The organism is Novosphingobium sp. (genome assembly GCF_040398825.1).
Lineage (GTDB): Bacteria > Pseudomonadota > Alphaproteobacteria > Sphingomonadales > Sphingomonadaceae > Novosphingobium.
On sequence record NZ_JBBATI010000026.1, the window covers coordinates 1 to 55,051 of the forward strand.

62 protein-coding genes and 1 pseudogene (1 of these 63 cut by a window edge) are annotated in these 55,051 nt (G+C 65.2%); 23 read left to right on the top strand and 40 right to left on the bottom strand.

Annotated features, from left to right (window positions below):
• Positions 1-85: 85 nt before the first annotated feature.
• Entirely contained in the window at positions 86-1,252 is a 1,167-nt protein-coding gene (locus ABWP89_RS12895) for a glycosyltransferase (protein WP_353229742.1), read from the bottom strand.
• A gap of 154 nt (positions 1,253-1,406) precedes the next feature.
• Between ABWP89_RS12895 and ABWP89_RS12900 the strand changes: the two genes are divergently transcribed.
• Both ABWP89_RS12900 and ABWP89_RS12905 read left to right on the top strand, forming a co-directional pair.
• Positions 1,407-2,810: a protein adenylyltransferase SelO family protein gene (locus ABWP89_RS12900; protein WP_353229744.1), complete on the top strand. Its 1,404-nt coding sequence runs from the start codon at positions 1,407-1,409 to the stop codon at positions 2,808-2,810.
• 54 nt (positions 2,811-2,864) lie between these two features.
• On the top strand, positions 2,865-4,283 hold the full coding sequence (locus tag ABWP89_RS12905; RefSeq protein ID WP_353229745.1) for a succinylglutamate-semialdehyde dehydrogenase: 1,419 nt from the start codon (positions 2,865-2,867) through the stop codon (positions 4,281-4,283).
• Between the two features lie 10 nt (positions 4,284-4,293).
• On the opposite strand, the gene ABWP89_RS12910 is transcribed toward ABWP89_RS12905, so the two are convergent.
• Both ABWP89_RS12910 and ABWP89_RS12915 read right to left on the bottom strand, forming a co-directional pair.
• The gene (locus ABWP89_RS12910; RefSeq protein ID WP_353229746.1) at positions 4,294-4,533 is read right to left on the bottom strand and encodes a hypothetical protein; all 240 of its coding nucleotides are present in this window, start codon (positions 4,531-4,533) and stop codon (positions 4,294-4,296) included.
• Positions 4,534-4,657: 124 nt separating this feature from the next.
• Entirely contained in the window at positions 4,658-5,035 is a 378-nt protein-coding gene (locus ABWP89_RS12915) for a hypothetical protein (RefSeq protein WP_353229747.1), read from the bottom strand.
• A 183-nt stretch (positions 5,036-5,218) separates the two neighbouring features.
• Between ABWP89_RS12915 and rarD the strand changes: the two genes are divergently transcribed.
• A complete protein-coding gene (gene rarD, locus ABWP89_RS12920; RefSeq protein WP_353229749.1) occupies positions 5,219-6,145 on the top strand; it encodes an EamA family transporter RarD in 927 nt (308 codons plus the stop codon).
• On the opposite strand, the gene pyrC is transcribed toward rarD, so the two are convergent.
• Complete coding sequence (gene pyrC, locus ABWP89_RS12925; protein WP_353229750.1) at positions 6,123-7,157, bottom strand: dihydroorotase; 1,035 nt, start codon at positions 7,155-7,157, stop codon at positions 6,123-6,125. The genes rarD and pyrC overlap by 23 nt on opposite strands.
• A 38-nt stretch (positions 7,158-7,195) precedes the next feature.
• On the opposite strand from pyrC, the gene ygfZ reads away from it, so the two are divergent.
• Positions 7,196-7,954, top strand: a complete 759-nt coding sequence (gene ygfZ, locus ABWP89_RS12930; RefSeq protein ID WP_353229751.1) for a CAF17-like 4Fe-4S cluster assembly/insertion protein YgfZ — start codon at positions 7,196-7,198, stop codon at positions 7,952-7,954.
• Positions 7,955-8,292: 338 nt separating this feature from the next.
• On the opposite strand, the gene ABWP89_RS12935 is transcribed toward ygfZ, so the two are convergent.
• The 4 genes from ABWP89_RS12935 to rplU form a co-directional block, all read right to left on the bottom strand.
• On the bottom strand, positions 8,293-8,865 hold the full coding sequence (locus tag ABWP89_RS12935) for a TetR family transcriptional regulator (RefSeq protein ID WP_353229752.1): 573 nt from the start codon (positions 8,863-8,865) through the stop codon (positions 8,293-8,295).
• Positions 8,866-8,980: 115 nt separating this feature from the next.
• Positions 8,981-9,499, bottom strand: coding sequence for a GNAT family N-acetyltransferase (locus tag ABWP89_RS12940; RefSeq protein WP_353229753.1), 519 nt, complete (start codon positions 9,497-9,499; stop codon positions 8,981-8,983).
• A 294-nt stretch (positions 9,500-9,793) separates the two neighbouring features.
• Positions 9,794-10,063: a 50S ribosomal protein L27 gene (gene rpmA / locus ABWP89_RS12945; RefSeq protein WP_353229755.1), complete on the bottom strand. Its 270-nt coding sequence runs from the start codon at positions 10,061-10,063 to the stop codon at positions 9,794-9,796.
• Between the two features lie 27 nt (positions 10,064-10,090).
• Complete coding sequence (rplU, locus tag ABWP89_RS12950) at positions 10,091-10,387, bottom strand: 50S ribosomal protein L21 (protein ID WP_353229756.1); 297 nt, start codon at positions 10,385-10,387, stop codon at positions 10,091-10,093.
• 339 nt (positions 10,388-10,726) lie between these two features.
• Here rplU and ABWP89_RS12955 point away from each other — a divergent pair, with 339 nt between their 5' ends.
• The gene (locus tag ABWP89_RS12955) at positions 10,727-11,245 is read left to right on the top strand and encodes a hypothetical protein (RefSeq protein WP_353229758.1); all 519 of its coding nucleotides are present in this window, start codon (positions 10,727-10,729) and stop codon (positions 11,243-11,245) included.
• A gap of 178 nt (positions 11,246-11,423) precedes the next feature.
• Here ABWP89_RS12955 and ABWP89_RS12960 read toward each other — a convergent pair whose 3' ends face one another.
• The 13 genes from ABWP89_RS12960 to ABWP89_RS13020 all read right to left on the bottom strand — a co-directional run bounded on the left by ABWP89_RS12960 (position 11,424) and on the right by ABWP89_RS13020 (position 20,457).
• Positions 11,424-11,894, bottom strand: coding sequence for a molybdenum cofactor biosynthesis protein MoaE (locus tag ABWP89_RS12960; protein ID WP_353229759.1), 471 nt, complete (start codon positions 11,892-11,894; stop codon positions 11,424-11,426).
• Between the two features lie 2 nt (positions 11,895-11,896).
• Complete coding sequence (locus ABWP89_RS12965; protein WP_353229760.1) at positions 11,897-12,142, bottom strand: MoaD/ThiS family protein; 246 nt, start codon at positions 12,140-12,142, stop codon at positions 11,897-11,899.
• A 4-nt stretch (positions 12,143-12,146) separates the two neighbouring features.
• Complete coding sequence (gene moaA, locus ABWP89_RS12970; protein ID WP_353229762.1) at positions 12,147-13,187, bottom strand: GTP 3',8-cyclase MoaA; 1,041 nt, start codon at positions 13,185-13,187, stop codon at positions 12,147-12,149.
• Positions 13,184-13,948, bottom strand: a complete 765-nt coding sequence (locus ABWP89_RS12975; protein WP_353229764.1) for an SDR family oxidoreductase — start codon at positions 13,946-13,948, stop codon at positions 13,184-13,186. Before ABWP89_RS12975 ends, moaA begins: the two co-directional genes overlap by 4 nt.
• Positions 13,945-14,319: a dihydroneopterin aldolase gene (locus tag ABWP89_RS12980; RefSeq protein WP_353229824.1), complete on the bottom strand. Its 375-nt coding sequence runs from the start codon at positions 14,317-14,319 to the stop codon at positions 13,945-13,947. The genes ABWP89_RS12975 and ABWP89_RS12980 overlap by 4 nt, the downstream gene beginning before the upstream one ends.
• Before the next feature lie 83 nt (positions 14,320-14,402).
• Positions 14,403-15,296 (bottom strand): class I SAM-dependent rRNA methyltransferase, encoded by an 894-nt coding sequence (locus ABWP89_RS12985; RefSeq protein WP_353229765.1) that lies wholly within the window; start codon positions 15,294-15,296, stop codon positions 14,403-14,405.
• Positions 15,296-16,702 (bottom strand): threonine synthase, encoded by a 1,407-nt coding sequence (thrC, locus tag ABWP89_RS12990; RefSeq protein ID WP_353229767.1) that lies wholly within the window; start codon positions 16,700-16,702, stop codon positions 15,296-15,298. Before thrC ends, ABWP89_RS12985 begins: the two co-directional genes overlap by 1 nt.
• Before the next feature lie 59 nt (positions 16,703-16,761).
• Positions 16,762-17,376, bottom strand: coding sequence for an SURF1 family protein (locus tag ABWP89_RS12995; protein ID WP_353229769.1), 615 nt, complete (start codon positions 17,374-17,376; stop codon positions 16,762-16,764).
• Positions 17,376-17,774 (bottom strand): DUF983 domain-containing protein, encoded by a 399-nt coding sequence (locus ABWP89_RS13000; RefSeq protein ID WP_353229770.1) that lies wholly within the window; start codon positions 17,772-17,774, stop codon positions 17,376-17,378. The genes ABWP89_RS12995 and ABWP89_RS13000 overlap by 1 nt, the downstream gene beginning before the upstream one ends.
• Positions 17,744-18,568 carry a cytochrome c oxidase subunit 3 gene (locus tag ABWP89_RS13005; RefSeq protein ID WP_353229772.1) on the bottom strand — a complete coding sequence of 275 codons (825 nt, stop codon included), beginning with the start codon at positions 18,566-18,568 and terminating at the stop codon, positions 17,744-17,746. The genes ABWP89_RS13000 and ABWP89_RS13005 overlap by 31 nt, the downstream gene beginning before the upstream one ends.
• A gap of 144 nt (positions 18,569-18,712) precedes the next feature.
• Positions 18,713-19,276, bottom strand: a complete 564-nt coding sequence (locus ABWP89_RS13010) for a cytochrome c oxidase assembly protein (RefSeq protein WP_353229773.1) — start codon at positions 19,274-19,276, stop codon at positions 18,713-18,715.
• Between the two features lie 2 nt (positions 19,277-19,278).
• Positions 19,279-19,524 (bottom strand): cytochrome c oxidase system small membrane protein, encoded by a 246-nt coding sequence (locus tag ABWP89_RS13015; RefSeq protein ID WP_353229775.1) that lies wholly within the window; start codon positions 19,522-19,524, stop codon positions 19,279-19,281.
• A 3-nt stretch (positions 19,525-19,527) separates the two neighbouring features.
• Positions 19,528-20,457, bottom strand: coding sequence for a heme o synthase (locus ABWP89_RS13020; protein ID WP_353229776.1), 930 nt, complete (start codon positions 20,455-20,457; stop codon positions 19,528-19,530).
• Positions 20,458-20,621: 164 nt separating this feature from the next.
• Between ABWP89_RS13020 and ABWP89_RS13025 the strand changes: the two genes are divergently transcribed.
• Positions 20,622-21,119: a thioredoxin family protein gene (locus tag ABWP89_RS13025; protein ID WP_353229825.1), complete on the top strand. Its 498-nt coding sequence runs from the start codon at positions 20,622-20,624 to the stop codon at positions 21,117-21,119.
• A 17-nt stretch (positions 21,120-21,136) separates the two neighbouring features.
• On the opposite strand, the gene ABWP89_RS13030 is transcribed toward ABWP89_RS13025, so the two are convergent.
• The 3 genes from ABWP89_RS13030 to coxB all read right to left on the bottom strand — a co-directional run bounded on the left by ABWP89_RS13030 (position 21,137) and on the right by coxB (position 24,984).
• Positions 21,137-22,102 (bottom strand): alpha/beta fold hydrolase, encoded by a 966-nt coding sequence (locus tag ABWP89_RS13030; protein ID WP_353229778.1) that lies wholly within the window; start codon positions 22,100-22,102, stop codon positions 21,137-21,139.
• A gap of 132 nt (positions 22,103-22,234) precedes the next feature.
• Entirely contained in the window at positions 22,235-23,914 is a 1,680-nt protein-coding gene (ctaD, locus tag ABWP89_RS13035; protein ID WP_353229779.1) for a cytochrome c oxidase subunit I, read from the bottom strand.
• 32 nt (positions 23,915-23,946) lie between these two features.
• Positions 23,947-24,984, bottom strand: a complete 1,038-nt coding sequence (gene coxB, locus ABWP89_RS13040; protein ID WP_353229780.1) for a cytochrome c oxidase subunit II — start codon at positions 24,982-24,984, stop codon at positions 23,947-23,949.
• Positions 24,985-25,335: 351 nt separating this feature from the next.
• Between coxB and pyrE the strand changes: the two genes are divergently transcribed.
• Genes pyrE through ABWP89_RS13085 form a run of 9 tightly spaced genes read left to right on the top strand, consistent with a single transcriptional unit; the run spans position 25,336 to position 31,656 of the window.
• Entirely contained in the window at positions 25,336-25,935 is a 600-nt protein-coding gene (gene pyrE, locus ABWP89_RS13045) for an orotate phosphoribosyltransferase (protein ID WP_353229781.1), read from the top strand.
• Entirely contained in the window at positions 25,932-26,699 is a 768-nt protein-coding gene (locus ABWP89_RS13050; RefSeq protein WP_353229783.1) for a pyridoxine 5'-phosphate synthase, read from the top strand. The genes pyrE and ABWP89_RS13050 overlap by 4 nt, the downstream gene beginning before the upstream one ends.
• On the top strand, positions 26,696-27,124 hold the full coding sequence (gene acpS / locus ABWP89_RS13055; protein WP_353229785.1) for a holo-ACP synthase: 429 nt from the start codon (positions 26,696-26,698) through the stop codon (positions 27,122-27,124). The genes ABWP89_RS13050 and acpS overlap by 4 nt, the downstream gene beginning before the upstream one ends.
• On the top strand, positions 27,121-28,002 hold the full coding sequence (gene lepB / locus ABWP89_RS13060) for a signal peptidase I (RefSeq protein ID WP_353229786.1): 882 nt from the start codon (positions 27,121-27,123) through the stop codon (positions 28,000-28,002). Before acpS ends, lepB begins: the two co-directional genes overlap by 4 nt.
• On the top strand, positions 28,002-29,132 hold the full coding sequence (locus tag ABWP89_RS13065) for an AI-2E family transporter (RefSeq protein WP_353229787.1): 1,131 nt from the start codon (positions 28,002-28,004) through the stop codon (positions 29,130-29,132). Before lepB ends, ABWP89_RS13065 begins: the two co-directional genes overlap by 1 nt.
• Complete coding sequence (locus ABWP89_RS13070) at positions 29,129-30,259, top strand: DUF3089 domain-containing protein (protein ID WP_353229788.1); 1,131 nt, start codon at positions 29,129-29,131, stop codon at positions 30,257-30,259. The genes ABWP89_RS13065 and ABWP89_RS13070 overlap by 4 nt, the downstream gene beginning before the upstream one ends.
• Positions 30,256-30,723 carry a Holliday junction resolvase RuvX gene (gene ruvX, locus ABWP89_RS13075; RefSeq protein ID WP_353229790.1) on the top strand — a complete coding sequence of 156 codons (468 nt, stop codon included), beginning with the start codon at positions 30,256-30,258 and terminating at the stop codon, positions 30,721-30,723. The genes ABWP89_RS13070 and ruvX overlap by 4 nt, the downstream gene beginning before the upstream one ends.
• Before the next feature lie 49 nt (positions 30,724-30,772).
• A complete protein-coding gene (locus ABWP89_RS13080) occupies positions 30,773-31,258 on the top strand; it encodes a PaaI family thioesterase (protein WP_502915287.1) in 486 nt (161 codons plus the stop codon).
• A complete protein-coding gene (locus ABWP89_RS13085) occupies positions 31,255-31,656 on the top strand; it encodes a PaaI family thioesterase (protein ID WP_502915288.1) in 402 nt (133 codons plus the stop codon). The genes ABWP89_RS13080 and ABWP89_RS13085 overlap by 4 nt, the downstream gene beginning before the upstream one ends.
• On the opposite strand, the gene ABWP89_RS13090 is transcribed toward ABWP89_RS13085, so the two are convergent.
• The 4 genes from ABWP89_RS13090 to argH are packed head-to-tail and all read right to left on the bottom strand — an operon-like array spanning position 31,653 to position 35,355.
• Positions 31,653-32,444 carry a precorrin-2 dehydrogenase/sirohydrochlorin ferrochelatase family protein gene (locus tag ABWP89_RS13090; RefSeq protein WP_353229827.1) on the bottom strand — a complete coding sequence of 264 codons (792 nt, stop codon included), beginning with the start codon at positions 32,442-32,444 and terminating at the stop codon, positions 31,653-31,655. The genes ABWP89_RS13085 and ABWP89_RS13090 overlap by 4 nt on opposite strands.
• 2 nt (positions 32,445-32,446) lie before the next feature.
• Complete coding sequence (lysA, locus tag ABWP89_RS13095) at positions 32,447-33,706, bottom strand: diaminopimelate decarboxylase (RefSeq protein WP_353229793.1); 1,260 nt, start codon at positions 33,704-33,706, stop codon at positions 32,447-32,449.
• Positions 33,707-33,727: 21 nt separating this feature from the next.
• Entirely contained in the window at positions 33,728-33,976 is a 249-nt protein-coding gene (locus ABWP89_RS13100) for a hypothetical protein (RefSeq protein WP_353229794.1), read from the bottom strand.
• Positions 33,973-35,355, bottom strand: coding sequence for an argininosuccinate lyase (argH, locus tag ABWP89_RS13105; protein WP_353229828.1), 1,383 nt, complete (start codon positions 35,353-35,355; stop codon positions 33,973-33,975). The genes ABWP89_RS13100 and argH overlap by 4 nt, the downstream gene beginning before the upstream one ends.
• A gap of 31 nt (positions 35,356-35,386) precedes the next feature.
• Between argH and ABWP89_RS13110 the strand changes: the two genes are divergently transcribed.
• The 6 genes and pseudogenes from ABWP89_RS13110 (at position 35,387) to ABWP89_RS13135 (ending at position 42,657) form a co-directional block, all read left to right on the top strand.
• On the top strand, positions 35,387-36,001 hold the full coding sequence (locus ABWP89_RS13110) for a TlpA family protein disulfide reductase (RefSeq protein WP_353229795.1): 615 nt from the start codon (positions 35,387-35,389) through the stop codon (positions 35,999-36,001).
• 321 nt (positions 36,002-36,322) lie between these two features.
• Positions 36,323-37,147, top strand: a complete 825-nt coding sequence (locus ABWP89_RS13115; protein ID WP_353229796.1) for a thioesterase family protein — start codon at positions 36,323-36,325, stop codon at positions 37,145-37,147.
• A 39-nt stretch (positions 37,148-37,186) separates the two neighbouring features.
• The gene (locus tag ABWP89_RS13120) at positions 37,187-38,434 is read left to right on the top strand and encodes a serine hydrolase domain-containing protein (RefSeq protein WP_353229830.1); all 1,248 of its coding nucleotides are present in this window, start codon (positions 37,187-37,189) and stop codon (positions 38,432-38,434) included.
• A 185-nt stretch (positions 38,435-38,619) separates the two neighbouring features.
• Positions 38,620-39,861: pseudogene (locus ABWP89_RS13125) on the top strand (3-hydroxyacyl-CoA dehydrogenase); the annotation flags it as partial.
• Between the two features lie 44 nt (positions 39,862-39,905).
• Positions 39,906-41,489: a class I adenylate-forming enzyme family protein gene (locus ABWP89_RS13130; protein WP_502915289.1), complete on the top strand. Its 1,584-nt coding sequence runs from the start codon at positions 39,906-39,908 to the stop codon at positions 41,487-41,489.
• Entirely contained in the window at positions 41,482-42,657 is a 1,176-nt protein-coding gene (locus ABWP89_RS13135) for an acetyl-CoA C-acyltransferase (RefSeq protein ID WP_353229797.1), read from the top strand. Before ABWP89_RS13130 ends, ABWP89_RS13135 begins: the two co-directional genes overlap by 8 nt.
• 165 nt (positions 42,658-42,822) lie before the next feature.
• Here the strand turns inward: ABWP89_RS13135 and ABWP89_RS13140 are convergent, their stop codons facing one another.
• Both ABWP89_RS13140 and der read right to left on the bottom strand, forming a co-directional pair.
• Complete coding sequence (locus ABWP89_RS13140; RefSeq protein WP_353229798.1) at positions 42,823-43,248, bottom strand: DUF983 domain-containing protein; 426 nt, start codon at positions 43,246-43,248, stop codon at positions 42,823-42,825.
• Positions 43,245-44,630 carry a ribosome biogenesis GTPase Der gene (gene der, locus ABWP89_RS13145; RefSeq protein WP_353229800.1) on the bottom strand — a complete coding sequence of 462 codons (1,386 nt, stop codon included), beginning with the start codon at positions 44,628-44,630 and terminating at the stop codon, positions 43,245-43,247. Before der ends, ABWP89_RS13140 begins: the two co-directional genes overlap by 4 nt.
• A 294-nt stretch (positions 44,631-44,924) precedes the next feature.
• On the opposite strand from der, the gene ABWP89_RS13150 reads away from it, so the two are divergent.
• Positions 44,925-45,809, top strand: a complete 885-nt coding sequence (locus ABWP89_RS13150; RefSeq protein WP_353229801.1) for a CHAP domain-containing protein — start codon at positions 44,925-44,927, stop codon at positions 45,807-45,809.
• Between the two features lie 12 nt (positions 45,810-45,821).
• Here ABWP89_RS13150 and ABWP89_RS13155 read toward each other — a convergent pair whose 3' ends face one another.
• From ABWP89_RS13155 to ABWP89_RS13175, 5 genes are all read right to left on the bottom strand, one after another.
• A complete protein-coding gene (locus ABWP89_RS13155; RefSeq protein WP_353229802.1) occupies positions 45,822-46,373 on the bottom strand; it encodes a pseudouridine synthase in 552 nt (183 codons plus the stop codon).
• On the bottom strand, positions 46,370-46,738 hold the full coding sequence (locus tag ABWP89_RS13160) for a reverse transcriptase-like protein (RefSeq protein ID WP_353229804.1): 369 nt from the start codon (positions 46,736-46,738) through the stop codon (positions 46,370-46,372). Before ABWP89_RS13160 ends, ABWP89_RS13155 begins: the two co-directional genes overlap by 4 nt.
• A gap of 42 nt (positions 46,739-46,780) precedes the next feature.
• Positions 46,781-48,523 (bottom strand): response regulator, encoded by a 1,743-nt coding sequence (locus tag ABWP89_RS13165; RefSeq protein WP_353229805.1) that lies wholly within the window; start codon positions 48,521-48,523, stop codon positions 46,781-46,783.
• A 134-nt stretch (positions 48,524-48,657) separates the two neighbouring features.
• Positions 48,658-50,919 carry a xanthine dehydrogenase family protein molybdopterin-binding subunit gene (locus ABWP89_RS13170; RefSeq protein ID WP_353229806.1) on the bottom strand — a complete coding sequence of 754 codons (2,262 nt, stop codon included), beginning with the start codon at positions 50,917-50,919 and terminating at the stop codon, positions 48,658-48,660.
• Complete coding sequence (locus ABWP89_RS13175; protein WP_353229807.1) at positions 50,916-51,380, bottom strand: (2Fe-2S)-binding protein; 465 nt, start codon at positions 51,378-51,380, stop codon at positions 50,916-50,918. The genes ABWP89_RS13170 and ABWP89_RS13175 overlap by 4 nt, the downstream gene beginning before the upstream one ends.
• 115 nt (positions 51,381-51,495) lie before the next feature.
• Here ABWP89_RS13175 and ABWP89_RS13180 point away from each other — a divergent pair, with 115 nt between their 5' ends.
• Positions 51,496-52,464, top strand: coding sequence for a magnesium and cobalt transport protein CorA (locus tag ABWP89_RS13180; RefSeq protein ID WP_353229808.1), 969 nt, complete (start codon positions 51,496-51,498; stop codon positions 52,462-52,464).
• 28 nt (positions 52,465-52,492) lie between these two features.
• Here ABWP89_RS13180 and ABWP89_RS13185 read toward each other — a convergent pair whose 3' ends face one another.
• The 5 genes from ABWP89_RS13185 to ABWP89_RS13205 all read right to left on the bottom strand — a co-directional run.
• A complete protein-coding gene (locus ABWP89_RS13185; RefSeq protein WP_353229809.1) occupies positions 52,493-52,771 on the bottom strand; it encodes a BrnA antitoxin family protein in 279 nt (92 codons plus the stop codon).
• Positions 52,761-53,012, bottom strand: a complete 252-nt coding sequence (locus tag ABWP89_RS13190) for a BrnT family toxin (RefSeq protein WP_353229810.1) — start codon at positions 53,010-53,012, stop codon at positions 52,761-52,763. The genes ABWP89_RS13185 and ABWP89_RS13190 overlap by 11 nt, the downstream gene beginning before the upstream one ends.
• 97 nt (positions 53,013-53,109) lie before the next feature.
• Positions 53,110-53,991 (bottom strand): 3-hydroxyisobutyrate dehydrogenase, encoded by an 882-nt coding sequence (mmsB, locus tag ABWP89_RS13195; RefSeq protein ID WP_353229811.1) that lies wholly within the window; start codon positions 53,989-53,991, stop codon positions 53,110-53,112.
• 54 nt (positions 53,992-54,045) lie between these two features.
• Entirely contained in the window at positions 54,046-54,828 is a 783-nt protein-coding gene (locus ABWP89_RS13200; RefSeq protein ID WP_353229813.1) for an enoyl-CoA hydratase-related protein, read from the bottom strand.
• Positions 54,825-55,051 carry the 3' end of an enoyl-CoA hydratase/isomerase family protein gene (locus ABWP89_RS13205; RefSeq protein WP_353229814.1) on the bottom strand. 838 nt of this gene lie beyond the right edge of the window, so only the last 227 of its 1,065 coding nucleotides appear in the window; its start codon lies off the right edge, out of view; it ends in the stop codon at positions 54,825-54,827. The genes ABWP89_RS13200 and ABWP89_RS13205 overlap by 4 nt, the downstream gene beginning before the upstream one ends.

Below are 55,051 nucleotides of genomic sequence, written 5' to 3' on the forward strand. Positions count from 1 at the left end.
GATAGTACCATATGGGTGGTCGGGTGGGGGAGCGGGCCGGTGCCGACTTCGAAACGCGCCCTATCGCGCGTTTCGACTCAGGCCTTCACGGGAACTGCTCCAGCCCCAGCGCACCGCCATAGAGCGCGGCATAGCGCGCCGCCATCGCCGCTTCGTCATATTCGGCGACCGCGCGCGTACGGTTGGCGGCGCCGATGCGCGCACGCAAATCGGCATCGCCGGCCAGGTCGGCCAGCGCCGCGCCCAGCGCCGCATCATCGCCGGGCGCCGTGATGAACGGGGTATTTTCCGGCGCGACCATCATCGCCACATCACCCACCGCCGGCGCCACCACCGCCAGCCCGGCGGCCATCGCCTCGATCACCGACAGCGGCGCCTGTTCACTGTCGGATGACAGCGCGAACAGATCAAACAGCCCGATCGCACTGGCCGGATCAGCGACATGGCCCGGCAGATGCACGCGGTCGGCAATCCCGGCGGTGACCGCGGCATCGACAATCGCATCGCGTTCCGGCCCTTCGCCAACGATCACCAGATGCCATTCGGGCGGCATTGCGCAAAACGCCCGCACCAGCCGCGGCAGATTTTTCACGGGCCGAAGCCCCGCCAGCGTGCCCAGCCAGCGTTCGCCCGGACGCTTGATGATGCGCGGCAACGCGTCGGGGCGCGGCGGATGCGCGGGATCGGGGGCGTAACGCGCTGTCGGAATGCCATTGGCGATCAGCCGTACCCGCGCGCGTGGCTGCGCCCAGGCGTCCAGCGCGATCGCCTCCAGCTGGTGCGATGGCACCACCAGCGCATGCGCGCGGGCCAGCGCCAGCCGCCGGTACCAGTTGCGCTGCCATTTCAGGCCGTCAGCCTCATCCGCGTTGAACCCGTCTTCGTGGTGGATCAGCGGGGCCAGCCGCGCCGACGGTGCAAACAGCGCATGCGCCAGGACCGCATCCATCGCCCCCCAATTGTAGGTGAGGATCAGGTCAAACCCGCGCATCGCCCGTGCCAGCACTTGCAACCGCCGCACGCCGACCTTGCCCGCCAGCGGCGGAAACCCGAACGGGTAATGCACCGCCAGCCCGGCATCGACCAGCGCGCGTGCGCCCATCGCATCGGGCATCGCCGAAACGATCGAATGGCTGGCGCCCTGGCCAAACCGGTTGATCAGCGCGACCGCGCGGCGTTCCTTGCCACCGGCCGCAAAGGTCGAATGCAGATGCAGAATATGCGGCGGCCGCGCACCGCGGGTGCCGGTCATGGCGGGGGGAGATCGATCATGGGCATCACAAGCGCCGCGGTGCGGCCAATTGGCCCGATTCGCAAGCCGTGACGGTGCGGCACGACGGCCCGCCCCCCACGTTTTTGGGCAAAAGCTTGCGCAAAGGCGGCGTTGTCCCCACAAGCGTAACCGCATGACCGAACCCGTCGCCCCCCCGGCGCTGACCGCTGCCGCCGCTTATCGCCCCTCCCCGCGCATCCTGGATCTGGCCGGCTGGCTGGGCGATCCGGTGCAGGCGGCGGACTTTCCCCAGACCACCTTGCGCCTGCGCAACGATGCTGCCGCCGCGCAAGTGGGGCTGGACGGGCTGGATGATGCGCAATGGGTGGCGCATTTCGGGCGCTTTGCGCCGCTGCCGGGCAATCTGCCGCAACCGCTGGCGCTGCGTTATCACGGCCATCAGTTTCAGGTGTACAACCCCGATCTGGGCGACGGGCGCGGGTTTTTGTTTGCGCAATTGCGCGATGCGCAGGGCCGCCTGCTCGATCTGGGCACAAAGGGATCGGGCCAGACCCCGTGGAGCCGCCAGGGCGATGGCCGGTTGACGCTGAAGGGCGCGATGCGTGAGGCGCTGGCCACCGAAATGCTGCAAGCGCTGGGCGTGAACACCAGCCGCACGTTCAGCGTGATCGAAACCGGTGAGGCGCTGTGGCGCGGCGATGAACCATCGCCCACGCGCAGCGCGGTCATGGTGCGGCTTAGCCACGGGCATATCCGCATCGGCACGTTTCAGCGTCTGCTGGCGCTGGAGGCGGCGGACGAGATGCACGCGCTGATCGATTATTGCCTGACGCAGTTTCCGGGTTCGGCCGGGCCCGATGGCGCCAGCCCGGCCACCCGCCTGCTGAACCAGGTGGTCGAACGGCTGGCCGATCTGGCCGCGCAATGGATGGTGGCAGGGTTCGTCCACGGCGTGCTCAACACCGACAACATGAACGTGTCCGGTGAAAGTTTTGACTATGGCCCGTGGCGCTGGTTGCCGCAGTGGGATGCGCAATTCACCGCTGCCTATTTCGATCACCAGCGGCTCTATGCCTTTGGTCGCCAGCCGCAGGCCCTGCACTGGAATTGCGGGCAACTGGCGGTGGCCCTGCGGCTGGTGGAACAGGCGCCACCGCTGATCGCCGCGCTGGGGCGGTTTGGTGAACTGTACCAGGCGGCAATGGCGCGCCGGTGGTGCTGGCGGCTGGGCGTGGAACCACGCGGGACCGAGGCCGACAGCGCGCTGATCGCGGTGTGTGAGGCGACGATGGTTCAGACCGGCATTGGCCCCGACGCGTTCTTCTTCACCCATCGCGGCGGGCGCAACGCGACCGGCCCACTGGCGGAGGCGCTGGCCGCGTACCACCCTGTGGCCGGTGATCATGCGTATTGGTCCGAACCGGCCCCGCAAACGATGCTGATTGACGATGTTGAAACGATCTGGGCGCAGATTGCCGAACACGATGATTGGCAACCTTTCCATGCCAGGCTGGCCGCGATCCGCCGGATGGGGCAGGCGCATGGCCCGGCGTTGCCGCCTGCCGGCGTGGGATAGCAAAGCATTCGTGGTTCTGGCAGATACGTAACCAAGAGGGTGGATCAGGCAAGCGTGGCAGCATCCCACGAGATTATTTCCCACGAACCGGCAACCGGTGTGGAACTGTGGCGCGGGCCGATCGGCGATGTTGGCGCGCTGGTCGCGCGCGCGCGCCGGGCGTGGCCGGGCTGGGCCGCACAGCCGCACACCATCCGCATCGAAATGGCCCGCCGCTTTGCCAACGAAGTGCGCAAGGAACACGACCGGCTGGCCACGCTGATCGCGCGCGAAACCGGCCGCCCGCTGTGGGAGGCGCGGGGCGAAGTTGAAGATGTGGTGGGCCGCGTGGAAATTGCGGTGCGCGCCTATGCCGAACGCACCGCGCAACGCCGGCTGGACAGCGCGTTGCAGGGCACCGCGGCGCTGCGGCACAAACCGCATGGCGTGATCGCGGTGATCACCCCGGCCAGCGCGCCGGCATCGGTGGCGACCGCGCAGATTATCCCTGCGCTGATCGCGGGCAACGTGGTGGTGTTCAAACCCTCCGAACGCACCCCGGCCACCGGCGAACTGCTGGTGCAATGCATGCACCGCGCCGGCATTCCCGCAGCAGCGGTGCAGATGCTGGTGGGTGGCCCCGACCAGGGGCAGGACCTGGCCGCGCATGACAGCGTCAACGCGGTGCTGTTTACCGGGTCGGCGCATGTCGGCATCGCGCTCAACCGGCGTTTGTCAGGCAATCCGGGCAAGCTGGTCGCGCTGGAACTGGGCGGCAACAACCCGATCGTGGTGTGGGACACGCCCAAAATTGCCGAAGCCGCGGTGCTGGTGGCACAATCCGCGTTCGCCAGCGCCGGGCAGCGCTGCACCGCGGCGCGGCGGCTGATCGTCAAGGCATCGCTGGCCGATGATATTATCGAAGAGGTGCGCCGGCTGGCCGACCGGATGATCGTGGGCGCGCCGTTCGATGATCCCGCGCCGTTCATGGGCCCGGTGATCGACAACCCGACCGCCGACGGCCTGACCGAAAGTTTTGTCTATCTGTTGTCCAACGGCGGGCGCGCGATCAAGCATCTGGTGCGGCTGGACGATGCCCATCCGTTCCTGTCCCCCGCGATCATCGATGTCACGCGGATGACCGAACGCCCCGATGTCGAACTGTTCGGGCCGCTGTTGCAGGTGGTGGTGGTCGATGAATTCGAAGCCGCGATTGCAGAGGCCAATGCCACGCGATTCGGGCTGTGCGCCGCGCTGATCGGCGGCGCGCCGCAGGATTACAACCGGTTCTGGGCGCAAGTGCAGGCCGGGGTGATCAACTGGAACCGGCCAACCCACGCGCATTCGGGGGCGGCACCAATGGGCGGGGTCGGTCTGTCGGGCAACCACCGCCCGGCCGCCTATTACGCGGCCGACAGCTGCGCCTATCCGGTCGCGTCGGCGGAACTGGACCAGCCACGCGCCGGCATTGGCGTCGGGCTGCGCGACGGGTAGTTCAGTCAGATTATTCGGGGGATGAACTGGCCAGGGGCTGTGGCGCGATCACGGGGCCCGGCGGTACAATAGCCAGATTGCGCCCGTTTTGCTGTGACAGGTCGGGATCAACCAGCAGCGGTGCCTGCAATGCGGCGGCCATGACCGGGTCATGCGCCGCGGGCGACCCCGGCGGAGTGCTGTCACTGCACCCGGCCAGGGCCGCCACTATCGACACGAGCGCCAGTACGCTGAAAGGACGGATCGTCATCATCGCCCCCTTTTCACCCGGCGCTGGTTAACACCGGGTGAGCAAGCGGTGCCGGCATGGTGTCATACCGAGTTGCGCTGATGGCTTTACCCCTCCCCCCTTCGGAGGAGGGGCATTCGTTGTTTTACCAGCGCGCACGGTGCCAATGGCGGTGGATCATCCGGTGATGGCGCCATTCGCGGTGGCCGTAACCATGATCGCGACGGGCTTCGCGGTATTCCCGGCGGTCGTCATGGCGGTTGTCGCGCATGTCGCCACGATGCATGTCGCCACGCCGCATGTCCCCACGCTGCATGTCGCCGCGCTGCATGTCCTGGCGGTGCATTTCAACCGGGGTATCGCGGCGCTGATCGGTGCGTTCGACCTGACCGTTCGGGCGCTGGTCGCCATAGGCCTGCGCCGATGCCGGTCCGGCCGCCGCAACCCCGGCCAGCGCAACCATGCCCAACGTGGCCAGTTTGATAAAGGACGAGGCTGCCTGTGCTTTCGCCATGAATGTCATCACACGTATTCCTGTTCCAATCGGGCGGCCCCACCTGGGGTCGCTCGATTGTTCATGTTTATGGCATCCAATATGAACAGGCGCCGAATGCTGCTGTCAGAAATGCCGAATGGGCGGTAAATTGGCGACCCACCCCGCCATTGCCGCTTGATCGGCCATGGGGTCGCCTGCCACAGGCTGCGGATGACCCAGACCGTGACCCCACCGGCAAATCGTGCCGCGCGCAATCCCGGGCTCTTTGCCGGGCTGGGCGCTTATGTGCTGTGGGGGTTTCTGCCGCTGCTGTTCCATGCCTTGCGCAGCGTGCCGCCACCGGAACTGATCGCGTGGCGGGTGGTGTTTACCCTGCCGATCTGCCTGATCTGTGTGGTGGTGGCGCAGGGCCAGGCCGATTTGCGCGCCACGCTGCGGCAGCGGCGGGTGTTGCTGCAACTGGCGGGCAGCGCTTCGCTGATCGGCGCCAACTGGATCATTTATGTGACCGCGGTGGTCAATGGCCATGTGCTGGCCACCAGCCTGGGCTATTACATCAATCCGCTGTTGAATGTGGTGATCGGCACGCTGTTTCTGGGTGAACGGCTGCGCTGGCGGCAATGGGGTGCGGTGGCCATCGCTGCGGTGGGAATCGCGCTGCTGCTGGCGGGCGCGATCACCATGCTGGGCACCGCGCTGGCGCTGGCCGGGACCTTTGGCATGTATGGCCTGTCGCGCAAGATGATACCGGTCAGCGCGATCACCGGGATGACCGTCGAAACGCTGGCGCTGTACCCGTTTGCGGTCGGCTGGGCGGTGATCACCGCGCGCATGCCCGCCGGGTCCGCCATGGCGCATGGCGGATGGGTGCCACTGCTGCTGATCATATCGGGGGTGGCGACTGCGATCCCGCTGATGCTGTTTGCAGTGGCGGCGCGGCGCCTGACGCTGTCAACGCTGGGGTTTCTGCAATTTACCGCACCGACGCTGGTTTTCCTGATGGGTGTGTTTGCGCTGGGCGAACGGCTCGATCCGCTGCGCCTGGCGTGTTTCGTGCTGATCTGGATCGCGGTCGCGCTGTTTGCGTGGGACAGCTGGCAGTACACGCGCTTCCTTAATCGACCAGCCGCCAGTTGAGCGTTTCACCGGCGTGGAACGGCACCACCGGGGTGCCGTTGCAATCGATCACAGCGGGCACGGTGACCGGTTCGCGCACCAGCGTCACCGTGTCCTGGTTCACCGGCAGGCGATAGAAAGCCGGGCCGTTCAACGACGCAAACGCTTCAAACCGGTCAAGCGCGGCTTCCTCTTCAAACACGCTGACATAGCTTTCCAGCGCGAACGGCGCGTTGAAGATTCCGGCACAGCCGCAGGCCGCCTCTTTCAGATCGCGGGCATGCGGCGCGGTGTCGGTGCCCAGAAACACCCGTTCGCACCCGCCCGTCGCCAGTTTGCGCAAGGCTACACGGTGATGTTCACGCTTCGCCACCGGCAGGCAATAGGCGTGCGGGCGAATGCCACCAACCAGCATGGCGTTGCGGTTGATATGCAAGTGCTGCGGGGTGATCGTTGCCGCCACGTTGGCGCCGGCGCCGGTCACGAATTGGGCCGCCTCTGTGGTGGTGATATGTTCAAACACCACGCGCAGTTCGGGCAGCGCGGCCACCAGCGGCACCAGCGTGCGATCGATGAACACCGCTTCCCGGTCAAAGATATCGACATGGGCATCGGTTACCTCGCCGTGGATCAGCAGCGGCATGCCGATCGCCGCCATGCGTTCCAGCACCGGCATGATCCGCGCCACATCGGTCACCCCGTGCGCTGATCCGGTGGTGGCGTGCGCGGGGTACAGCTTGGCCGCGACAAACACCCCGGCGGCAAACCCGCGCGCCACTTCATCGGGGTCGGTGCCATCGGTCAGGTACAGCGTCATCAGCGGGGTGAACCGTGCGTCGCCCACCGCAGCGATAATCCGCGCGCGATAGGCGGCAACGCCCGCCATGTCGGTCATCGGCGGGCTGAGATTGGGCATCACGATCGCGCGCGCGAACTGGCGCGCGGTATGCGGCGCAATCCCGTGCAGCAGCGCGCCATCGCGCAAATGGACATGCCAGTCATCGGGGCGGCGTATGGTGAGAGTCGTGATCATGCCTTTCCCATAAGCGCGGGGCACCCTATCTGTCACCCATGACCGACACCCCGCCCTCTACCCGCCTGCTGTCCCGCGCCGTTCTGCGCCTGTCGCCCACCGCGCCTGACGAAGATGTGGCCGCGTTTCTGCAAGGCCTGATCACCAATGACGTGACCGCCGACCTGCCGGTGTGGGCCGGGCTGCTGACCCCGCAGGGCAAGGCGTTGTTCGATTTTCTGGTCTGGCGTGACGGCGATTCGCTGCTGATCGATTGTGAGGCGGCGGCGGCGGACGCGCTGGTACGCCGGCTGTCGCTGTACCGCCTGCGCCGGCGCATCACCATCGCCCGCGATGACGCGCTGGGGGTGTTCTGGCAGGCCAGCGCGGAGGGCGTGCCGCAGGGTGCAGTGCACGATCCGCGCCTGCCCGCCTTGGGCCACCGCTGGATCGCCCCGGCGAACGGCGATGAGCCCGGCGCTGACGACCTGTGGCGCGCGCATCGCCTGGCCCAGGGCGTGACCGAGGGAGTGGCCGAGCTGGGCAGCGACGCAACGCTATGGCTGGAAACCAACGCCGCCGATCTGGGCGGCGTCAGCTTTACCAAGGGCTGCTATGTCGGCCAGGAAAACACCGCACGGATGAACTGGCGGCAAAAGGTCAACCGCCGGCTGGTGGTCGTGCCCATCGACCGGTCACGCCCAGAACGCCAGCGCGCCGCCTATCCCGACCTGGGGCTGGCGGTCGATCATCTACGGGTGGAGAATATTGTCGATCCGCCGCAATGGATGGCACTGGGCACCGACGACGACACCTGACGATCGCCGGGTTCCAGGCCGCGTTGACAAATTGCGCGGACGGAATGTCCGTATTGCGAATATTTTGCGTGTGCACCGAACGGCTGGAAATGGGGAGGAAAGCGGCCTCTCGGCAACGCACTCCTCGTCATTCCTGCGAACGCAGGAATCCAGAGTGGATGGCAAAACCTGTTGATTGTACAAGACGATTTTGTCGCGGAGCCGTCGTACCTGGATTCCTGCGTTCGCAGGAATGACGATTGTATGGCTGCCACTGGGGCATATGCTGACACGCAGTTTTGATTTCCGCAACGCCATAAGCTGCCGTCAACGTCAGTCTGGAATTTGTCCAGTGCTGCCTAACCCGCGCTTTCCATTGCTTCGCGCAGCATGCGTTCCGCGCGGTCGCGCGCGGCGGTGCGTGGCAGTTCCAGCGCGCGGCTGAGCGGGCCGCCGAGCATCGCATCGCCCAGCGCCATCAGCGTCAGCGCCAGCGTGCTGTCGCGGCGGGTTTCGCCGCCGAATTCATCGAGCTCGTTCACCAGATCATGGATGGTTTCGACAATCGGGTCGAGCGCATTGCGGTTGCCGGTCAACAACATCCATGATGCCAGCGCGCCCGCACCTTCGCGGTCAAACGCGTCGAACGTCAAATCGACCACATCGCGCGGGGTGCCGACGCCGCAACGGCTGGCCAGCACTGCGTCGCGAATCTTGGCGCAGATTGTCGCGGTCAGATAGCGCGCCAGATCGGCCTGCAGATCGGCAGCGGACCCGAAATGGTGCAGCAGGTTGGCGTGGGTGCGCCCGATCATCGCCGCCACGGCCTTTAGCGTGACCGCTTGCGGCCCGGCATCGATCAGCAGCAGGCGTGCCGCTTCCAGCGCGGCATCGCGGCTTTCTTCGGGACTGAGGCGTTTGCGTGTGGCCATTGGCTCCCATCGGCTGCCCCTGTGCCAGGACGGCGGGCAGAAACCGACCTAGTGCCCGCGCGCCGGAATGGCAAGGAAGCGCCGAAACACCCCTGTCACAATCATGACCTCACAATCAGGCGGCGCGGCGGACCATCGCCGGATCAAGCGGCGGGCAGGCCGGCTGGCACAGATCCAGCGTGTGAATCCTTGCCGGTTCGGCCACCCCGCGCAGCGCGCTGTGGCGGTTGCGCACGTGACCGGTGGGCGCAAACCCCAGTTTGGCCAGCATCCGCGATGCCGCGGGGTTTTCGCCAAACTGGTGGGCGACCACGCGGCAATGGCCCAATGTGCGGGCAATCGTCAGCGCGCCGCGCGCCGCTTCGGTCGCGAAACCTTGATTGGTCCATTCGCGGGTGATCAGCACGCCCAGTTCGGCATCGCCATCACATGGCCCGAACCCGACTGCGCCGATGATGCGTGCGCCACCGGCGGCGCTGGTCGCATCGGGCAGGGTGATCAGCATGCGGGGGTAGCGCGCGGTCCAGGCGCTGGTAACAAACGCCAGCGCGTGGCTGCCGATCAGGTCGTGAAGGTCGGCCCGGTCCTCTGGCCAGGCGGGCCGCAAGAACAGCCGTTCGCTGCGCATGAACATCGTGGTTCTCCTGTCGCCGCCCCGTTGATACCACCGCGCCGGTCCGCGCTGCCGGAATAACCCTCCGACGCCTGCGCGGCTAGCCTGCGGTGATGACAAGGCTATGTCTAAATCCATGAAATGCATCCACTTTGCGGCAAATCGCACGACAAACCGGATGTATCGGAGGCAGGCATGGCACAGGCACGAAAAAGGGGAGCCAGGCCGGGCCTGCTCCCCTGTAAAACCGGCCCGCGCATTGCGCAAAGACCGGCGGGGCCATCCCGTCAGGATGGCCCATGTGTGACCATCCGCTTATTCGGCGGCTGCTGCCTGCGCATCAACCGATACGTATTTGCGGCCCTGCTTGCCCGAATGGAACCGCACGCGGCCATCGGCAGTGGCGAACAGCGTGTGATCGCGGCCCAGACCGACATTGGCGCCCGGATAGACGCGCGTGCCGCGCTGGCGAATGATAATGTTACCGCCGATCACGTCCTGACCGCCGAACTTTTTCACGCCGAGGCGCTTCGACTGCGAATCGCGACCGTTGCGCGAAGAACCGCCTGCTTTTTTATGTGCCATGGTGGGTTACTCCTCAATCGGGCCGGATCAGGCGACGGACACAATGCGCAGCAGCGTGAGCGACTGGCGGTGCCCGTTCTTGCGGCGATAGTTGTGGCGACGGCGCTTTTTGAACACGATCACCTTTTCCGACCGCGCCTGCGCGATGATTTCGGCCGAAACCGTGACCGTGGCGGGATCGGCGAGCGCGCCGTCAACACCGGCCAGCAGCACGTCACCCAAGGTGATCGTTTCACCGGCTTCACCCGCCAGCTTTTCGACTGCGATCTTGTCTCCGGCGGCGACCCGATACTGTTTGCCGCCCGTGCGCACGATTGCGAACATGGTTCCTGCTATCCGTTTCAAATGCCTGACCCAGTCGGCGCCATGATTTTCCGAACCGAAAAGGTTGCGGCGAATCACATGAAACGCGAATTGGGCGAAACGCCGCGACATTGCGGTGTTCCTGAAAAGAGGCGTGCCGTTAAGCGAATGCGGCCGCGCTGTCAACATCGCGCCCGCTGCGTAAAATGGCGCCGGCACATTGGTATGCCGCCAAACCGGCCATTGCAGCGCCGCGCCACTGGCAGTCAGCGTCTGGCATGCTATGACACCGCGATGCAACCGACACTTTTTCCTGCCACCCTGCGGCCAGCAACGGCCCCACCGCCCCGGCCCCGGGCTATGCTCACGCTGGCCATGACACTGGCGCTGGCGGGCTGCAACGGCGGTGCCGCCACGTTCCCGTCGCTGGCAGAGCGCCCGGCGGAACGCGCCTTTGCGCAAAGCGGCATGTCCCCGCCACCGCCGCTACAATCACCGGCAACACCCGACGCGGCCACCATTCGGCAGATCAACGCCCTGCGCAGCGATGCCACCCGCGCGCACGAAATATTTTTGCAAGCGGTGGCCGATGCCACCCGGCTGGCCGCTGCGGCGCACGGCAGCGAAGTGGGCAGCGAAGCCTGGGCCGTGGCAACCGTGGCGCTGGCCACGCTCGATTCGGCGCGCAGCCAGTCCGCGCTGCCGCTGGCCGATCTGGATGCGCTGATGGTGGCCACCGCAGTCACCGCTGCGCAGGCCAACGATGCGGCGGGGTCGGCGACCTATGGCGCGGTGGCAGAAGCAGACCATGCGGTCGCAGCGCTGATCCGCGCAGAGGATGAGCGTATCGCCGCGTTACACGGGACGATGAGCGACTAAGACACCAAAGATCGGCATGAAAATTGGATGAATTGTTGCTCCTTGTCCTTGGACCCGCTCAAGCTGAGCCTGTCGAAGCACACGCGCCAACATTTGCCCAATCGCGGAAGAAAAGGGTGTAAATTCAAGCGCCGCGCGCGTGCTTCGACAGGCTCAGCACGAGCGGGTCCAGTAATATTTATAGGTACTTTGCCCAGCGCGCGCGGTCGCTGTGGTCCTCATCGCGGGGTTCGATCCAGCGCCAGCCGGCGGCGGTGCGTTCGCGTTTCCACAGCCACGAATCGCCCTTCAGGTGGTCCATCATGAAATCGGTGGCGGCAAACGCGTCGCGGCGGTGGCGTGCGGCGGCGGCGACCAGCACGATCGGGTCGCCGGCGCCCATTTCGCCGACGCGGTGGAGCAGCAGCACCCCGTCAAGCGCCCAGCGCCGCGCCGCGATTTGCGCCAGATTGCGAAACCCGGGCAAGGTCATCGGCGGATAGTGGCGGATTTCCAGCGCCAGCACGCCACTGTCTTCGCGCACCTGCCCCAGAAAGCTGACGATCCCGCCGGCGCCCGCCATGCGGGCGGTAAACCCCGCCAATTCCGCGCCCGCATCGAACGGCGCATCAAGCAGGCGAACATCGACCGGACCGGCGCTGTCGGACACAGTCAGCCCCCGCTGACCGGCGGCAAAAACGCCAGTTCATCGCCCGGCCGCAGCACGATCCCGCCACCGTGCGTCAGCAGTTCCCCGCGCAGCGCCAGCCGCACCCGGTCATCGAGAAGAGCGATGGCGAGTTCGGGCGGCAGCGTGGCCAGAATATGCTCCAGCGGCCCCGGCATGACCGCCAGTTCGGCCATGCCTGCCACATCTTCCAGCCGACCCAGAAACACCAGGCGTGCGTGGCCGTCCATCGTATCAGCCACCGGTGACCGACATGTGCCGCGCCAGCGTGGGCGCGCCGCCCGGGCCGGTGATGGCAAAGGCGTGGCGTTCGGGCTTTTCCCCCATCGCGCGGGCAAACGCGGCGTTGAGCGCGGTTTCGGGATCGGGGCCGCGCAGCGCGGCGCGCAGATCAACCTGGCCCTCACCGCCCAGGCACATGTACAATTGCCCGGTCGCGGTCATCCGCACGCGGTTGCAACCTTCACAGAAATTGCCTGTCAGCGGCGTGATAAAGCCCAGCCGCCCGCCGGTTTCGGCAATATCGACATAGCGCGCCGGGCCGCCGCTGCGTTGGGCATTGGGCACCAGCGTCCAGCGTTGTTCCAAATCGCGGCGCACACCATCCAGCGGCAGGTAATGATCGAACCGGTCGCCCTCTACCTCACCCAGCGGCATCACCTCGATCAGCGTCATCGCATGGCCCTGGCCGTGCGCCCAGGCCACCAGATCGGCGATTTCGTGTTCGTTGATGCCTTTGAGCGCGACAGTGTTGATCTTGACCGCAATGCCCGCATCGCGCGCGGCGGCAATGCCGGCCAGCACCGCATCGAGCATGTCGCGCCGCGCCAATTGCGCAAACCGTGCGCGATCCAGCGTGTCGAGCGAAACGTTGATCCGCCGCACACCGGCCTGCGCCAGCGGTTCGGCAAATTCGGCCAGTCGCGTGCCGTTGGTGGTCATCGTCAATTCGTCAAGATCGGTGCCGATATGCCGGCCCAGCGCGGTGACCAGATCGACCATGTCGCGCCGGACCAGCGGTTCACCCCCGGTCAGGCGGATCTTGCGCACCCCGCGCGCCATGAACGCGCGAGCGGCGGTGTAGAGCTCTTCCAGCGCCAGCACTTCCGCGCGGGGCAGGAACTGCATGCGTTCGGGCATGCAATAACTGCAGCGCAGATCGCAGCGGTCGGTGACCGACAGGCGCAGATAAGTGATCGACCGGGCAAACCGGTCGATCAGCGGCACCACACCCGATCCGGGCGGGCCAGCATGAAGCGGAACAGGATCGATCATCGGGCCATATGCACAAAATCACGCGGGAACGATTCGAGATGCGCGCCGCCATCGACAAACAGCGTTTCGCCCGTGGTGGCACGCGCGGTCGCCAGGTGCAACACCGCATCGGCAATATCATCGGGCGCCGACAGCCGTTCCAGCGGCATCAGCGCGGTCAGCCGGTCCCATTGCGCCGGGTCATAATCGTCGGTCGGCAGCGTCAGCCCCGGCGCCACGGCATTCACGCGCAAGGTCGGCGCAAGCGCGCGCGCCATCGTCCGCACCGATGCGTGCAGCGCCTGTTTTGACAGGGTATAGCTGATCTGGTCAGGCACCGGGTTTTTCACGCGCTGGTCCAGGATGTGCACCACCGCACCGGTGCGCTGTTCGGCCGCCAGAGCCACCGCCAGCGCGCGGGTCAGAATCAGCGGGGCGAAACAGTTGACCCGAAAATGCAGGTCGAGACTCGCCGCATCCAGCGTCAGCGCGCCATCATCCTGAAACACCGATGCGCAATTGACCAGCAGCGCGGGCACCCGGCCGCCGGCAGCAGCGGCATCGGCAATCAGGTGTTCAACCGCCGCCAGATCGCCCAGATCCATCGCCAGCGAATGGACAGTTGCGCCGCGTGCGGCCAGATCGGCCACCAGCGCGGGATCAAATGTTGTCACGCGATGGGCATGCAGTGCCAGATCGTATCCGGCGCCAGCCAGGGCCTGCGCAATTGCCGCCCCGATGCGCCGCCAGCCGCCGGTCACCAGTGCCAGCGGCCGCGTCATCCCGGGCGGTGCCGGGTCAGCGTCATGCCGATGTCTTCACCCGCTTCGCTGATCGCCAGCTTGATGATCTTGACCGTGACCCATTCCACGCGTGCGTCCTGCAGGAACAGCGTTTCGGCCACATGATCGCCAATCGATTCGATCAGCGTGAAATGAACCCCCCGTGGCAGCCCGGTGGTGGCTGCGAATTTCAGGTCCATATAATTCTTGCTGCCCGACAGCGGGCTGTCCGGCGCATAGTGCGCATCGGGTTTCAGCCCGACGCTGATCGATATCCGCAACGGTTGCGGTTTGCCGGTCTCTTCCGAATAGACGCCGGTCAGGACGTCGGTTTCGATGTTGGCGACTTCAAGGATCAAACTGTCTGGCACGGCGCGGGCCTGTGACACTGTACCTGCGGTTTGTCCAGCATTCAGGGGGCGCGGCGCGGTAATCACGGTCATCATAACTTCCTTTAATCGCCTGCCCCGGACCAGCGCGCAAAGATCGCGGTGGGCAAAACGCGGCCATGTTCCCCCGATTCGGCAATCGCCAGATCGCCATGTTCAATCGTGCCGCCCAGTGGCGCCAGCGCCTCTGCCATCAGCCCGGCCAGCGCCAGCGACGACATCCGCACGGCATAGACCGTCAGAAACAGGAACCGGCTGTTGGCATCCAGCAGTTGCGCGCAATCGGCAATCAGCCCGGGCAAGCCATCCTCCAGCCGCCACACTTCGCCTTCGGGCCCGCGCCCGAATTTGGGCGGATCGAGGATAATGCCATCATAGCGCCGCCCGCGGCGCACCTCACGCGCGGCAAATTTGCCCGCATCATCGACAATCCAACGCACCGGGCGGTCATCCATGCGCGACAGCGTGGCATTGGCGCGCGCCTGCGCCACCGATTTCTTTGATGCATCGACATGCGTCACCGGCCCGAATTGCGACAGCGCCAGCGTGCCCACCCCGGTATAGCCGAACAGGTTGAGCGTGGCCGCATCATCGCGCCCGGCCAGCTGCGCGCCCATCCAGTCCCACACCGGGGCCATGTCGGGAAAGAACCCCAGATGGCGAAACGGCGTGCAACTGGCGGTAAACCGCACATCCCCGCGCGCCAGCGGCCACCCGTCGCGCGGCACCGGCGTGGTGAAATGCCAGCGCCCGCCGCCATCCTCGTCAGAACCCGGGATAAATTCGGCGTCGGCCACCCAATCGGCGTGGCGCGGCGCCCACATCGCCTGCGGTTCGGGGCGGATGAACCGGTACGGGCCATAGCTTTCCAGTTTGCGCCCGTGGCCCGAATCGATCAGCGCAAAATTGTCCCACCCCTCGCCGATCATCAACCGGGGCTGGAGCACCAGACTGGCCATCAGGCGTTGCGCGGGGTTGCGCGCGTGGTGACATATTCGCGCACTGCATCATAATCGCCTGGCAGGCGGTCATAGCGTTCGGCGCGGTCAAACAGATCGCCCACGCGATCGGGCAAGGCCGGGCGCAGCCCGATCGCGGCCTCAACCGCATCGCCGAATTTCGCGGGATGCGCGGTGGCCAGCGTGACCAGCGGCACGCCGGCGGGCAAGTCTGGCGCGGCCCGCGCCGCCTGCAGCGCGATGGCCGTATGCGGGTCGATCACTTCGCCACAGGCGTGATAGGCCCAGCGTTGCGCCGCGATCATGCCCTGGGCATCGACGCGCGCGCTGGTCAGCCAGTGCGCGGCGTGTGTGGACTGGGCGTTGGTCAGGTGCAGTGCACGGGTCTTTTCAAACTGCGCCATCTGCGCTGCCAGCGCGGCACCATCGCGCCCGCCGGCATCGAACAGCAGGCGTTCGAAATTCGACGACACCTGGATATCCATCGATGGCGCGGCGGTGGGCGTGACCGACCCGGCGGAATAATCGCCGGTCGACAGCGCGCGGTGCAGGATATCGTTGATGTTGGTGGCGACGATCAGCCGTTCGATCGGCAAGCCCATCTGCGCGGCAACGTGACCGGCGAACACATCGCCAAAATTGCCGGTCGGCACCGAAAACGCCACTTTGCGCTGCGGTGCGCCCAGTTGCAGCGCGGCCGCGAAATAATACACCACTTGCGCCATCAGCCGCGCCCAGTTGATCGAATTGACCGCGGCAATGCCGAACCGGCCGGTGACCGCGGTGTCGTTGAACATCCGCTTCACCATCGCCTGGGCATCGTCAAAACTGCCGTCGATGGCGATGTTGTAGACATTGGGCGCCAGCACGGTGGTCATCTGCCGGCGCTGCACATCGCTGACCCGGCCATGCGGGTGGATCATGAAAATATCGACCTTGGCACGGCCGGCGACCGCGTCGATCGCGGCCGAACCGGTATCGCCCGAGGTCGCGCCGACAATCGTCAGATGGTCATCGCGCCGGCCCAGAAATTCTTCAAACAGCAGCCCCAGCAATTGCAGCGCGACATCCTTGAACGCCAGCGTGGGGCCGTGAAACAGTTCCAGCAGCCAGTGCTGTTCATCAAACTGTTTGAGCGGGGTCACCGCCGGGTGCGAAAACCGGCCATAGGCGGCGGTGGTCAGTTCCAGCAGCCGATCGGGCGTCAGGCTGTCACCGACGAACGGCTGCATCACCCGCTGCGCCAGTTGCGCATAAGGCAGCCCGGCCATCGCGGCGATCTCTTCGGACGAAAACCGTGGCCAGCTTTGCGGCACATACAGCCCGCCATCGCTGGCCAGGCCCGCCAGGGTCACCCCTTCGAAATCAAGCGCGGGCGCGCTGCCGCGTGTGCTGACATAGATCATCGCCAAACCCCGTGTGATGCACCCGCGCGCCTAGCCGCCAGCGCCGTGCATGGCAACCGTCAGCGGCGGCGCAGCGCCAGAGCATAGATGATCAGCGCGGTCGCAGCGAACAGGAACCACTGCACTGCATAGGACAGATGGTTGTTGGGGATCGTCGCGGGATCGGGCCGGGCATTGGCGGCCAGCCCGGCCAGCGGCGGATCGGCGATGATATGCCAATCCAGATTGTGCGATGTTGGCCCGGCAGCCGGCAGCACCACCCCCGATTTCGGCCCCGGCACCGCGACGCCAACAATGGCACCGCCCGCCCATTGCACCGGGACGATGCCCAGCGACCAGCCGATCACCACGGGCACCACCGTCGTCACGCCGTCAGCCTGGTGGCGGCACGTGACCGCGTGCACCCACCCCGAACGCCCGGCAGCGTTGGACCCGCCCACCACCTGGTCGGGGCCGGGCGCGGGGCAATCCCACACCACATGGCGATAGGCGGCATTGGCGGGCATCGTCGCGCCCGCAATCGGCAGTGGTGCGGGCATCGCTTCGGCGGCGGCATAGCGCGCCAGGATATCCTGTTTCCACGCCAGCCGGCGCAATTGCCACATGCCAAAACCGATCATCGTGGCCACCGCCAGCAGGACCAGCAGCGTTGCAAACACAGGCGGACGACGCATCATTCAGCTTCCCTGTTGATCCGGCTGGTCAGCCACGCGACCTTTGCCAGCCGCATCGCAGCCACCACCACCAGCGCGACCAGCGGCGGCCAGATCAGCGCGTGCAGCCATAGCGGCGGCCGCAACGTTTCATCCAGCCACAGCGCGGCACAGACCAGCCCGATGATCAGCGGTGCGATCACCACATACAACCCGCGCGGACCCAGCTCGTGCGATGCAAATTCGCACCCGCACAGCCGACATTTTGGGGCAAACATGGCCGGCGCGGCAAACAACCCGGTCGCGCCGCAGCGGGGGCACAATGCGAAAAGGGCAGCCCGGACGATCCCGGGCTGCCCTGCAATGGACGAAGGTTCGCCGGCCGGCTTCACTCCACTGTGGCACCCCAGTTGCCCCATACGTAGATTGCCACGAACAGGAACAGCCAGACCACATCGACGAAGTGCCAGTACCACGCCGCCGCTTCGAAACCGAAATGCTGGCGCGGGGTGAAATGCATCTGATAGGCGCGGATCAGGCAGATGATCAAAAAGATCGTGCCGATGATCACGTGGAACCCGTGAAAACCCGTCGCCATGTAAAACGACGAACCATAAGTGTGCTTGCCAAAGGCGAACGGCGCATGCGCGTATTCATAGGCCTGGATCATGCTGAACAGCGCGCCCAGCACGATCGTCGCCCACAGCCCCAGCTTCATGTCGCGGCGGTTGCCGGTGACCAGCGCGTGGTGCGCCCAGGTCAGCGTGGTGCCCGAACACAGCAGGATCAACGTGTTGAGCAGCGGCAGGTCGAATGCGTTCATCACCGCTTCGACCGCCTTGGGCGGCCACTGGCCGCCGATCACCTCGGTCGCGATTTTCGACGGGAACAGCGAAAAATCGAAAAACGCCCAGAACCAGCCGACAAAGAACATCACTTCTGACGCGATGAACAGGATCATGCCATAGCGCTGGTGCAGCTGCACCACCGGCGTATGATGCCCCTGGTGCGCTTCGTTGATCACCTTGCCCCACCACGAAAACATGGTGAGCAAAACCCCGCCCAGCCCGAGCAGCGCGATGGTCACGCCGCCCGGCAGCGAATGCATGTACAGCACCCCGCCGCTGGTCATGGTCAGCGCCGACATCGCGCCGACAAACGGCCAGATATCGGGCGGCAGAATGTGGTAATCGTGGTTCTTGGCGCCGGCCATGATCGTCTAAATCCCCCGAAAAATCAGGATTGCAGTTGGTGGAAAAGCATATGCCCCCCCAGCGATTGGCCAGACGCTTAGCGAACCTGCGTCAGCCGGTCCAGCCGGTATTCGCGCCTTAACACGGCTTTTTGAGGGCCAAATTCACCCTTTTGCGTCGGCGGCCGGCAAGAAGGTATAGGACAGCGTGATTTCATCGACACTGCGGGCGTTGGCGTCTTTCAGCATGTCGGGATCGACGTAATAGATCACCGGCATGCGCACTTCCTGCCCGGCCTCAAGCCGCTGGTTGTTGAAACAGAAACACTGGATCTTGTGAAAATAGGCGCCGGTTTGTTCGGGCGTGACGTTGAACACCGCGTGGCCGACGATCGCATGATCACTGATGTTCTTGGCATAGAACACCGCCATCTTGCGTTCGCCGATATGGCCATCCTGCGTCACCGCTTCGGGGCGGAACACCCATTTCATGCCGGGGGCGACATTGGCGTCAAAGCGGATGGTGATCGGGCGACCGGTGGCGCGCACCCCCGCTGCCTGTTCTGCGGTCGATCGCTGGGTGGTGCCGTTGAACCCGGTTGCCTGGCAAAACAGGCGATACAATGGCACCGAGGCATAGCCCAGCCCCAGCATGGCCAGCGCCACCGCGCCGGCCATCAGCCCGACCCGGCGGTTGGCGTTGACGATGCTGCCCGGCTGGGTGGCCATGGTCAGTGCGTTCCCGTTGGGGCCGCCGTGGCAGGGGCGACTGGCGCGGCAGCGGCGGACACTGGCCGATGGCGCGCCGCCTCTTCACGCAGTTTGACCAGCGTGATCGCGAAAAACAGGATCACGATCAGCACCAGCACCACCGCCAGCGCGCGGCTGCGCGATTGCTGACGCGCGCGATAGGCCGCCAATTCGGCCGGGGTCATCGGGCGCGGTGCGGGTTGCGGGGGCGTCACAGGCTGCGACATGGCTCAAACTCCATAAGCGGTGGCCACGCGGTCAACCACCAGCATGGCAAACAGGATAAACAAATACAGGATCGAATAGGCGAACAGCCGCTTTTCCGGCTTCATCGTATCGCCCTGATCCGCCCTGTGCCGCAGGCCGACTTTGGCCGACAGCGCCACAAACACCAGCCCCAGCGCCAGCGCCGCCATGCCATAGACATGGCCGGTATAGCCCAGCCACCACGGCAGCAGCGTCAGCGGCAACAGCACCACGGCATAGGCCAGGATCTGCAACCGCGTCGACCGTTCACCGGCAACCACCGGCATCATCGGAATACCGACTTTGGCGTAATCGGTCTGCACAAACAGCGCGAGTGCCCAGAAGTGCGGCGGGGTCCACATAAAGATGATCAGGAACAGCAGCACCGGCATCAGCGTGATATGCCCGGTGACCGCGACCCACCCGATCAGCGGCGGAAACGCCCCGGCCCCGCCACCGATCACGATGTTCTGCGGGGTGCGCGGTTTCAGCCAGACGGTGTAGACATAGGCATAATAAAAGATCGATCCGGCCAGGATCGCCGCCGCCAGCCAGCCGATCGCCAGCCCCATGGTCACCACCGACGCGCCCGACAGGAAAAAGCCGAAATCACGCGCAGAGGTCGCCTCCATCCGCCCCGACGGCACCGGGCGATGGCGCGTGCGCTTCATCCCGGCGTCAAGATCAGCCTCCCACCACATGTTGAGCGCGGCGGAACCGCCCGCCCCCACCGCGATGCACAGGATGGCGGTAAACGCCAGCACCGGGTTGAGCGATCCGGGCGCTGCCAGCATGCCGCATACCGCGGTGAAGATTACCAGCGTCATCACGCGCGGCTTGGTCAGCGCAAAAAAATCGCGCCAGTCGGCATCGAGCGCCAGGGCGGTCGGCGTTGGGGGGGTGGCAGTGTTCACAAGGGCGCCCTATAATGACGCTTGGCACGCAGGGAAAGCGAAAGCGGTGCCCAGGTCATGGCTGGCATTGGTGCAATTTGGGGCTATGACAGCAATTAAACCCAATCAAAATGATGGAGAATAGTCCCGTGAACCGCTTTTCGCACCGATTCGCCACCGTTGCCATGGCCGCGATCGCGCTGGCGGCGGGCATTCCGACCGCACGGGCCGGCGTGCCCGCGCCGCAAATCGGCATAACCAGTTTTGAACAGCTGGCCCAGCCGCTGCCGCTGCCCTATGACACCACCGCCAATGCCGACCGCGCCGTGGCCGAGGCGCGCCAGCGCGCGATTGCCGGGCACAAGCTGCTGCTGATCGATCTTGGCGGCAACTGGTGCCCCGATTGCCGCATTCTGTCGGGCACCATCGAAACCCCCGCGCTCAAACGCTTTGTCGCCAGCCATTACGAGCTGGTCACGGTCGATGTTGGCCGGTTTGACAAGAACGGCCAGATCCCCGCGCACTATGGCGTGACCGGACGGTTGCAGGGGGTACCTTCGCTGCTGGTGATCGAACCGCGCGCGGATAAGCTGATCAATGCCGGGCACACCGCGGCACTGGCCGATGCGCGTACCATGACCCCGCAGGCGCTGGCCGACTGGCTGGCCAGCTGGCTGAATTGATCCGCGCGCAGGCCTGATCAATCCAGCCGACCAAGCCAGTCCAGCAGCAGGCGTGTAACCTCTTCCGGGCGCTCCTGCTGGGTCCAGTGCCCGCAACCGTCCAGCATGTGGCCTTCGACCCCGGGGGCGAAGTGCCGCATCATCGCCACCGGATCGGTAATCTGGCCAAACAGCGTGCTGGCGGGGTCGCGCGTCCCGCCAATATACAGCGCGGGGGCATCGAGCGTGCGCCCGGCAAATTGCGACAGCCAGGCGAAATCGGCTTCGTGGTTGCGATAGCGGTTGAGCGGACCGCGCAGGCCTGATCCACCGAATTCGGCAGCGTAAAAATCCAGATCGGCCTCGGTCAGCCACGCGGGCAGCGCGGGCGGCATGGGCAATCCATCCAGCAGCAGCGCATCCACCGGCTTGGGCGCCCAGGCATCGGCCGGCGCCTCACCCCCGATCGAGGTCAGGAACAGCGTCAGGAACCGGCGCAAATCGGGCTCCAGCTCCGCCTCTGCCCGGCCTGGCTGCTGAAAATACTCCTGATAGAAAAACACGCCCTGCGACGTGAACTTTTCGCGAAAAATGTCGGTGAACGGCCGCGTTGGCATGCCCGCAAACGGCACCGACAGCCCGGCCACGGCGCGGAACAGATCGGGGCGCACATAGGCGGAATTCCACACGATCGGCGCGCCCCAATCGTGCCCAACTAGAATGGCGGGAGCATCAGGCGACAGCACGGCTTTCAGCCCCACCAGATCACCAACGAGGTGCTCCATGGCATAGGCACCGACATCGTGGGGTTTATCCGACCCGCCATAACCGCGCACATCGATCGCCGCGACGGTAAACCCGGCTGCGGCCAGCGGGCCGATCTGGTGCCGCCACGAATACCAGCTTTCGGGAAAGCCGTGGACCATGATCACCAGCGGCCCGCTGCCTGCGACTGCCGCGCGCAAGGTTACGTCACCGACATCGAAATGCTGCAGTTCAGGCATTACGCAATCCCCCATCGGCTGTTAACCGACCACTTAACAGTTTCGCTGACGCATGGAAACAGACCCGACCATGCAAAACACCCCGACCGCAAGGGCCGGGGTGTCTGGTATTCCAATTCTGCGCGTGGTCGATCAGTGCGTTGCGGCAGCGTCGATCACCGGCAGCGTTTCAAACTGGTGGAACGGCGGGGGTGAGGACAGCGTCCATTCGAGCGTGGTCGCGCCTTCGCCCCAATAGTTGCCCTCTGCCTTGCGGCCGAACATCAGCGCGTAGCCAATGTTGATGAAGAACACGACCATGCTGACCGACATCACCATATAGCCGATCGTCGCCACTTCGTTCCAGTGTTCGTACACCGGCGCGTAGTTGGGGATGCGGCGCGGCATGCCCTGCGTACCCAGGAAGTGCATCGGGAAGAAGATCAGGTTCACGCCGACGAAGAAGATATAGAACTGCACGTGCGACAGGAATTCGCTGTGCCAGCGGCCGCTCATCTTGGGGAACCAGTAAAAGAACCCGGCGAACAGCGAGGTGACCGCACCCAGCGACAGCACATAGTGGAAATGCGCCACCACGTAATACGTGTCCTGCAGGTTGTCATCGATGCCGCCATTGGCCAGCACCACCCCGGTCACACCGCCGACGGTGAACAGAAAGATGAACCCGATCGCCCAGACCATTGGCGATTTGAATTCGATCGAACCGCCCCACATCGTCGCGATCCACGAAAAGATCTTGATGCCGGTGGGCACTGCGATGACCATCGTCGCGGCGGTGAAATACATCTTGGTGTCGACGTCGAGCCCGGTGGTGTACATGTGATGGGCCCACACGATGAAGCCCACCACCCCGATCGCGACCATGGCATAGGCCATGCCGAGATAGCCAAACACCGGCTTTTTCGAAAAGGTCGAGATGATCTGGCTGATGATGCCAAATCCGGGCAGGATCATGATGTAGACTTCGGGGTGGCCAAAGAACCAGAACAGATGCTGATACAGCACCGGATCACCGCCGCCGGCCGGGTCAAAGAATGTGGTGTGGAAATTGCGATCGGTGATCAGCATGGTGATCGCCGCCGCCAGCACCGGCAGTGCCAGCAACAGCAGGAACGCGGTGACCAGCACCGACCACACGAACAACGGCATGCGGTGCAGGGTCATCCCCGGCGCGCGCATGTTGAAAATGGTGGTGATGAAGTTGACTGCACCCAGGATCGAACCCGCACCCGCGAGGTGGAGCGAGAAGATCGCGAAATCGACTGCCGGCCCGACCGAGCCGCTGGTCGACAGCGGGGCATAGACCGTCCAGCCGGTGCCGGCGCCATTGCCAACGCCGCCCGGCACGAACGCCGAAAACATCAGCGACAGGAACCCGGCAACCGTCAGCCAGAACGAAATGTTGTTCATGCGCGGAAAGGCCATGTCGGGCGCGCCGATCATGATCGGCACGAACCAGTTGCCAAACCCGCCGATCAGCGCGGGCATGACCATGAAGAACACCATGATCAGGCCGTGGGCCGTGATCAGCACGTTCCACAGGTGCAGCTGCTGGTCAAAGCTGGGGTTCTTTTCACCCAGAAACGATGCCACCGCACCCAGGTACTGGATACCGGGGTGCATCAGTTCCGCACGCATGATGCCCGACACCGCACCACCGATGACCCCTGCGAAAATCGCAAAGATCAGGTACATCGTGCCGATGTCCTTGTGGTTGGTCGACATGAACCAGCGCGCGAAAAACGCCGGCTTGTGATCGTGCGCATCGTGATGCGCGTCGAAGGTTTCGTGATCGGCAGGAATACTGGCCATGAAAATGCGACCCTTGATCTGAAAGTGTTACGTCAGGCGGCAGGCTTGGCAGTGGTGCCAGACGCTGCGGCGGTCTTGGCCGCAGCGGCAGGCGCGCCTACCGTGCCGCCCTGGGCCTTTACCCAGGCTTCGAACTTGGGACGGGGCAGAGCCTCGACCACGATCGGCATGTAACCGTGGCGAACACCGCACAGTTCCGAACACTGGCCATAATAGACGCCCGGTTCGTCGATATGCATCACGCGTTCGTTGATCCGGCCCGGGATCGCGTCAAGTTTGAACCACAGCGACGGAACCGAGAACGAATGGATCACATCCGAACCGGTGGTCTGGATGCGGATGTCTTCGCCGGCGGGAACGACCATGCGGTTATCCGCGGCCAGCTGCGGCATTTCACCGCGCTTGATCGCATCATCGTCCGACAGGATGTTCGAAATCACTTCGAAACCGCCGTTGTCGGGATAGCCGTAACCCCAATACCACTGGTACCCGGTCACCTTGACCGTAACCGCGCCCTTGGCCGGCGCCTTGTACTGATGCGCCAGCAGGCGGATCGACGGGACCGCGATCACCACCAGGATCAGCACCGGCAACAGCGTCCACACCACTTCGATCATGGTGTTGTGGCTGGTTTTGGATGCCACCGGATTGGCACGGCGGTTGAACCGCGCCACCACATACATCAGCAGGCCAAGCACAAGCAGAGAAACCGCGGTGATCACCGGCATCAGCAAAGCGTTGTGCATCAGCAGCGCTTCTTTGCCGGTGGGGGAATACTGGTCCTGAAACCCATAGGCGCCCGCAGTCGGCTGCCCTTTGCCCGGGGTCGGTTTCATCGGCACATAGGCATCGGCAGCGGGGGTAACCGCCTGCTTGTCGGCGGAAACCGCCGCGACCGGGGCTGCGGGGGTGGCGGCAGGCACATCGGCTGCCGCAGCGGGGGCGTTCGCCGCCACGGCGGCAGGTGCGGGCTGTGCCAGCACCATGGCCGGGGCCAAAAGCAACGCCGCGGCGATTGCCGCCTTTGCGAAAGCCTTTGCCACGACACGGGAATTTTCGGCCATGATCATTGTTGGAAGGTCCGTCCCTCGTTGCACATCGGTCTGAAAACGACCCTTGCGCGCATGCAATGCGTGTGGTGTCATCGGTATGATTGGACGGTCCTATACGCGCGGGATTTAGTCGGCTCAAGCACTTAGACAGGCATTTTTTGCACCCTTTCGGGCACGCCTGCCGAACGCTTTCCGCATGCCCCGCGCCACGCAGGGATTACCGGCAAAACAGACTACACAGCCATGCAAAAAGGCTTGCCCCCGCCGCGCTGGCGCGCCATTTGCAAACCATGCCAATTGCCAGGAACGGGCCGAAGCGGCAATCGGTTGTCCCGGCACCACATGATCCATCAGGGTTTCCCACCGACCATGCAAGACAGTGACATCATTAACGAATTCCGCACCAGTGGCGCCCTGCTTGAAGGGCACTTCCTGTTGTCTTCGGGCCGTCACAGCGCGCACTACCTGCAATGCGCGCGCGTGCTGATGGATCCGATGCGGGCCACGCGGCTGGCCTCTGCACTGGCCGCCACGCTGCCGCGCGACGTGCGCCAGCAGATTCAAAAGGTGGTGTCGCCGGCCATGGGCGGCGTGATCATCGGGCATGAAATGGGCCGCGCGCTGGGGGTAGAGGCGCTGTTTGTCGAACGTCCGACCGGCACATTCGAACTGCGCCGGGGTTTCACGCTGACCCCAGGAGATCGCGTGCTGATGGTCGAAGATGTGGTGACCACCGGCCTGTCCAGCCGCGAAGCCATCCGCGCGATCGAGGAAGCGGGCGGCGTGGTGATCGCGGCGGCCGCGCTGGTCGACCGGTCTGCCGGCACGGTGGAACTGGGGGTGCCGTTCCACCCGCTGATCACGCTCAATTTCCCGACGTATGCGCCCGACGAAGTGCCGGCCGATCTGGCGCTGACCCCTGCCATCAAACCCGGCAGCCGGGCCGAATCGAACGGAGCCGCTGCATGACGGCAAACGCGCCCCATGCGGGCACGTCCCCGTTGCGACTTGGCCGGTTGCGGCTGGGGGTCAACATCGACCATGTCGCCACGGTCCGCAACGCACGCGGCGGCGACCATCCCGATCCGGTGCGCGCCGCACAGATCGTTGCCGATGTCGGTGCCGACGGCATCACCGCGCATCTGCGCGAGGACCGGCGCCATATCCGCGACGATGATATCGTGCGCATCCAGGCCGCGACCGGCCTGCCACTGAATTTCGAAATGGCCGCGACCGAGGAAATGGTGGCGATCGCGCTGAAATACCGCCCCCACGCGGCGTGCATCGTGCCCGAACGGCGCGAGGAACGCACGACCGAGGGCGGTCTGGATGCCGCCGGGCAATATGACCGCCTGTTGCCGATCGTGGCACAGCTGGGCGCGGCGGGCATCCGCGTCAGCCTGTTCATCGCGCCTGATCCGCGCCAGATCGAGGCCGCGATCCGCTTGGGCGCGCCGGTGGTAGAACTGCACACCGGCGAATATGCCGAGGCCGATGTGGCCGAACGGCCCGCGCAATTGCGCCGGATTGCCGAAATGGCGGCGCTGGCGGCGCGCAACGGGATCGAACCGCATGCCGGCCACGGGCTGACCTATGATAATGTGCAGCCGATTGCGGCGATTCCGCAACTGGCCGAACTGAACATCGGGCACCATCTGATTGGTGAGGCGATCTTTACCGGGCTGGCCCAGGCGGTGCGCCACATGCGCGATCTGATGGACCAGGCGCGGTGATCATCGGGCTGGGGTCTGATCTGTGCAATATCGAACGGATTCAGGCCGCGCTCGACCGGTTTGGCAACCGGTTTGAAACGCGCGTGTTCACCGCCACCGAATGCGCCAAGGCCGCGCGCCGCCCGTTCACCCGTGCCGGCACGCTGGCCAAGCGGTTTGCCGCCAAAGAGGCGTTTGCCAAAGCGGTCGGCACCGGGTTTCGCAGCGGCGTGTTCATGAAGGATATCGGCGTGGTCAACGCCGCATCGGGCGCGCCCACGCTGGCGCTGACCGGCGGCGCGGCCGCGCGGTTGCAGGCGATCACCCCGCCCGGGCACCACGCGGTGGTGCACCTGACGATGACCGATGATCACCCCTGGGCACAGGCGCTGGTGGTGATCGAGGCCCGCGCCAGCGCCACGGCAGAGGCCGCACCCGGCGCATGAACCACGACGAATCGCCCGCCGCACCGGATATTGCGCCCGTGCCCGCGCCTGCCGCCGATGCACGCGGGCCGGACTGGCTGGTCGAACTGCGCGGGTTGGCGCTGATGCTGGCGGCAGTGGTCACGTTCCACAGCCTGGTGGCCAAACCGTTCTATATTCCATCGATTTCGATGATGCCCAACCTGCTGGTGGGCGATCGGCTGGTGGTGTCGAAATACCCCTATGGCTGGTCGTGGGTATCGGCATCGTTCCACGTGCTGCCGCGATCGCCGCTGCGGTTGTTTGGCGCAACGCCCGAATATGGCGACGTCGTCATCGTCGTGCCGCCCAACAGCGACGACGATTATATCAAGCGCGTGGTGGCGCTGCCGGGTGACCGCATCGCGGTCAGCGGGGGCCAGATCATCCTGAACGGCCAGCGCATCGCGCAACGGCCCGAAGCGCCGCTGATGTTGCCGGTCGACCGTAACCAGCCGTGTGACCCCGACGATTTTCCGGGCCTGCGGTATCGCAGCAGCGACGGGCGGATGTATTGCGAATTGCCGATCTTTCGCGAAACCCTGCCCAACGGCGCGACCTATCGCATTATCGACCACCGCGATCAGCCGCTCGACAACTATCCCGAAACGCGCGTGCCGGCGGGCCACGTGTTCCTGATGGGTGACAACCGCGACCATTCCGCCGACAGCCGCGCCCCGATCGAGGAAAAGGGCCTGGGCGGGCCGGTGCCGCTGTCCAGCGTCGGCGGCCGCGCCGAATTCATCACGTTTTCATTCGACGGTACCGAAGCCTGGAACCCGATGAGCTGGTGGAATGCCTTGCGCAGCGGGCGGTCGTGGACCAGACTGCGGCCGATGGTAACAGCCCGGAATCATTGATGATGACACCCGACGATACCGCTGCTGCGCCGGACCAGACCAGCGGGCCAACCGACATCCGCGACGGGCTGGTCCGGTCAGAGGCGAAACGTGCAGCCGTGTGGCTGGGCATGGCGTCGCTGATCGCGCTGGCGGTCTATCTGGCGCAACCGCTGATCGTCATTTTTGGCGGGATCGTGTTCGCGGCGATGATCGACGGCGGGCAGCGCCTGCTGGCGCGCGCACTGCCAGCGCGGCTGCAACTGCCCCGCGGGGTGCGCATCGCGATCGTCCTGCTGGCGGCGGTGGCATTTGTGGTCTGGCTGGTGATGTTTGCCGGCAACCAGATTGCCGCACAGGCGACCGAATTGCCCCGGCTGATCGCGACCCAGGCGCAACGCCTGGGTGATCTGGCGCGGGCGCACGGACTGCTTCCCAAAATCATCGACATGTCGGGTCTGGAAACCCGCATTGCCGGCGAACTGGCTGGCGGTGTCGGCCCGCTGACACGCGCGCTGGGCGGGCTGTTCGGCGGGTTTACGACGTTTTTCCTGATCATCGTGCTCGGCATCTATTTCGCGGTGGAGCCCGATCTGTATCAGCGCGGGCTGGCCTGGTTGCTGCCCACGCAAACCCGCAACGACTGGCACGGCATCACGCACGATATGGGCCGTGCGCTGCGCCGGCTGTTGTTCGGGCGGTTGATCGGCATGGCATCCGAAGGCGCGGCAACCTGGCTGCTGCTGTCGGCGTGGGGGGTGCCGATGGCCGCGCTGCTGGGGCTGTTGACCGGGCTGCTGGCGTTTTTGCCCAATATCGGTGCGCCCATATCCGGCGGGCTGATGATCATGGTCGGCTTTTCCGCCGGGGTGAACACCGGGATCTATTGCATCGTGGTCTATGCGGTGGTGCAGATTGTCGATGGCAACATTGTCGTGCCGATGGTCGCCAAGAAAACCGCCGATCTGGCGCCCGCGCTGGTGCTGGGCGCACAGCTGATCTTTGGCGTGCTGTTCGGGCTGCTGGGGCTGGTGCTGGCCGACCCGCTGGTGGCGATGGTAAAAATCGCGCTGCAGCGCCAGGCCAGCCGCAACGACAGCGATCGCGTCGATGATGCCGCCGATGCGGCCGGATCGGGATCCCCTCGGTGAAATCCGCCCTGGTCGGCTTTGCCGTCCTGATGGTGGCACTGATCGTGATCGAATCGGCGGCGCTGCGCTGGGGCGGGCCCTTGATCGAACCCATACTGATGGCGCCGCGCGTGGCCTTTGTCAGCCTGCCGCCGCTGCCGGCCACCGCGTATGATTCGCCGGCGATGTGGCTGGCCGGCCCGCGCGTGGCGGCAGACCGGGCCGACGATCCGGCGCAATACCTGCCGCCTGGGGTGCGGCATGATCGCCAGGGCCGCGCCTATGTGTTTTTTCTGCACCCGACCACGTTTCTGGGGCGTAACAACTGGAACGCGCCGCTGGACCACGCGGATTCGCGCATGCGCGCCGAACTGGCGGTGCGCACGATGGCCAGCGTGTTCAACGACGAAGCGGCGATCTATGCCCCGCGCTATCGGCAGGCGGCGATGGGCACATTCCTGATCGACCGCGCGGATTCGCAACGCGCGCTGGCGCTGGCCGAGGGCGATGCCACGATGGCATTTGCGGCATTCCTGCGCGCTATCCCCCCCACAGCACCAATCGTGCTGGCCGGGCACAGCCAGGGCGCGCTAATCATGCTGCGCCTGTTGCGCGATAAGGTGCGCGGCACGCCCGTGGCCGACCGGGTTGCCGCGGTCTATCTGGCCGGATGGCCGGTCTCGCCCGCGCATGACCAGCCGCAAACCGGACTGCCCGGCTGCACCCGCCCCGATCAGCCGCATTGCGTGATGGCGTGGATGAGCTTTGCCCGGCCTGCCGATCCGCAACGTGTGCACCTGCTGGCGGCGCATTATCCCGCGCTGGACGGCCAGATCGGCCACGACGCGCCGCTGTGCACCAATCCGCTGAACGGCGGCGCGGCAGACGCGGCGCCCGTCGCGGCCAATGCCGGCAGCCTGCTGATTGGCGATGAATACACCCGGGCCGCCATGGTCCGGCCATCGGTAGGCGCGCGCTGCGACCGTGCCAGCGGTCTGCTGCTGATCACCGCGCCGCTGTATATGGGCGCCGAAATCCTGTCGGGCAACGATTACACCGCGCACGATTACGCATTGTTCTGGCGCAACCTGCGCGCCGATGTGGCACAGCGCACCAGCGCCTGGCAGCGAAGGCATTCCGACACATGATCACCACGCGCGCACCCGAATTTCGTGAAGCACTGCCCCAGGGCGGCGTGCTGATGGGGCTGGACCCGGGCACAAAGACCATCGGGCTGGCGCTGTGCGATGCCGGCTGGCGCTTTGCCAGCCCGGCACATACCGTGATCCGGCGCAAATTCCGTGATGACAAGGCCGAAATCGCCGCGTTGGTCGCCGCGCGCAGCGTGGCCGGGCTGGTCATCGGCCTGCCGCTCAACATGGATGGGAGCGACAGCCCGCGCGCGCAGGCGGCGCGGGCGATGGCGCGCAATCTGGCCGATCTGGCGCTGCCGATCCTGATGTGGGACGAACGCTGGAGCACAAAGGCGGCGGAGCGCGCGATGATCGACCAGGACATGAGCCGTGCCCGCCGCGCCGAACGCATCGATGCCCATGCCGCCGCGCTGATCCTGCAGGCCGCGATCGACAATCTGGCCGGCGCGGTGTTTTGAAATCGGGGACCGGCTTGCAATAACCGGCTTGTCCATGCAGGACAACGCGATGGATCAGTCCGAAACCCCCGAAAACGCCTTTGAACGCATATCCTGCGAAGACCGGTTCGACCCGGCCAAGTGGGGCGCGCGGATGAATTTCGGCGGCCACAGCGGGTTTATCGGCATGCGTTACCGCGACCACGGCCCGATGTGGATCGAACTGGAATTCGACTGGCGCGAAGACCTGGTGGGTGAGGTGGAGACCGGGGTGCTGGCATCGGGACCGATCATCAGCCTGCTCGACAACGCCACATCGATGTCGGTGTGGACGCGCACCGGGCAGTTTCGTCCACAGGTCACGCTGGATCTGCGCATCGATTACACCCGCGCCGCGGTGCCCGGCAAAACGATCGTGGCGCGTGCCGAATGCTATCAGGTGCGCCGGTCGATGGCGTTTGTGCGCGGCATTGCCCATGATGGCGATCCGGATGACCCGGTCGCGCATGCCGCCGGGATCTTCATGCTGGTCGACGCAGAGGGATGGACCAAGTGAGCGCCATAGCATTGCCCCCTTATGCGCTGGCCATGGGCATGATGATCGACCGGATGGATCAGGGCAGCCCGGTGATCGCCATGGACTATTCGCCGCGCGCCACCGGCCGCCCCGGATTTTTTCATGGCGGAGTGATCGGCGGGGTGCTGGAAATGGCCGGTTTTGCCGCGCTTTCGGCCGAAATCGCGCGACAGGGCAGCGACATGCGGATCAGACCGATCAATATCAGCACCGAATATCTGCGCAGCGGCCTGCCCGAACGGTTGTACGCGCGCGGCGAAGTGGTGCGCGCCGGCCGCCGCGTGGCCAATGTGCGCATCGAAGCCTGGCAATCCGACCGCGATCGCCCGGTCGCCAGCTGCTGGATGAATTTCCAGCTGTCACCGCGCAAGGTTTAAAGGCGCAGTTCAACCACAATGCCGGCGGGTTCGGCATCACCCGGCGCCAGCCGCAACGCATCCGCGCGCGCGCGCACCAGGATCGCCACGGGCACATCGGGCCCTGCCACCAGCGCATCGGCCTGACCCAGCAAGCGCGCCTGCCGCAGCGTCAGGTCATCGGGATCGGGGCTGGTCAGGTGGATCACATGGCGCGCCGGTGCGATGGCCGTACTGCCATCAATCCAGCGCAACACCGCGTCGGGCGCGTGTTCGGCAAAGGGATCGAGCGCGCCACCGGCGCCCAGCGCACCATCCAGCGCCCGGCGCCGCTCCGCCCCATCGGGCCACCGCCGCCGCAGCACCGTGCGCGCGGCAAACAGCGCGTCGGCCAGCCCACCCAGCCGTGCCGGCAACAGCGCATCGATGCGCAGCCGCAGCGCCTTGGCCAGACCGGCGCTGGCGCCAGCCGTGCCCACCGCGATCACCACCGGCGCACGGTCGATCAGCGATGGCGTGGTAAAATCGCACAGCTCTGGCCGATCGACGACATTGACCAGCAGCCCGGCACAGCGCGCGCGCAGCGCATCGGCCCGCGCCGCGGTTTCATCATCGTGCGCAATGAACGCGATACGAGCGCCGGTATCGATGCCCTGCGCCAGGTCATCGACCACCAGCCCGCCCGCACGTTCGACCAGCCGGCGTTTGGCCGCCGCCGCATCGCCCACCCCCAGCACGATCACCGGTTGCCCGGCGATACGGTGAAACAGCGGTAGCGCGGGCAGCGTCCGGGCCAGACCTTCGCCCATCGTCACATCAGGAAATCCGGCACGCGTTCGGCGGCCAGGATCGTCGCCGGGGCAATCCGGTCGGCCACCACCGCCCAGCGATCGCCATCGACCATCACCTCTGGCACCATCGCGCGCGAATTGTACGTGCTGGCCATTGTCGCGCCATAGGCGCCGGCAGTGCGGAACACCGCCAGATCACCACGCGCCACGCTGTCAATTTCGCGCGCCATGGCAAAGGTATCGCTCGATTCGCAGATCGGCCCGACGATGTTGGCGGTCATGCCCTCGCCATTGGGCGCAACCGCGGCAAAATCGTGCCAGGCATCGTACATCGCCGGGCGCGCCAGATCGTTCATCGCCGCATCGACCACCACCCACGGGTGGCTGGCGCCGTCTTTCACGCGAATCACGCGGGTCAGCAGCACGCCGGTGTTGCCGGTGATCACGCGTCCTGGTTCGAACATCAGCGTCACGCCCCAGTCGGCGGTCACCCGCGCCACCATCGCGGCGTATTCGGCCGGCTGCGGAAACACCTCGCCCGCTTTGTACGGCACGCCGACCCCGCCCCCCAGATCCATGTGGGTGATCGCATAGCCCGCAGCGCGGATCGCCTGCATCAGCGTGCCGACTTTGGCAAAGGCCGCCTCCAGCGGGTCCAGCCGCGACAGCTGGCTGCCGATGTGCAGCGCCAGGCCGCGCATATTCAGCCCGGGTTCCACCGCCAGCCGGGCAAAGATGTCGCCTGCGCGGTCGAACGGCACGCCGAATTTGTTCTCCGCCTTGCCGGTCGAAATCTTGCCATGCGTGCCGGCATCGACATCGGGATTGACGCGCAGCGCACAGGCCGCTTCACGCCCCATGTCCCGCGCGATTTCGGCCAGTTCCAGCCCCTCTTCGGCGCTTTCCAGATTGAACTGGCCGATCCCGGCCTGCAGCGCGCGCGCCATTTCGGCATGGGTCTTGCCCACACCCGAGAACACGATACCCTCTGGCGCCATGCCCGCGGCCAGCGCGCGTTCAAGCTCCCCGCCCGAAACCACATCGGCGCCATAGCCCTCTGCCGCCAGCACTTTCAGCACCGCCAGATTGGGGTTGGATTTTACGGCAAAGGCAATGCGGAACGCCGGCAGAATGGCCAGCGCATCGCGAAACACGCGCGCATGCCGGGTCAGCGTGGCGCGCGAATAGACATAGACCGGCGTACCCACGGCATCGGCAATGCGCGGCAGCGGCACGGATTCAGCGCGCAACACGCCATCGTGATAGTCAAAATGATCCATGGTGGGCGGCCTTCGGGACAATCAGTTTTCGGGGGGCAGGTCGAACGGATCATCGGTCCGTTCTTCGGACCGGACGCGCACATCGACATTGCGTTCGGGCCGCGCCTCTACCGGCGGTTTGATCAGCTGGTCGGCGTTGGGCTGATACCCGCTGCCATAGGGCGCGCGCGGCAGCACATGCCCGGCCAGCGGTTTCAGCGTGCGTTTCACCCCGCAGCCCGACAGCGCGAGCGCGGCGACAACGGCGAGTAGCAGCGCAGAACGCTTCATCCTAAACCCTCCAACCCCAGCGCGCGGACCGCATCGGCCACGCGCAGTGCCACTTGCGCCGGCGCAGTGCCGCCATGGCTCTTGCGCGCCGCGACCGAGGCTTCGACCGACAGCGCGGCATAGACGCGCGCATCGATGCGCGCATCGATCGCCTGCAGATCGGCCAGTGGCAACTGATCGAGCGCCACACCGCGGCTTTCCGCCAACCGCACCGCACTGCCGGTGATGTGGTGCGCTTCACGAAACGGGATATCGGCCTGGCGCACCAGCCAGTCGGCCAGATCGGTGGCGGTGGCGTAGCCCAGTTCGGCGGCGGCGCGCATGCGATCGGTGCGAAACCGCGCCTCTGCCACCATGCCGGTCATCGCCGCGATCGACAGCGCCAGCAGCGATGCTGCTTCGAACACCGGCGGCTTGTCGTCCTGCATATCCTTGGAATAGGCCAGCGGCAGGCCTTTCATGGTGATCATCAGCGACGTCAGGCTGCCGATCACGCGCCCGGCATGGCCGCGCACCAGTTCGGCGGCATCGGGGTTCTTTTTCTGCGGCATGATCGAACTGCCGGTCGACAGGCTGTCGGGCAGCACGACAAAGCCGAACGGCTGGCTGGCCCAGATGATGAACTCTTCGGCCAGGCGCGACAGGTGCAGCGCGATCTGGGCGCCGGCCATCAGGAAATCGATGGCAAAATCGCGGTCCGATACCGAATCGAGGCTGTTGGCAGTGGGCCGGTCGAACCCGAGCGCGGCGGCGGTCATCGCCCGGTCGATCGGAAACCCGGTCCCGGCCAGCGCGGCCGCGCCCAGCGGGCATTCGTTCATCCGCGCGCGCGCATCGGTCAGCCGCGACCGATCCCGCCGGATCATTTCGTAATAGGCCAGCAGGTGATGCCCCAGCGTGACCGGCTGCGCGGTTTGCAGGTGGGTGAAACCGGGCATGATCGACGCGGCATGTTCGCCAGCGCGGGTCACCAGCGCCACCTGCAGCGCGTGCAGGCCGGCATCGGTCTGGTCCACGCAATCGCGCACCCACAGCCGGAAATCGGTGGCGACCTGGTCATTGCGGCTGCGCGCGGTGTGCAACCGGCCGGCAACTGGCCCGATCAGTTCGGCCAGCCGACTTTCGGTGGTCATGTGGATGTCTTCAAGATCCCAGTTTTCGGGCACGCCCTGCGTGGCATATTCGGCCGCCACCTGGTCCAGCCCGGCGGCGATCGTGGCCGCATCGTCGGCCGAAACCACGCCGGTCGCGCCCAGCATCGCCACATGCGCCTTTGACGCGGCGATATCCTGCCCCCACAGTGCCTTGTCGAACGGGATCGAGGCATTTATCTCACGCATGATCGCCGATGGGCCCGCGGCAAACCGGCCGCCCCACATTGCATTGGCCATTTTTGGATCGGAGCCCGAATTGCCGCTCATTTCGTTTCGTCTGCCTATGGTCGCGGCGCTGGCCGCCGGGATCGCCATGCTGTCGGGCTGCGATAGAGAGACGCGCGCCCCGGCGCAACCGCAGAGCAGCGCGAGCGCCGCAGCGGCGGAACCGGGCGCGAGCGAAGCCTTTGCCGGCAAGATCGATCGCAGCCACGCGGGTTCGGTGCTGCCCAAGGCCATGGTCACCGACGCCAAGGGCGCAAAGCTGAATATCGAAAGCCTGGCCGGCAAAGCGGTGCTGATCAACCTGTGGGCAACCTGGTGCGCACCGTGCGTAAAGGAATTGCCCACCTTGAACGAACTCGCCGCGCGCCATGCCGGCCGATTGGCAGTGGTCACCGTGTCGCAGGATATGGCCCCGTCCGATCCTGCACAGCCGGACAAGATCAGCGCAATGATGACCGGCCGCCACTATGACCACCTGCCCGCGTGGCGCGATCCCGACAACACGCTGGCGTTTTTCTACAATTCCGGGGAATTGCCAACCAGCGTGCTGTATGATGCGCACGGCCACGAAGTGTGGCGCATGGTCGGCGCGCACGACTGGGCGGCGCCAGACAGCGCCGCGCTGATCGCGCCAGCGCTGAATTAACGCCTGATGGGTTGGGCCCGAAAGCGCTGATAAAGTGCCCAATTCCCCGAACAAAAAGCCCTCCCCCTCAGGTGGAGGGTTGGGAGGGGGTGTGCGACGCCGATTGGTTGTGCGACCAATCGGGCCATTGACACCCCTCCCCAACCCTTCCCCTGACGGGAGGGGCTTAAAAATCTCATCCCGCACCCGCCAACCCGATGCCGTAGCGGAAAGCGCAAGGGCGCCGCGCTGCGCGGATTTGCGCCGGGCATGCGCATGCGCAAATCCCCTTTTCGTACCCGCGCCAATCCCCTAACCACCCGGTTAAGCGGAGTCGGAAAGGTGGTTGAACGGGTGGCGCAAAGCGGTGAACAGGATGCGATGACGGCGCTGTCGCTGACCCAGCTGGCGGACGGCCTGGTGCGCAACGGCGATCATTGGTCGCTCCACGGTGCGGCCGGCTGGATGCAGGGGCGCACGATGTATGGCGGCGCGTCATCGTATATTGCCTATGTCGCTGCGACCGCCACGTTCCCCGATCTGCCACCGCTGCGCGCCGCGCAGATCGGCTTCATCGGCCCGGTGGGAGAGGATATCACGGCGCGCGCCACCATTTTGCGCGCCGGCAAAAGCGTCAGCCATGTCGAAACCAGTCTGTGGTGTGACGATGCGCTGGTGCATCGCGCCATCTGGCTGTTCGGACACGCGCGCCCCGCCAATGGTTCCAACCCCGCGGCCCAGCTGACCGACCTGACCGCGCCCGAAACGGCGGAAGCGTTTCTGGGCGCGCCCGCGACGATGACTTTCCTCAACCGCATGGACGTGCGCCGCGCCACCCCGCGCGGTGGTGAGGGACCACCCGCAATCCGCCGCTGGGTGCGGTTGAAGGACCGCGCCGGGCTGGACCCGCATGCCGAACTGATCGCGATCGGCGATACCCTGCCGCCGGGGTCAATGCGCGCGATGGAACGGCCCGGGCCGATCAGTTCGATCAACTGGTCGCTGACGCTGTTGGGTGATACGATCACCACGCGCGATGGCTGGTGGCTGCTGGAAACCGCATCGAACCATATGGCCGACGGGTTTTCCAGCGAAACGCTGCGGCTGTGGAACACCGACGGGACAGAGGTGATGCGCGGCCTGCAATCGGTGGCGATTTTCGGATAAACCAACCCAAACCATAATTTTACGGGAATCAGGATGACAATCGAACTGGCCAGACCGGCCGACCACGGGTTTGATGCAAGCCGGCTGGACCGCATCGCCGATTTCGTGATGCGCGACTATGTCGGCCCCGGCCGGTTTCCCGGCGCCGACATCCTGGTCGCGCGCGATGGCGTGCCGGTGTGGCGCGCGACAATGGGCCAGATGCGCGCCGATGGCACGCCCTGGGCGCCCGATGCGATCTGCCGCATCGCATCGATGACCAAGCCGATCGTGTCGATCGCATTCATGATGCTGGTGGAACAGGGGCTGGTGGCGCTGGATGACCCGGTGACCAGATTTGTGCCCGAATTTGCAAATCTGCGGCTTTATGCCGGCGGCGGCGGCGATGCCCCGTTCAACCCGGGGCCGCTGGCGGCGCCGATGCGCATGGTCGATCTGCTCAACCACCGGTCCGGGCTGAGCTATGGCATCCAGAACCGCAACAATATCGACGCCGCCTATCGCAAGGGACGGCTGGACGGGCATCCCGGGCTGGATGGCAACGACGCGTTCATCGCCGGTCTGGCGGCGCTGCCGCTGGAATTCAATCCGGGTGAGGCGTGGCAATATTCGGTATCCGTCGATGTGCTGGGGGTGATTGTCGCGCGCATTTCCGGGCAGAGCCTGGGCACGTTTTTGCAGGAGCGCATCTTTGGCCCGCTGGGCATGGTCGATACCGCGTTCTTCTGCCCGGCGGACAAGGCGCACCGGCTGGCAGATTCGTGGATTCACGTGCCGGGTGACAAACCAAAGCAGTTCGATGCGGCCGAAAAATCCGGGTTGTTGCGGCAACCCCGGTTTGACAGCGGCGGCGGCGGGCTGGTTTCCACCACGGGCGATTATCACCGGTTCTGCCGCATGCTGGTGGGCAAAGGCGCCACTGACGGCGTGCGCCTGATCAGCCCGGCCACGCTGCGGCTGATGACCGCCAACCATTTGCGCGATCCGCGCAGCGGTCAGCCGGTCGATCTGCCGCAGATCGCGCGCGCGCTGTTCAGCGATGCCAAACAGGCGGGCACCGGGTTTGGCCTGGGCTTTGCCGTGACCATCGACCCGGCGCGCACGCTGACTGCGGGCAATGCCGGCGAATTTTTCTGGAGCGGCATCCATTCGACCAAGTTCTTTGTCGATCCGACCGAAGGCCTGTCGGTGGTGTTCATGACCCAGGTGTTTCCATCGGTGATTTTCCCGATCCGCGAACAGCTGAAAACCCTGACTTATGCCGCGCTGACCGACAGCCGCGCCTGAGAGTCTTTTGTGAAAATGCCACCCACCGCCCCGCACCCCCGGCCCAACCGCCCAGAGGATACCTTCAAAGGGCGGTTGGGCCGGGGTTGCGGGGCGGTGGGTGGCACAAAGTCGCGGGCAGAACACTTTCAAAACAGACTCTGAACCATCCGAACTGTAGGAGCATTCCCATGTCCGACCCCATCACCGGCGCCAAAGAGCATATCGATGCGGCGCGCAAAGCCGCCGCCGTCATCGCCGACATTCCGGCCGATACCCCGCTGATCCCGGTGGCCCAGGTCGGCGTGATCGGCGCCGGCACAATGGGCGGCGGGATCACCATGAATTTCCTGACCGCCGGCGTGCCCGTCACCATCGTCGAAACCAATCAGGAAGCGCTGGACCGCGGTGTTGCCACCATCCGCCGCAATTACGAAACAACCGTGAAAAAGGGCAAGATGGACGCCGCCCAGGCCGAACGCGCGATCGCCCTGCTGACGCCGACGCTCGATTTCGCCGCGCTGGCCACGGCCGACCTGGTGATCGAGGCGGTCTATGAAAGCATGGATGTCAAAAAAGACGTGTTCACCCGGCTGGATGCGATCGCCAAACCCGGCGCGATCCTGGCCAGCAACACCAGCTATCTGGATGTCGATGCGATCGCGGCGGTCACCAGCCGTCCGGCGTCGGTGCTGGGCACGCATTTCTTTTCGCCTGCGAATGTCATGAAACTGCTCGAAGTGGTGCGGGGCCGCGAAACCGGCGCGTCTGAACTGGCGACGGTGATGGCGCTGTCGGTGAAAATCGGCAAGATCCCGGTGGTATCGGGCGTGTGCCATGGTTTTATCGGCAACCGCATGCTGTCCCCGCGTCAGGCCGCCGCGCAGGCGCTGATCATGGAAGGCGCGAATTACTGGGATGTGGATGAGGCGCTGCTGGAATTCGGCTTTCCCATGGGGCCGTGGCAGATGGCCGATCTGGCCGGGGTGGACATCGGCTGGCACCGCGATCCCACGCGGATCGAAAACTTGCGCGAAGCATTGTGCGCGGTCGGCCGCTGGGGGCAAAAGACCAAAAAGGGCTTTTACGATTACGACGACAACCGCCAGCGCACCCCGTCGGACGAGGTCAAGGCGATCATCGCCGATTTCGCCGCCAGGGCCGGCAAGCCGCAACGTGCGATCGGCAAGGAAGAGATCCGCGAACGCCTGCTCTATCCGATGATCAGCGAAGGCGCGCTGATCCTGGCCGAGGGCATTTCGCAATCGGCCGGCGATATCGATACGGTCTGGCTGAACGGTTATGGCTGGCCGGCGTGGACCGGCGGGCCGATGTTCTGGGCCGATCATATCGGGCTGGCCACGGTGGTCGATGGCCTGACCCGCCATGGTCAGCCGGTGGCGCCGCTGCTGGCCGCCAAGGCAGCGGCCGGCGAAACCTTCAACTGACGAAAGGCCCAGGCGTGGCGGATTCGATTACCATCGCGGATGTCATGGCGGCGGAATTCCTTCCGCTGCCGACGATCCTGGCCGCGCACGCCGCCCGGCGCGGCGCGGCCATCGCGCTGGCCGACGAACACACCCAGCTGACCTGGGCAGAAATGGACGCCGTGACCGACCGCATCGCTGCCGGATTGCAAGCGGCGGGCGTGATGCCCCGTGATCCGGTGGCGATCGCTGCGTCCAATTCGGTCACGGCGGCATGCGCGTTTCTGGGCATTTTGCGTGCCGGTGCGGCGGCGGCCTTGCTCACCTCCACCGCTTCGGGCGAAACGGTGATGGCGATGCTGGCCGACAGCGGCGCGCGGGCGCTGTTTCTGGATGCGGCAATGGCGGACAAGATTGCCCACCTGCCATTTCCGGCAGGCGTCACCCGCGTGGCCACCGACGACAGCAGCGCCGGCATTGCGCTGTCGCAATGGCTGCCACCGCCGGGCACTGCGCCCGCGCAGGTCGATATCCAGCCCGAAGACCCGTTCAACATCATCTATTCATCGGGCACCACCGGCAGCCCCAAGGGCATCGTACAAAGCCACAAGATGCGCCACGAATATGCGCGGCGCACGCTGGCGGGCGGGTATGGCGATGATACGTGCGTGATCTGTTCCACTCCGCTCTATTCCAACACCACGCTGGTCAGCTTTTTCCCGGCGCTGGCGGGCGGCGGCAAAGTCGTGCTGATGGCGCGGTTCGATGCACGGCGGTTTCTGCAATTGTCGCAAGACCAGCACGTGACCCATGCCATGCTGGTGCCAGTGCAATACCGCCGGATCATGGAACTGCCCGATTTCGACAGTTTTGACTTGTCGGCCTATGTCATGAAATCGTGCACATCGGCGCCGTTTCCGGCGTGGCTGAAGGCCGACGTGGTCAAACGCTGGCCGGGCGGGCTGATCGAAGCCTATGGCATGACCGAGGGCGGCGCATCGGCGATCCTGCTCGCGCACCAGTTCCCCGACAAGCTGCATACCGTGGGGCAACCATCGCCCGGCCATGTCATGAAAATCATCGATGAGGACGGCCGCGAAGTGCCGCCAGGTGCGACGGGCGAAATCGTCGGCCATTCGCCGGTGATGATGACCGGTTACCACGGGCAGGACGCCAAGACGCGCGAAGTCGAATGGTTTGATGATGAAGGGCGCCGCTATATCCGCCATGGCGATGTCGGGCGGTTTGACGAAGACGGCTTTCTGATCCTGATGGACCGGTCGAAAGACCTGATCATTTCGGGCGGGTTCAACATCTATCCCACCGATCTTGAAGCGCAGCTGACCTGCCAGAGCGCAGTGCGTGAAGCGGCCGTAATCGGCGTGCCATCCGACGCCTGGGGCGAAACCCCGCTGGCGGTGGTGGTGCTGGCCGATGCCGACGCCGACCCGGCCGCTATTCTGGCCCAGGCGAACAGCAATCTGGGCAAGACCCAGCGAATCAGCGGGATCGAAGTGGTCGATGAACTGCCGCGCAGCCCGATCGGCAAAGTTTTGAAACGCGATCTGCGCGACCGTTTCGGCGGCAACCCGATTACCCAGGCTTTTGGTGATAAAACAGTGACAAAAAGGAACACAGACAATGCGTGATGCAGTCATCGTGAGCGTTGCGCGCACCCCGATCGGGCGCGCCTACAAAGGGGCCTTCAACGCCACGCCGGGCGCCACGCTGGGCGCGCACAGCCTTCGCGCCGCGGTCGAACGCGCCGGGATCGAAGGCGGCGAAGTGGATGACGTGGTGTGGGGCAGCGCGCTGCAACAGGGCACCCAGGGCGGCAACATCGCGCGCCAGGTGGCTTTGCGCGCCGGGCTGCCGGTGACGGTGTCGGGGCAATCGATGGACCGCCAGTGTTCATCGGGGCTGATGAGCATCGCCACCGCGTCAAAACAGGTGATTTTTGACCGCATGGACGTGGTCGCCGCCGGGGGCCAGGAATCGATCAGCCTGGTGCAGACCAAAGAGATGCGCGTGGCCGCCGATCCATCGCTCTATGCCATGCACCAGGCGATCTACATGCCGATGCTGCAAACCGCCGAAGTGGTGGGCAAGCGCTATGGCATTGGCCGCGATGTGTGCGATGCCTATGCGTTCCAGTCGCAGCAGCGCACTGCCGCGGCGCAGGCCGCCAACCTGTTCGCCGATGAAATCGTGCCCGCCACCGCCACGATGGCAGTGGCCGACAAGGCCACCGGCGAAGTCACCCACCACGAAGTCACGCTGACCAAGGATGAAGGCAACCGCCCCGAAACGACGCTGGAAGGGCTGAACAGCCTGAAACCGGTGCTGCCCGACGGCATCGTCAGCGCCGGCAACGCCAGCCAGCTGTCCGACGGATCGGCCGCAGTCATCATCATGGACGGTGCGCTGGCCGCCAAAAAGGGTCTGACCCCGCTGGGGCGCTACGTGGGCATGGCGGTGGCCGGTACCGAGCCCGATGAAATGGGCATCGGGCCAGTCTATGCCATTCCCAAGCTGCTGGAACGGTTCGGGCTGGGCATCGGCGACATCGGCCTGTGGGAACTGAACGAGGCGTTTGCGGTGCAGGTGCTGTACTGCCGCGACCGGCTGGGCATCCCCGACGAGCTGCTCAACGTCAACGGCGGCTCGATCTCGATCGGGCACCCCTATGGCATGACCGGCGCGCGCTGCTCCATGCACGCGCTGCTCGAAGGCAAACGGCGCGGAGCCAAGCATGTCGTGGTGACGATGTGCGTGGGTGGCGGCATGGGCGCCGCCGGCCTGTTCGAAGTGTTCTGACCGGGTAATGGCTGCGCGGGTGGGGCGGCAATGCCCGCTTCACCCGTACCCGGCCAAGCCCGAGATAACGATGTCATGATGCGCGAGCGGACCCCGTCACCCCGGGTCAAGCCTGGCGAGACGTGAATTTTGGTGGCCTCAGGTTAACATCGCCCCCGGCCCGCGCTATTCGACCCCAGCCTCAACCTTGCCCGGGCGCGCGGCAAAGCCCTGCATGCCCATCCACCATTGCAGCGCGATGATCGCGCCCTTGGCCGGTTGCAGCAGGCTCATCAGCATCGTCACCGCGATCGTCACCGCGATCAGCACGGTCAGCCAGGTCGGGATTGCCGTCGCGCTGCCCAGCAGGATCATGATCGGCGCCATCACGTGGCCGGTGACGATGATCGCGACATAGGGCGGGAAATCGTCCGCCGCGTGCAGTGTCCAATCCTGCGAACACAGCGGGCAGCGATCGACCGGTTTGAGGAATTTCGCGAACAGCCGCGCGCCGTTGCAGCGCGGGCAGCGGCCCATGAAGCCCCGGCGCAGCGCTGCCATCACCGAATGCGGCAGATCGGGCAGGAATGCGGTGATCGCGGGGGCAATCATTTGGGCGCGAACGGGTTTTTGGCGCTGCGCAGCGTCAGCCGGATCGGCACCGCATCAAACCCCAGCTCGCGGCGAATGCCGTTGATCAGATAGCGGCGATAGCTTTCGGGCAGCTGGTCCAGCCGCGTGCCGAACAGGATAAAGCCCGGCGGGCGGGTCTTGGCCTGGGTAATATAGCGCAGCTTGATGCGGCGGCCACCGGGCGCGGGCGGCGGATTGGCCGACAGCGCATCGTCAAACCAGCGGTTGAGCGCGGCGGTCGGCACGCGCTTGCTCCACGCATCGCGCAGCGTGAACGCCGCGGCCAGCATCTGGTCCAGCCCTTTGCCGGTGCGCGCCGATACCGCCAGCACCGGCACCCCGCGCACTTGCGCCAGACCATCGTCGAGCGCGGCGCGGATGCCGTTGAACAGACCGCTCGGGTCTTCGGCAATGTCCCACTTGTTGATCGCGATCATCAGCGCGCGACCTTCTTCAAGCACCAGCGACGCAATTTTCAGATCCTGGTGTTCCAGGCCCCGGGTGGCATCGAGCAACAGCACCACGACTTCGGCAAAATCGATGGCGTGGCGCGCATCGGCGACGGCGAGCCGTTCCAGCTTTTCCACCACCAGCGCCTTTTTGCGCATGCCGGCGGTATCGATCAGCCGCACCGGGCGCGCATTGCCGCTGGCCGGATCGTGCCAGGTCCAATCGATCGCGATCGAATCGCGGGTGATCCCCGCCTCTGGCCCGGTCAGCAGGCGGTCCTGGCCCAGGATGCGGTTGATCAGCGTGGATTTACCCGCATTCGGCCGGCCCACGACGGCAAATTTCAACACGCTTTCGGGGTCGTATTCGGGTTCGTCGGGATCGCGTTCGGGGGCCTCTTCGCGTTCGCCGATCAGTGGCAGCAGCGCCTGAAACAGATCGGCCAGGCCTTCGCCATGTTCGGCCGAAAACGCCACCGGTTCACCAAAGCCCAGCGAATAGCATTCAAAAATGCCCGCATCGCCCGCGCGCCCTTCGGCCTTGTTGGCCAGCATCACCACCGGTATCGATGTTTCGTGCAGATGGCGCCCGATTTCTTCGTCCAGCAGGGTCAGCCCGGCGCGCGCATCGATCACGAACAGCGCGACCGATGCCCCGACCAGCGCCGCCTCGGTCTGCATCCGCATCCGCCCGGGCAGGCTGGCGATGTCTTCGTCTTCCCAACCCGCGGTATCGACGATGGTAAAGCCCAGCCCCAGCAGGTCCGCTTCGCCGAATCGCCGGTCGCGAGTCACCCCCGGCTGATCATCGACGAGCGCCAGTTTCTTGCCCACCAGCCGGTTGAACAGCGTTGATTTGCCAACGTTGGGGCGGCCGATAATCACGACTTGGGGTAAAATGGGGGGGGACATGCCAAGTCCCGTGGCGCCTTATTGGCGGAAAAGCAAGCAATTGCGGGCCGATCTGCCGAAACACTGCGTGTCTGGCAGCGGTTTTGCCGACCTGGTGCCAGATTGAAAGCGATTATACTCGGCATAAGGCCGGCCAGTGCCGATCGTAGGCAAGATCGATGCCTAAGGGGTATTAACCTTACCGCTCAGGCACGCCTTAACCGCGATGGGGCCATGGTGATACGCATGACGGGATCTACCAGAAACGCATCCGGAAGCGCGCAAGGCCACATACCCCACCGGGGATGGATTGCGGTGTGGCTGGCATTCGCAGCTGCAATCATCGCGCAACCGGCGCAGGCGCGGCCGGCAACAATGGCGCTCAATGCCGATGCCGCAGGCGACAATGATGAAACCGACGCGCTGCCCTATCAGCAATGTGTGCCGTTTGCGCGCACGGCATCGGGCATCCAGCTCTATGGCGACGCGCTGACCTGGTGGGACCAGGCCCAGGGACACTATGCCCGCGGGCGGCAGCCCAAAGTGGGCGCGGTGATGAGCTTTCGCCCCTATCACGCGATGGCACTGGGGCATGTCGCGACGGTCAGCCGGATCATCGATTCGCGCACCGTGCTGTTGCGCCACGCCAATTGGTCACCGATCGATGGTCGGCGCGGGCAGGTCGAAATGGACGTGCGCGCGGTCGATGTATCGACCGACAACGACTGGAGCGAAGTGCGCGTGTGGTATGCGCCGATCGGTGACCTAGGCACCACGCGCTGGCCAGTCAACGGATTTATCTACAACCAGAAACCGCGCGGGGGCGAAGGCGTGCTGCTGGCCAGTACCAACCCAGTGCCGCACCGTTCCCCTGCTGATACAATAGCGGATGCTGCGCCCGCCCGCCCGGCGCGCATCGATGCCAATTTTCTGACCGGGATCACCGCCGAACGCGGCACGGTAACGCCGCGCTTCGCCACGAATCCCTTGTTCCGCAGCACCCCGCTCCGCGCCCAGCCGGTGCGCAGCGAGCCAGCGCGCAGCGAACCGGCCCGCAGCGAACCGGCCCGCAGCGAACCGGTACGAGCATGGCTTACCGCCGGGCCGCCGCAACGCGCGACCATGGCCACCGCGCCGCTGTTGCGCGACGATCCCATCGGCCGGATCATTGCCGCGCATATGAAACGCGACGCCGGCTGAGCGGCGCGGGTATCACCAGCGGGGCGGCTGCAAGTCGCACCATTGCCCGGTGGGCAGGTCGTCCAGCGTCCAGTCACCAATGCGCCAGCGCACCAGCCGCAGCGTGGGCAGGCCGACCGCCGCGGTCATCCGCCGCACCTGGCGGTTGCGCCCTTCGCGGATGGTCAGGCTGATCCAGCCATCGGGCACGGTTTTGCGAAACCGCACCGGCGGATCGCGTGGCCACAGCGCCGGCGGCGCCATTGCCGCGGCCTCTGCCGGCAAAGTCGGCCCGTCGTTCAGCATCACGCCCTGTTGCAACCGCGCCAGTTGATCGGGCTGCACCACGCCCTCCACCTGGACCCAATAGGTCTTGGGCAGTTTGAAGCGGGGATCGGCAATCCGTGCCTGCAGGTGCCCATCGTCGGTCAGCAGCAGCAGCCCTTCGCTGTCACGATCCAGCCGCCCCGCCGGATAGACCCCCGGCACCGCGACAAACGCCGACAGATTGGCCCGCTCTCCTGCTCCGCCGGTAAATTGCGACAGCACCCCGAACGGTTTGTTGAACGCGATCAGCCGCGTCATGCGCCGTTCTGCGAAAGGGCAATGCCGGCCAGATTGTGTGACCGCGCCACATGGCGCACCCGCACCCGGTCAAATCCCGCCGCCAGCACCCGGAATTGCGCCAGATAACCGCCAAACCGCACCGGAATGCGCCGCGCGCGCCCGCGCACCTGGTCGACCACCATCGCCGAATCGCCCAGCAGCACCACATCGCCCGCGCCCAGGTCGCGTGCCACCGCCAGCGCATCGAGCAGCGCCAGCCATTCGGCATCGTTGTTATCGCCCTGCCCGCGATCCGCCCGGTGATAGACCACGCCGCCTGTGAACACCGCGGTTTCGATCACCCCCGGATTGGGCCGGCACCCGCCATCGAACCAGATTTTCATGGGCACGGCCATAGCATGCGACCAGTGGCGGGCAATCGGCGCTTATGCCGCGCTGGCAATCGCGGCGGCATCGCGGTTGAACGCGATCGTCACGCGGGTGCCTTTGCCAGGGGTAGACGCAACCTTGAGATCGGCTTTCGCATTCTGGCGCAGCGACCGCACGATCAGTTCACCCAGCTTGCCGCGCCGGGGCCATTCAACGCCTTCGGGCAGGCCGACCCCGTCATCGGCGATCGTCACCCGGCATCCGGTCGCATCGGTCAGGCTGTGCAGTGTGATGGTGCCGCCCTCGCGCCCGACAAACGCATGTTTCAGCGCGTTGGTCAGCAATTCGTTGGCGACCAGCCCCGATGGCAGCGCCACATTGACTGACACCGGATAGGAATCGACCTTCAGATCAAGGCGGATGCCCTCCACCGCATGGGCGTGCATGACCGACGATGCAATTTCGCTGAGGTATATACCCAGATCGATTTCATCGGTTTGCGAAAAATCGGACAGCAGCCGGTAAATGATCTGGATCGAATTGATCCGCCCCTCCAACCGGTCGAGCGTGATCCGGTCATCGCTTTTGTAATAATTGCGCGCCTCGATGCGGATCAGCGAGGTGATCATCTGCAGATTGTTTTTCACCCGATGCTGAATCTCGAACAGCATCGCGTCTTTTGCGCGGATTTTTTCGGCCAGAGCATCGCGGTCGCCGGCGCGTTCCGGGTCAACCATGACCAGCGCGGTCAGCCGGAACGCCGGGCGATTGTCATCATCGACGATCACGCTGGCATAGGCATCGACCGTCACAGGTTCGCCGCCGCGATCGATTTCAAACGTGCCGACCTGGTCGTTGGCCTCGACAATCGCCTGGCCCAGCACGCGATCGGGCCGGGCCGGATCACGCCCGCGCAACGCTGCCCACGACTGGCCCTGGATTTCGGACCGGGTCTGCGCGGTCAGCTGTTCAAACGCCGGGTTGGCGTAAACGATGGTTTCGGCCGCGCCCATGGTGGCGATGACGATGGCCATCGGCATTGCTTCAAAAAAGCGCTGAAACTGTTCATCGTCAAATTCGCCTGGCGGTAGCCCGGTCGACAGCGTTGTGGCGCCCGGTTGCTGCAATTGCGCAGTCGCACCATCGCCAGCGCTGTCGGCGTCGGACCACGCGGCGGTCTGCGCCAGCCGCGCCAGATCGGGCAGGGACCGCGAACCGGTGCGCTGCATGACCAGCGCGCGATGGCTTTCCACCGTGCGCTGGCTGATCCCCAATTTGTCGGCGATCACCTTGTTGGCGTGGCCCGCCAGCACCAGCAGCATCACATCACGCTGGCGCCGGGTCAGCACGCCGATGCGGGCGGCGGCGGCGGCCTGTTCGGTCGCCAGTTTGCCACGATCGCGTTCGGGATCGATGCAGCGTTTAACCGCCAGCAGCAATTGCGGAACCAGCACCGGCTTGGCAATCAGATCAAATGCGCCGGCCTTCATCGCGGCGACCGCGACCCGCATATCGCTGGCCCCGGTGATGACAATCACCGGCACGCGGTGGCCCCTGTCGCGCAGCTGGTCCAGCAGGTCCAGCCCGCTGATCCCCGGCAGATGGATATCGAGCAGCAGGCAGGCCACGCGTCCTGCGCTGAACGCCGCCAGAAATTGTTCCCCGTCAGGGTAAACGTCGACATCCCAGCCCGCGTCTTGCAGCGTGTCGCGCAACGCCTGGCACACGATCGGGTCATTCTCGACCACCGCAATCACGCGCTTTGGTTCGACCGGTGGCGTGGTCGCGGTTCTGGGCATTGGCAAATCGCTTCTGTCCCCGACCATCGAGCCAGTGACTGCTATCGTTCAGCAGGGTGATTGCACCGCGTGCAAGCGCATGTTCCGGACAGCATACGTTCTGGATCAGGACGTAAGCGCCCCCATTCCATTCGTTAGGCCAGCCCCTTCCCTGACGATAGGGGCATGGCCCGAACCGGCTTGCCAGTCAACCGCGCTATCGCATTGGCCACCGCCGGCGGCACCGCGGGCAATCCGGGTTCGCCGATCCCGCCCATTTTCTCACCGCTTTCGACGATGCGCGTGTGAACCTGTGCCATCGCATCGGGGCGGAGGATGGCGTAACCATCCAGATTGCGGGCGATCGGCATGCCATCACGATAGACCGCCTGTTCACACAGCACTTGCGACAGGCCCAGCGCCGATGCCGACATCACCTGTGCCGCGACGATCGCCGGGTTAACGATGCTGCCAGGATCGATCGCCTGCCAGATGGTGTGGACGCGCACCTGCCCCTGGTCGATCGACACTTCGGCAATGGCGGCGGTTTCCGATCCGAACGGCGACGACATGGCGATCCCGCGCGCGCGGCGGCTGCCATCGGGCGCCGTGTACGGCCCCGGCTGCCACCCGCCAGACAGATCGGCCACAGCCCGCAACAGCGTGGTCAGGCGGCGATTGTCCGCCAACAGGTGCAGCCGCAATTCATAGGGGTCCTTGCCGCCCTTCACGGCAATTTCATCCAGGAAGCATTCGTAAAAGAAATCGTTCATCGAATGGCCGACCGACCGCCAATAGCCCAGCGTGATCGGGGTTTTGACATAGCGTTGCGCGATATGCCGATGGGGGATGGCGTATTGTTTGCCGGTCACCCCTTCCAGCGCGCTCGCATCCAGTTTTTCCCCGCGTTTGTTGGCGATGCCTTCACCAGGCCCTTCGCAGGCGCTGATCGCCTCGATCGCCACTGGCATGCCCGCCGCATCCAGCCCGGCGCGGAACTGCACCAGGGCCATCGGCCGCAGCGTGTCGCGCAAAAATTCCTCTTCACGCGTCCAGATCACCTTTACCGGGCGGCCCACCGCCTTGGCCAGGGCAATCGCCTGGGGATAGGGATTGGCGGTGTTGTATTTGAAATGGCGGCCGAAAAACCCGCCCAGCATGGTCGAATGCAGCGTGACCCGGTCTGGCGCCACGCCGGCGCGTGCCGCAATATCGGCCAGGAACGCGTCGGGCGACTGGTTGGGCGCCCACACCTCCAGCGATCCATCGGGGTTGAACCGCGCCAGCGTCGATGGCGGTTCCAACTGCGCATGGTTCAGGAACTGGCTTTGATAGCTGGCCGTGATCACGCTGGCCGCGCCAGCAAAAGCGGTCGCGGCATCGCCGGCGGTTTCGGCCATCTCACCCGGGCCACTCGCGCTGGCCAGCAGCTTTGCATGCGCCTCGGTCGAAAAATCGGCGGGCATATAGCGCATGGCGGTCTTGTCCGCCGGTTCGATCCAGTCGACTTGCGCCGCCTCCACCGCTCGGCGCGCGTGCCAGAACCGTTCCGCCACCACCGCCACCGCGCCGGGCAGGGTGTGCACCGAATGCACGCCGTGCATCGCGCGGATCGCATCGGCGTTGCGGATCGTGCCGGGTTCCAGCCCCAGCCGGGGCGCATGCTGAATGGCCGCGTGCAGCATGCCAGCGACATGTGCGTCGATCGCATACATCGCGCGGCCGGTCGATTTGGCGCGCACATCAACCCGCGCCAGCGGCTTGCCGATCCAGCGGAACCGGCTTTTGTCCTTCAACGTGACACTGTCGGGCGCGGGCGCCGGCAGATCCAGCGCCTGCGCCGCCAGCGCGCCATAGGCCAGCCTGCGCGACGTGCGCGCGTGGACGACATGGCCCGGTTCGGTCGTCAGTTCGCCCACCGGCACGCCCATGCTCTGCGCCCCTGCGGTCAGCAGCATGGCGCGCGCGATCGCGCCCAGCCGCCGCATGGTCAGGTGGCTGGTGCGCACCGAACTGCTGCCGCCGGTGCCGCGCCGGCCATTGACCATGACCTTGTAATCCGGGCCGACGGGGGCGTTTTCGACCACGAACGTGGCGGGATCGGCGTCAAGCTCTTCACCCACCAATTGCGCCATCGCGGTAAAAATGCCCTGCCCGCCTTCGACAAACGGGCATTGCAGGCGCACCGTGTTGTCGGCGCGGATTTCCAGGAACGCCGGCACGCGGGTGCCGGGCACCACCGCCGTCGCTGTTCCATCAGCGCGTGCCGCATTGATTGGCAGGCCAAATCCCAGCACAAACGCGCCGGCCGACGCCCCGGCCGAGGCCATCAGAAAGCGGCGGCGCGACACATTGACCGGCGCCCCGGTCGGCAGCGCCTCGGCGGCAGACCCGTCGTCTGGCAGTGGCGCGGTCATGCGGCAGCTCCCTTGGCACCGGCCAGGTCATGCACCGCGGCGCGGATCGTGGTATAAGTGCCGCAGCGGCACAGATTGGTCATGGCGGCATCGATATCGGCGTCGGTGGGGTGCGCTTTGCCCTTGATCAGCGACGTTGCGGCCATCACCTGCCCCGATTGGCAATAGCCGCATTGCGGCACCTGGTGGCGCACCCAGGCCTCCACCACCCGCGCGCCGACCGGATCATGCTCCACCGCCTCAATCGTGGTGATCGCCTTGCCCGCGACCGATTCCACCGGGGTCACGCACGACCGCGTGACCACCCCGTCGATCATCACCGAACAGGCACCGCATTGCGCGATGCCACACCCATATTTGGTGCCGGTCAGACCCAGATCATCGCGAATCACCCACAGCAGCGGGGTTTCGCCCAGCGCATCGATAGTGTGCACCGTGCCGTTGACATGCAGCCTGATCATTTGCGCGCATCCTTCGCCGTTTGCGTCGAACATGCGCAGCCACCGGGGCAAGGTCAACGCCTTTGCATTGCGGCGTGATCTGTTACGACGTCGCAAAATCAGCGGATGAGGCACGATGACGGTTGTTGCAGCCTATCTTTACCAAAACGGCCAGCGGATGCGCGCGGTGTCGATCGATGAACGGGTGGATTGCGCGCGCGAACGGTCGGAATTCGTGTGGATCGGCCTGGCCAACCCGACCGCGGACGAATTGCGCCGCCTGCAAACGGCCTATGATCTGCACCCGCTGGCGGTCGAAGACGCGCTAAAGGCCGACCAGTTGCCCAAGATCGACATTTATGGTGATCAGCTGTTCGTGGTCGCGCGCACCGCGCATATTGGCGAGGGCGAGATTGCCTATGGCGAAACCGCGATGTTTGTCGGCCACAGCCACATCATCAGCGTGCGCCACGGATCGGCGCGCGCGCATTCCACGCTGCGTGCAGAGCTGGAAGCTGTGCCGGCCCGGCTGGTGCATGGTGTCGATTACGTGCTGCACGCCATTCTGGATTTCATCGTCGATGGCTATCTGCCGCTGGTCGAAACGGTCGAGGACGAAGTACTGGCGATGGAACGCCACACCATCGACAGCTTTCTGGGCCGCGACGAAATCACCCGCATTTTCAACCTGCGGCGCGAACTGACCCGGTTTCAGCGCGTGCTGGTGCCGATGAACGAAGTGGCGACCAAGCTCGTCAATGTCGATTTGCCGTGCATCGACCCGGAAACGCGGCCCTATTTCAACGATGTGCGCGACCATGTGCGCCGCGTGCAGACGATGGTCGATGATTTGCGCGAAGTGCTGGTGTCGGTGTTCGAATTCAGCAACCTGCTGGAACAGCAACGCACCGGGGTGATCACCCGCCAGCTGGCAGCCTGGGCGGCGATCCTGGCGGTGCCCACCGCGATCGCCGGGATTTACGGCATGAATTTCGAAAACATGCCCGAACTGAAATTCCGCTATGGCTATTTCATCATCCTGGGCGTGATCAGCGTGATCTGCGGCATTTTGTATGTGCGATTCAAACGCACAAAGTGGTTGTAGCGGGCAGATCGATGGACTGACGGCGCGATCAGCCGGGCAGGGCCGCGCGCAGGGCCTCGTTCATCCGCGACTGCCACCCCGCACCGGTGGCGCGCCACGCGGCGATCACATCGGGATCGAGCCGCAAGGTAATCGATTTCTTGGCATCAGGCTTGGTCGTCCCGACCGGCCGCCCGCGCTTGCCTTTGCCAAACGCGGCGCGAATGTTTGCCGGGATTTGATCACCACGCAATGCACGCGCAAAATCCGCTTCAGTCCATTCCGGGTTGTCATCGTCAAACACGACCGGGGGCAGATTATCGGACATTGCGCTTCATCTCCTTCGCATGGGCGCGGCGCAAGCTAATCGCCCGGACCACGCCGCCTCGATCAGTGCCCGCCAGACAATAGGCCACGCCGTCGATCACGCCATAAAGCCGGAAGCGGGGTTCATTGAACCGGCTGTCATCGACATAGGCAAGCACATCAAGATCCGCCGCCCGCGCCAGCGAAATGCCATGCTTGGCAAGATTCGCGGCATCTTTGGTCGTGTCGAACTCGACGTCCATAGATTATATGTAACTGCATTTTAATTACAGCGCAAGATCATTCCAAGGCCGCAACCAAACAGGTGGTGCGCGCGCTTTTGCTACGCGCGCTCCCCCGTCACCCCCGCATGGTCTTGATGATCGCGGAAAAATCCAGTCCGGCGTTGCCCGCGCTGGCAAACGCTTCGTACAGTTCGGCGGCGCGGCGGCCCATGGGCACGTCGGCGCCGGCGTCGGTGGCGGCGGCCATGGCCAGGCGCAGGTCCTTCAGCATCAGTGCGGTGGCAAAGCCGCCCTGGTAATCGTTGTCGGCGGGGGTTTTGGGGCCCACGCCGGCCACCGGGCAATAGCTGGTCATCGACCAGCTTTGCCCCGATGCCTTTGACGATATGTTGTAAAAGGTCTGCAGGTCCAACCCCAGCTTTTCGGCCATGGCAAACGCTTCGCTGGTGGCCACCATCGTCGCGCCCAGCAACATGTTGTTGCAGATCTTGGCCGCCTGCCCGGCGCCTTCGCCGCCGGCATGGATCACCGCGCTGCCCATCGCCGCCAGGATCGGCTGCGCCGCGGCAAAGGCGGCATCGGTACCGCCGACCATAAAGGTCAGCGTGCCGGCATTGGCGGCGGCGATCCCGCCCGACACCGGGGCATCGACCATCTGGTGGCCCTTGGCAGTGGCCTGCGTGATCACATCGCGGGCGGTGGCAACATCGATGGTCGAACAATCGATCAGCAGCGCACCGGCAGGCGCCCATTTGAACACGTCATTGTCGAACACGTTGTGCACGATCGTGCCATTGGGCAGCATGGTCACCACCGCATCAACCCCCTGCAGCGCGGCATTGATGCTGGTATGCGCGGTGCACCCGGCCAGCTTGGCCCGCTCCAGCGCGGCGGCATCCAGGTCGAAGGCCTCCACCTTGAAGCCTTTGGCGACCAGATTGGCGGCCATGCCGCCACCCATATTGCCCAGCCCGATGAACGCGATGCGCTTGGCCATGTCTCGATCCTCTTTTTGTGATTCCTGGCCCGCCCCGGACACGGGGCGGGTGGCTTATGATCCGGTGAACACGCCTGCGCGTTTTTCGATGAAGGCGGCCATGCCCTCAGCCTTGTCGGCGGTCGCGGTCAGGACCTGGAACACGCGGCGTTCGAACAGAATCCCCTGATCGAGCGTGGTTTCGAACGCGGCGTTGACCATTTCCTTGTTGGCGATCGCGGCCAGCGGCGGCATCGCGGCGATCGCGGCGGCGGTTTTCAGCGCGTCGGCGATCAGGTCGGCCAGCGGCACCACCCGCGCCACCAGCCCCGACCGTTCCGCCTCATGCGCGTCCATCATCCGCCCGGTCAGGCACATTTCCATCGCCTTGGCCTTGCCCACCGCGCGGGTCAGGCGTTGTGATCCGCCCATGCCGGGGGCCACGCCGAGTTTCACTTCGGGCTGGCCAAAACGGGCATTGTCCGACGCGATGATGAAATCGGCCATCATCGCCAGTTCGCACCCGCCGCCCAGCGCAAAGCCGTTGACCGCCGCAATCCACGGTTTGCGCGTAGTTTTCACCAGGTGGCTGGTCCACCGTGCAAAGAAATCGCCGGCAAAGAAGGCGGACGTCTGCTTGTCGGCCATTTCCTTGATATCGGCGCCGGCGGCAAACGCCTTTTCGCCCGCCCCGGTCAGCACCGCGCAGCGCTGCGCCGGATCGGCCTCAAACGCGGCAAACGCGGCGATCAGATCCTCCAGCACGTGGCTGTTCAACGCGTTGAGCGATTGCGGCCGGTTGAGCGTGATCAGCGTCACCGCGTCATGGTGTTCGACCAGGATGGTTTCATAGCTCACAGCGGTTTCCATTCTTCGTCAGCGGGCAGCGGCGCAAAGATCGCATTCAGCAGATCATCGGTCACCAGTTCGGGGGTGGGCGGGTTCCAGCGCGGCGCATGATCCTTGTCGATGATCACCGCGCGCACGCCTTCGGCAAAATCGGGGCGCAGAATCACGCGGGCACCGATGCGGTATTCCATCGCCATGTTGGCAGCGAAGTCGTCGCAATGCAGGCTGTCAC

Excerpts from the sequence above, each read along its gene's own strand:
- rplU (WP_353229756.1), bottom strand. The coding sequence starts at position 10,387 with ATGTTCGCAATCGTGCGCACGGGCGGCAAACAGTATCGGGTCGCCGCC.
- ABWP89_RS12985 (WP_353229765.1), bottom strand. The coding sequence starts at position 15,296 with ATGGCCAGTCTGGTGCTCCAGCCCCGGTTGATGATCGGCGAGGGGTGG.
- ygfZ (WP_353229751.1), top strand. The coding sequence starts at position 7,196 with ATGACCGACACCCCGCCCTCTACCCGCCTGCTGTCCCGCGCCGTTCTG.
- ABWP89_RS12965 (WP_353229760.1), bottom strand. The coding sequence starts at position 12,142 with ATGGACGGCCACGCACGCCTGGTGTTTCTGGGTCGGCTGGAAGATGTG.
- ABWP89_RS13130 (WP_502915289.1), top strand. The coding sequence starts at position 39,906 with ATGGCGGCGGAATTCCTTCCGCTGCCGACGATCCTGGCCGCGCACGCC.
- ABWP89_RS13140 (WP_353229798.1), bottom strand. The coding sequence starts at position 43,248 with ATGATTGCCCCCGCGATCACCGCATTCCTGCCCGATCTGCCGCATTCG.
- mmsB (WP_353229811.1), bottom strand. The coding sequence starts at position 53,991 with ATGGCCAAGCGCATCGCGTTCATCGGGCTGGGCAATATGGGTGGCGGC.
- lepB (WP_353229786.1), top strand. The coding sequence starts at position 27,121 with ATGAACCACGACGAATCGCCCGCCGCACCGGATATTGCGCCCGTGCCC.
- ABWP89_RS13160 (WP_353229804.1), bottom strand. The coding sequence starts at position 46,738 with ATGAAAATCTGGTTCGATGGCGGGTGCCGGCCCAATCCGGGGGTGATC.
- ABWP89_RS13025 (WP_353229825.1), top strand. The coding sequence starts at position 20,622 with ATGGCCGCGATCGCGCTGGCGGCGGGCATTCCGACCGCACGGGCCGGC.
- ABWP89_RS13185 (WP_353229809.1), bottom strand. The coding sequence starts at position 52,771 with ATGTCCGATAATCTGCCCCCGGTCGTGTTTGACGATGACAACCCGGAA.
- ruvX (WP_353229790.1), top strand. The coding sequence starts at position 30,256 with ATGATCACCACGCGCGCACCCGAATTTCGTGAAGCACTGCCCCAGGGC.
- ABWP89_RS12975 (WP_353229764.1), bottom strand. The coding sequence starts at position 13,948 with ATGACGCGGCCGCTGGCACTGGTGACCGGCGGCTGGCGGCGCATCGGG.
- ABWP89_RS12895 (WP_353229742.1), bottom strand. The coding sequence starts at position 1,252 with ATGACCGGCACCCGCGGTGCGCGGCCGCCGCATATTCTGCATCTGCAT.
- pyrC (WP_353229750.1), bottom strand. The coding sequence starts at position 7,157 with ATGATCACGACTCTCACCATACGCCGCCCCGATGACTGGCATGTCCAT.
- rpmA (WP_353229755.1), bottom strand. The coding sequence starts at position 10,063 with ATGGCACATAAAAAAGCAGGCGGTTCTTCGCGCAACGGTCGCGATTCG.
- ABWP89_RS12910 (WP_353229746.1), bottom strand. The coding sequence starts at position 4,533 with ATGACGATCCGTCCTTTCAGCGTACTGGCGCTCGTGTCGATAGTGGCG.
- ABWP89_RS13190 (WP_353229810.1), bottom strand. The coding sequence starts at position 53,012 with ATGGACGTCGAGTTCGACACGACCAAAGATGCCGCGAATCTTGCCAAG.
- ABWP89_RS13135 (WP_353229797.1), top strand. The coding sequence starts at position 41,482 with ATGCGTGATGCAGTCATCGTGAGCGTTGCGCGCACCCCGATCGGGCGC.
- ABWP89_RS13050 (WP_353229783.1), top strand. The coding sequence starts at position 25,932 with ATGACGGCAAACGCGCCCCATGCGGGCACGTCCCCGTTGCGACTTGGC.
- ABWP89_RS12940 (WP_353229753.1), bottom strand. The coding sequence starts at position 9,499 with ATGTTCATGCGCAGCGAACGGCTGTTCTTGCGGCCCGCCTGGCCAGAG.
- ABWP89_RS13000 (WP_353229770.1), bottom strand. The coding sequence starts at position 17,774 with ATGGGGCAACTGGGGTGCCACAGTGGAGTGAAGCCGGCCGGCGAACCT.
- ABWP89_RS13090 (WP_353229827.1), bottom strand. The coding sequence starts at position 32,444 with ATGGGCGAAGGTCTGGCCCGGACGCTGCCCGCGCTACCGCTGTTTCAC.
- ABWP89_RS13155 (WP_353229802.1), bottom strand. The coding sequence starts at position 46,373 with ATGACGCGGCTGATCGCGTTCAACAAACCGTTCGGGGTGCTGTCGCAA.
- ABWP89_RS13015 (WP_353229775.1), bottom strand. The coding sequence starts at position 19,524 with ATGTCGCAGCCTGTGACGCCCCCGCAACCCGCACCGCGCCCGATGACC.
- ctaD (WP_353229779.1), bottom strand. The coding sequence starts at position 23,914 with ATGGCCAGTATTCCTGCCGATCACGAAACCTTCGACGCGCATCACGAT.
- ABWP89_RS13170 (WP_353229806.1), bottom strand. The coding sequence starts at position 50,919 with ATGACCGCGCCACTGCCAGACGACGGGTCTGCCGCCGAGGCGCTGCCG.
- ABWP89_RS13180 (WP_353229808.1), top strand. The coding sequence starts at position 51,496 with ATGACGGTTGTTGCAGCCTATCTTTACCAAAACGGCCAGCGGATGCGC.
- ABWP89_RS13100 (WP_353229794.1), bottom strand. The coding sequence starts at position 33,976 with ATGAAGCGTTCTGCGCTGCTACTCGCCGTTGTCGCCGCGCTCGCGCTG.
- pyrE (WP_353229781.1), top strand. The coding sequence starts at position 25,336 with ATGCAAGACAGTGACATCATTAACGAATTCCGCACCAGTGGCGCCCTG.
- ABWP89_RS13175 (WP_353229807.1), bottom strand. The coding sequence starts at position 51,380 with ATGATCAGGCTGCATGTCAACGGCACGGTGCACACTATCGATGCGCTG.
- argH (WP_353229828.1), bottom strand. The coding sequence starts at position 35,355 with ATGTGGGGCGGCCGGTTTGCCGCGGGCCCATCGGCGATCATGCGTGAG.
- lysA (WP_353229793.1), bottom strand. The coding sequence starts at position 33,706 with ATGGATCATTTTGACTATCACGATGGCGTGTTGCGCGCTGAATCCGTG.
- ABWP89_RS13010 (WP_353229773.1), bottom strand. The coding sequence starts at position 19,276 with ATGGCCACCCAGCCGGGCAGCATCGTCAACGCCAACCGCCGGGTCGGG.
- coxB (WP_353229780.1), bottom strand. The coding sequence starts at position 24,984 with ATGATCATGGCCGAAAATTCCCGTGTCGTGGCAAAGGCTTTCGCAAAG.
- ABWP89_RS13165 (WP_353229805.1), bottom strand. The coding sequence starts at position 48,523 with ATGCCCAGAACCGCGACCACGCCACCGGTCGAACCAAAGCGCGTGATT.
- der (WP_353229800.1), bottom strand. The coding sequence starts at position 44,630 with ATGTCCCCCCCCATTTTACCCCAAGTCGTGATTATCGGCCGCCCCAAC.
- ABWP89_RS12995 (WP_353229769.1), bottom strand. The coding sequence starts at position 17,376 with ATGCGTCGTCCGCCTGTGTTTGCAACGCTGCTGGTCCTGCTGGCGGTG.
- ABWP89_RS13065 (WP_353229787.1), top strand. The coding sequence starts at position 28,002 with ATGATGACACCCGACGATACCGCTGCTGCGCCGGACCAGACCAGCGGG.
- ABWP89_RS13030 (WP_353229778.1), bottom strand. The coding sequence starts at position 22,102 with ATGCCTGAACTGCAGCATTTCGATGTCGGTGACGTAACCTTGCGCGCG.
- ABWP89_RS12900 (WP_353229744.1), top strand. The coding sequence starts at position 1,407 with ATGACCGAACCCGTCGCCCCCCCGGCGCTGACCGCTGCCGCCGCTTAT.
- moaA (WP_353229762.1), bottom strand. The coding sequence starts at position 13,187 with ATGATCGATCCTGTTCCGCTTCATGCTGGCCCGCCCGGATCGGGTGTG.
- thrC (WP_353229767.1), bottom strand. The coding sequence starts at position 16,702 with ATGATCTATGTCAGCACACGCGGCAGCGCGCCCGCGCTTGATTTCGAA.
- ABWP89_RS12935 (WP_353229752.1), bottom strand. The coding sequence starts at position 8,865 with ATGGCCACACGCAAACGCCTCAGTCCCGAAGAAAGCCGCGATGCCGCG.
- ABWP89_RS12915 (WP_353229747.1), bottom strand. The coding sequence starts at position 5,035 with ATGACATTCATGGCGAAAGCACAGGCAGCCTCGTCCTTTATCAAACTG.
- ABWP89_RS13080 (WP_502915287.1), top strand. The coding sequence starts at position 30,773 with ATGGATCAGTCCGAAACCCCCGAAAACGCCTTTGAACGCATATCCTGC.
- ABWP89_RS13005 (WP_353229772.1), bottom strand. The coding sequence starts at position 18,568 with ATGGCCGGCGCCAAGAACCACGATTACCACATTCTGCCGCCCGATATC.
- rarD (WP_353229749.1), top strand. The coding sequence starts at position 5,219 with ATGACCCAGACCGTGACCCCACCGGCAAATCGTGCCGCGCGCAATCCC.
- ABWP89_RS12955 (WP_353229758.1), top strand. The coding sequence starts at position 10,727 with ATGCTCACGCTGGCCATGACACTGGCGCTGGCGGGCTGCAACGGCGGT.